The organism is Streptomyces sp. NPDC001668, assembly GCF_042893155.1.
Taxonomy (GTDB): Bacteria; Actinomycetota; Actinomycetes; order Streptomycetales; family Streptomycetaceae; genus Streptomyces.
Window position 1 is genome coordinate 56,650 of sequence record NZ_JBIAUQ010000018.1, and the last position, 55,011, is coordinate 111,660.

Annotated in this window: 53 protein-coding genes and 3 pseudogenes (2 of these 56 cut by a window edge); 31 read left to right on the forward strand and 25 right to left on the reverse strand. The window is 70.5% G+C overall.

Annotated elements, in window-relative coordinates:
• The 4 genes from ACFYZ8_RS38125 to mscL form a co-directional block, all read left to right on the forward strand.
• A protein-coding gene (locus tag ACFYZ8_RS38125) for an FmdB family zinc ribbon protein (protein ID WP_359038954.1) crosses the window boundary here: on the forward strand, nt 1-14 show its final stretch. It extends 325 nt beyond the left edge of the window; the window shows 14 of its 339 coding nt (coding positions 326-339); its start codon lies beyond the left edge, outside the window; it ends in the stop codon at nt 12-14.
• Between the two features lie 113 nt (nt 15-127).
• Nucleotides 128-961 (forward strand): S-methyl-5'-thioadenosine phosphorylase, encoded by an 834-nt coding sequence (locus ACFYZ8_RS38130; protein ID WP_359038952.1) that lies wholly within the window; start codon nt 128-130, stop codon nt 959-961.
• 168 nt (nt 962-1,129) lie between these two features.
• Nucleotides 1,130-1,690, forward strand: a complete 561-nt coding sequence (locus ACFYZ8_RS38135; protein ID WP_388542171.1) for a hypothetical protein — start codon at nt 1,130-1,132, stop codon at nt 1,688-1,690.
• 138 nt (nt 1,691-1,828) lie between these two features.
• Nucleotides 1,829-2,290, forward strand: a complete 462-nt coding sequence (gene mscL / locus ACFYZ8_RS38140; RefSeq protein ID WP_388542169.1) for a large conductance mechanosensitive channel protein MscL — start codon at nt 1,829-1,831, stop codon at nt 2,288-2,290.
• 21 nt (nt 2,291-2,311) lie between these two features.
• Here the strand turns inward: mscL and ACFYZ8_RS38145 are convergent, their stop codons facing one another.
• On the reverse strand, nt 2,312-2,494 hold the full coding sequence (locus tag ACFYZ8_RS38145; RefSeq protein ID WP_359038947.1) for a hypothetical protein: 183 nt from the start codon (nt 2,492-2,494) through the stop codon (nt 2,312-2,314).
• Nucleotides 2,495-2,578: 84 nt separating this feature from the next.
• On the opposite strand from ACFYZ8_RS38145, the gene ACFYZ8_RS38150 reads away from it, so the two are divergent.
• Both ACFYZ8_RS38150 and ACFYZ8_RS38155 read left to right on the forward strand, forming a co-directional pair.
• Complete coding sequence (locus ACFYZ8_RS38150; RefSeq protein ID WP_388542168.1) at nt 2,579-3,808, forward strand: low temperature requirement protein A; 1,230 nt, start codon at nt 2,579-2,581, stop codon at nt 3,806-3,808.
• The gene (locus tag ACFYZ8_RS38155) at nt 3,798-4,832 is read left to right on the forward strand and encodes a P1 family peptidase (protein WP_359038943.1); all 1,035 of its coding nucleotides are present in this window, start codon (nt 3,798-3,800) and stop codon (nt 4,830-4,832) included. Before ACFYZ8_RS38150 ends, ACFYZ8_RS38155 begins: the two co-directional genes overlap by 11 nt.
• Before the next feature lie 444 nt (nt 4,833-5,276).
• Here ACFYZ8_RS38155 and ACFYZ8_RS38160 read toward each other — a convergent pair whose 3' ends face one another.
• Nucleotides 5,277-5,498, reverse strand: coding sequence for an NADPH-dependent FMN reductase (locus tag ACFYZ8_RS38160; RefSeq protein ID WP_388533489.1), 222 nt, complete (start codon nt 5,496-5,498; stop codon nt 5,277-5,279).
• 371 nt (nt 5,499-5,869) lie between these two features.
• On the opposite strand from ACFYZ8_RS38160, the gene eno reads away from it, so the two are divergent.
• The 6 genes from eno (at nt 5,870) to ACFYZ8_RS38190 (ending at nt 12,048) form a co-directional block, all read left to right on the forward strand.
• Nucleotides 5,870-7,180, forward strand: coding sequence for a phosphopyruvate hydratase (gene eno / locus ACFYZ8_RS38165; RefSeq protein ID WP_388533487.1), 1,311 nt, complete (start codon nt 5,870-5,872; stop codon nt 7,178-7,180).
• A gap of 77 nt (nt 7,181-7,257) precedes the next feature.
• Entirely contained in the window at nt 7,258-8,262 is a 1,005-nt protein-coding gene (locus ACFYZ8_RS38170; RefSeq protein WP_359029010.1) for a VOC family protein, read from the forward strand.
• 25 nt (nt 8,263-8,287) lie between these two features.
• Entirely contained in the window at nt 8,288-8,839 is a 552-nt protein-coding gene (locus ACFYZ8_RS38175) for a carboxymuconolactone decarboxylase family protein (RefSeq protein WP_359029011.1), read from the forward strand.
• Between the two features lie 49 nt (nt 8,840-8,888).
• Nucleotides 8,889-9,989 (forward strand): alcohol dehydrogenase catalytic domain-containing protein, encoded by a 1,101-nt coding sequence (locus tag ACFYZ8_RS38180; RefSeq protein ID WP_359029012.1) that lies wholly within the window; start codon nt 8,889-8,891, stop codon nt 9,987-9,989.
• Between the two features lie 120 nt (nt 9,990-10,109).
• Nucleotides 10,110-11,027 (forward strand): LysR substrate-binding domain-containing protein, encoded by a 918-nt coding sequence (locus ACFYZ8_RS38185; protein WP_388533483.1) that lies wholly within the window; start codon nt 10,110-10,112, stop codon nt 11,025-11,027.
• 154 nt (nt 11,028-11,181) lie between these two features.
• Nucleotides 11,182-12,048 (forward strand): 3-hydroxybutyryl-CoA dehydrogenase, encoded by an 867-nt coding sequence (locus ACFYZ8_RS38190; protein ID WP_388533797.1) that lies wholly within the window; start codon nt 11,182-11,184, stop codon nt 12,046-12,048.
• Between the two features lie 22 nt (nt 12,049-12,070).
• Here the strand turns inward: ACFYZ8_RS38190 and ACFYZ8_RS38195 are convergent, their stop codons facing one another.
• The 3 genes from ACFYZ8_RS38195 to ACFYZ8_RS38205 form a co-directional block, all read right to left on the reverse strand.
• A complete protein-coding gene (locus ACFYZ8_RS38195; protein ID WP_359029014.1) occupies nt 12,071-12,430 on the reverse strand; it encodes a DUF4190 domain-containing protein in 360 nt (119 codons plus the stop codon).
• 385 nt (nt 12,431-12,815) lie between these two features.
• Nucleotides 12,816-13,433: a hypothetical protein gene (locus tag ACFYZ8_RS38200; RefSeq protein ID WP_388533480.1), complete on the reverse strand. Its 618-nt coding sequence runs from the start codon at nt 13,431-13,433 to the stop codon at nt 12,816-12,818.
• Nucleotides 13,376-14,251 (reverse strand): DUF4232 domain-containing protein, encoded by an 876-nt coding sequence (locus ACFYZ8_RS38205; protein ID WP_388533478.1) that lies wholly within the window; start codon nt 14,249-14,251, stop codon nt 13,376-13,378. Before ACFYZ8_RS38205 ends, ACFYZ8_RS38200 begins: the two co-directional genes overlap by 58 nt.
• Nucleotides 14,252-14,511: 260 nt before the next feature.
• On the opposite strand from ACFYZ8_RS38205, the gene ACFYZ8_RS38210 reads away from it, so the two are divergent.
• Both ACFYZ8_RS38210 and ACFYZ8_RS38215 read left to right on the forward strand, forming a co-directional pair.
• A complete protein-coding gene (locus ACFYZ8_RS38210) occupies nt 14,512-15,366 on the forward strand; it encodes an alpha/beta fold hydrolase (protein WP_388533475.1) in 855 nt (284 codons plus the stop codon).
• A gap of 106 nt (nt 15,367-15,472) precedes the next feature.
• Nucleotides 15,473-15,700, forward strand: coding sequence for a hypothetical protein (locus ACFYZ8_RS38215; RefSeq protein ID WP_388533472.1), 228 nt, complete (start codon nt 15,473-15,475; stop codon nt 15,698-15,700).
• On the opposite strand, the gene ACFYZ8_RS38220 is transcribed toward ACFYZ8_RS38215, so the two are convergent.
• Genes ACFYZ8_RS38220 through ACFYZ8_RS38240 form a run of 5 tightly spaced genes read right to left on the reverse strand, consistent with a single transcriptional unit; the run spans nt 15,663 to nt 20,382 of the window.
• Complete coding sequence (locus tag ACFYZ8_RS38220; protein WP_388533469.1) at nt 15,663-16,628, reverse strand: electron transfer flavoprotein subunit alpha/FixB family protein; 966 nt, start codon at nt 16,626-16,628, stop codon at nt 15,663-15,665. The genes ACFYZ8_RS38215 and ACFYZ8_RS38220 overlap by 38 nt on opposite strands.
• A 32-nt stretch (nt 16,629-16,660) precedes the next feature.
• A complete protein-coding gene (locus ACFYZ8_RS38225) occupies nt 16,661-17,443 on the reverse strand; it encodes an electron transfer flavoprotein subunit beta/FixA family protein (RefSeq protein WP_359029020.1) in 783 nt (260 codons plus the stop codon).
• Between the two features lie 25 nt (nt 17,444-17,468).
• On the reverse strand, nt 17,469-18,644 hold the full coding sequence (locus ACFYZ8_RS38230) for an acyl-CoA dehydrogenase family protein (RefSeq protein WP_388533466.1): 1,176 nt from the start codon (nt 18,642-18,644) through the stop codon (nt 17,469-17,471).
• Nucleotides 18,641-19,894, reverse strand: a complete 1,254-nt coding sequence (locus ACFYZ8_RS38235) for a CaiB/BaiF CoA transferase family protein (RefSeq protein ID WP_388533463.1) — start codon at nt 19,892-19,894, stop codon at nt 18,641-18,643. Before ACFYZ8_RS38235 ends, ACFYZ8_RS38230 begins: the two co-directional genes overlap by 4 nt.
• 59 nt (nt 19,895-19,953) lie before the next feature.
• Nucleotides 19,954-20,382: a hypothetical protein gene (locus ACFYZ8_RS38240; RefSeq protein ID WP_388533460.1), complete on the reverse strand. Its 429-nt coding sequence runs from the start codon at nt 20,380-20,382 to the stop codon at nt 19,954-19,956.
• Between the two features lie 656 nt (nt 20,383-21,038).
• Here ACFYZ8_RS38240 and ACFYZ8_RS38245 point away from each other — a divergent pair.
• Nucleotides 21,039-21,482 carry a DUF485 domain-containing protein gene (locus tag ACFYZ8_RS38245; RefSeq protein WP_388533457.1) on the forward strand — a complete coding sequence of 148 codons (444 nt, stop codon included), beginning with the start codon at nt 21,039-21,041 and terminating at the stop codon, nt 21,480-21,482.
• Nucleotides 21,479-23,110: a cation acetate symporter gene (locus tag ACFYZ8_RS38250; protein ID WP_388533456.1), complete on the forward strand. Its 1,632-nt coding sequence runs from the start codon at nt 21,479-21,481 to the stop codon at nt 23,108-23,110. The genes ACFYZ8_RS38245 and ACFYZ8_RS38250 overlap by 4 nt, the downstream gene beginning before the upstream one ends.
• Nucleotides 23,111-23,146: 36 nt before the next feature.
• Here ACFYZ8_RS38250 and ACFYZ8_RS38255 read toward each other — a convergent pair whose 3' ends face one another.
• On the reverse strand, nt 23,147-27,226 hold the full coding sequence (locus ACFYZ8_RS38255; protein ID WP_388533453.1) for a beta-galactosidase: 4,080 nt from the start codon (nt 27,224-27,226) through the stop codon (nt 23,147-23,149).
• A gap of 435 nt (nt 27,227-27,661) precedes the next feature.
• Nucleotides 27,662-27,928: pseudogene (locus ACFYZ8_RS38260) on the reverse strand (methyltransferase); the annotation flags it as partial.
• 2 nt (nt 27,929-27,930) lie between these two features.
• Between ACFYZ8_RS38260 and ACFYZ8_RS38265 the strand changes: the two are divergent.
• Nucleotides 27,931-28,095: pseudogene (locus tag ACFYZ8_RS38265) on the forward strand (MarR family transcriptional regulator); the annotation flags it as partial.
• Between the two features lie 29 nt (nt 28,096-28,124).
• On the opposite strand, the gene ACFYZ8_RS38270 reads toward ACFYZ8_RS38265, so the two are convergent.
• Nucleotides 28,125-28,844 (reverse strand): FadR/GntR family transcriptional regulator, encoded by a 720-nt coding sequence (locus tag ACFYZ8_RS38270; RefSeq protein ID WP_359029027.1) that lies wholly within the window; start codon nt 28,842-28,844, stop codon nt 28,125-28,127.
• Between the two features lie 307 nt (nt 28,845-29,151).
• Here ACFYZ8_RS38270 and ACFYZ8_RS38275 point away from each other — a divergent pair, with 307 nt between their 5' ends.
• Nucleotides 29,152-31,338: an alpha-L-fucosidase gene (locus tag ACFYZ8_RS38275; protein WP_388533451.1), complete on the forward strand. Its 2,187-nt coding sequence runs from the start codon at nt 29,152-29,154 to the stop codon at nt 31,336-31,338.
• A 247-nt stretch (nt 31,339-31,585) separates the two neighbouring features.
• On the opposite strand, the gene ACFYZ8_RS38280 is transcribed toward ACFYZ8_RS38275, so the two are convergent.
• Together ACFYZ8_RS38280 and ACFYZ8_RS38285 are read right to left on the reverse strand one after the other, a co-directional pair.
• Entirely contained in the window at nt 31,586-32,536 is a 951-nt protein-coding gene (locus ACFYZ8_RS38280) for an alpha/beta hydrolase family esterase (protein WP_388533449.1), read from the reverse strand.
• A gap of 45 nt (nt 32,537-32,581) precedes the next feature.
• Entirely contained in the window at nt 32,582-34,228 is a 1,647-nt protein-coding gene (locus ACFYZ8_RS38285; protein WP_359029030.1) for an RICIN domain-containing protein, read from the reverse strand.
• Between the two features lie 414 nt (nt 34,229-34,642).
• Between ACFYZ8_RS38285 and ACFYZ8_RS38290 the strand changes: the two genes are divergently transcribed.
• On the forward strand, nt 34,643-36,292 hold the full coding sequence (locus ACFYZ8_RS38290) for a glycoside hydrolase 43 family protein (protein ID WP_388533446.1): 1,650 nt from the start codon (nt 34,643-34,645) through the stop codon (nt 36,290-36,292).
• 55 nt (nt 36,293-36,347) lie between these two features.
• Nucleotides 36,348-38,372, forward strand: a complete 2,025-nt coding sequence (locus ACFYZ8_RS38295; protein ID WP_388533443.1) for a non-reducing end alpha-L-arabinofuranosidase family hydrolase — start codon at nt 36,348-36,350, stop codon at nt 38,370-38,372.
• A gap of 61 nt (nt 38,373-38,433) precedes the next feature.
• Here the strand turns inward: ACFYZ8_RS38295 and ACFYZ8_RS38300 are convergent, their stop codons facing one another.
• Nucleotides 38,434-39,291, reverse strand: a complete 858-nt coding sequence (locus tag ACFYZ8_RS38300; protein WP_388533441.1) for an oxygenase MpaB family protein — start codon at nt 39,289-39,291, stop codon at nt 38,434-38,436.
• 146 nt (nt 39,292-39,437) lie between these two features.
• Nucleotides 39,438-39,587: a hypothetical protein gene (locus ACFYZ8_RS38305; protein WP_359029034.1), complete on the reverse strand. Its 150-nt coding sequence runs from the start codon at nt 39,585-39,587 to the stop codon at nt 39,438-39,440.
• Between the two features lie 110 nt (nt 39,588-39,697).
• On the opposite strand from ACFYZ8_RS38305, the gene ACFYZ8_RS38310 reads away from it, so the two are divergent.
• Nucleotides 39,698-40,108, forward strand: coding sequence for a VOC family protein (locus ACFYZ8_RS38310; RefSeq protein WP_388533438.1), 411 nt, complete (start codon nt 39,698-39,700; stop codon nt 40,106-40,108).
• Nucleotides 40,109-40,113: 5 nt separating this feature from the next.
• Here ACFYZ8_RS38310 and ACFYZ8_RS38315 read toward each other — a convergent pair whose 3' ends face one another.
• Nucleotides 40,114-40,902: an alpha/beta fold hydrolase gene (locus ACFYZ8_RS38315; protein WP_388533435.1), complete on the reverse strand. Its 789-nt coding sequence runs from the start codon at nt 40,900-40,902 to the stop codon at nt 40,114-40,116.
• Nucleotides 40,903-40,964: 62 nt separating this feature from the next.
• On the opposite strand from ACFYZ8_RS38315, the gene ACFYZ8_RS38320 reads away from it, so the two are divergent.
• The 5 genes from ACFYZ8_RS38320 (at nt 40,965) to ACFYZ8_RS38340 (ending at nt 44,156) form a co-directional block, all read left to right on the forward strand.
• A complete protein-coding gene (locus ACFYZ8_RS38320; protein WP_359029037.1) occupies nt 40,965-41,384 on the forward strand; it encodes a helix-turn-helix domain-containing protein in 420 nt (139 codons plus the stop codon).
• A 106-nt stretch (nt 41,385-41,490) separates the two neighbouring features.
• Nucleotides 41,491-41,982 (forward strand): DUF2975 domain-containing protein, encoded by a 492-nt coding sequence (locus ACFYZ8_RS38325; RefSeq protein ID WP_388533432.1) that lies wholly within the window; start codon nt 41,491-41,493, stop codon nt 41,980-41,982.
• Complete coding sequence (locus ACFYZ8_RS38330) at nt 41,982-42,248, forward strand: helix-turn-helix transcriptional regulator (RefSeq protein WP_359029039.1); 267 nt, start codon at nt 41,982-41,984, stop codon at nt 42,246-42,248. Before ACFYZ8_RS38325 ends, ACFYZ8_RS38330 begins: the two co-directional genes overlap by 1 nt.
• Nucleotides 42,249-42,347: 99 nt before the next feature.
• The gene (gene add, locus ACFYZ8_RS38335) at nt 42,348-43,385 is read left to right on the forward strand and encodes an adenosine deaminase (RefSeq protein ID WP_388533428.1); all 1,038 of its coding nucleotides are present in this window, start codon (nt 42,348-42,350) and stop codon (nt 43,383-43,385) included.
• A 192-nt stretch (nt 43,386-43,577) separates the two neighbouring features.
• Nucleotides 43,578-44,156: a hypothetical protein gene (locus ACFYZ8_RS38340; RefSeq protein WP_388533426.1), complete on the forward strand. Its 579-nt coding sequence runs from the start codon at nt 43,578-43,580 to the stop codon at nt 44,154-44,156.
• Between the two features lie 5 nt (nt 44,157-44,161).
• Here ACFYZ8_RS38340 and ACFYZ8_RS38345 read toward each other — a convergent pair whose 3' ends face one another.
• Nucleotides 44,162-44,932, reverse strand: coding sequence for a polysaccharide deacetylase family protein (locus tag ACFYZ8_RS38345; protein WP_388533423.1), 771 nt, complete (start codon nt 44,930-44,932; stop codon nt 44,162-44,164).
• Between the two features lie 359 nt (nt 44,933-45,291).
• Between ACFYZ8_RS38345 and ACFYZ8_RS38350 the strand changes: the two genes are divergently transcribed.
• The 3 genes from ACFYZ8_RS38350 (at nt 45,292) to ACFYZ8_RS38360 (ending at nt 47,155) form a co-directional block, all read left to right on the forward strand.
• Nucleotides 45,292-45,795, forward strand: a complete 504-nt coding sequence (locus tag ACFYZ8_RS38350; RefSeq protein WP_388533420.1) for a GIY-YIG nuclease family protein — start codon at nt 45,292-45,294, stop codon at nt 45,793-45,795.
• A gap of 53 nt (nt 45,796-45,848) precedes the next feature.
• Nucleotides 45,849-46,244: a hypothetical protein gene (locus ACFYZ8_RS38355; protein WP_388533417.1), complete on the forward strand. Its 396-nt coding sequence runs from the start codon at nt 45,849-45,851 to the stop codon at nt 46,242-46,244.
• Nucleotides 46,245-46,387: 143 nt separating this feature from the next.
• Nucleotides 46,388-47,155, forward strand: a complete 768-nt coding sequence (locus tag ACFYZ8_RS38360; protein ID WP_388533414.1) for a class I SAM-dependent methyltransferase — start codon at nt 46,388-46,390, stop codon at nt 47,153-47,155.
• Between the two features lie 148 nt (nt 47,156-47,303).
• Here the strand turns inward: ACFYZ8_RS38360 and ACFYZ8_RS38365 are convergent, their stop codons facing one another.
• The 3 genes from ACFYZ8_RS38365 to ACFYZ8_RS38375 form a co-directional block, all read right to left on the reverse strand.
• Entirely contained in the window at nt 47,304-48,005 is a 702-nt protein-coding gene (locus ACFYZ8_RS38365; protein ID WP_388533411.1) for a GAF and ANTAR domain-containing protein, read from the reverse strand.
• Between the two features lie 67 nt (nt 48,006-48,072).
• Nucleotides 48,073-48,867 (reverse strand): alpha/beta hydrolase, encoded by a 795-nt coding sequence (locus ACFYZ8_RS38370; protein ID WP_388533409.1) that lies wholly within the window; start codon nt 48,865-48,867, stop codon nt 48,073-48,075.
• Between the two features lie 137 nt (nt 48,868-49,004).
• Nucleotides 49,005-50,126, reverse strand: coding sequence for an NAD(P)/FAD-dependent oxidoreductase (locus ACFYZ8_RS38375; RefSeq protein ID WP_359029048.1), 1,122 nt, complete (start codon nt 50,124-50,126; stop codon nt 49,005-49,007).
• Nucleotides 50,127-50,180: 54 nt separating this feature from the next.
• On the opposite strand from ACFYZ8_RS38375, the gene ACFYZ8_RS38380 reads away from it, so the two are divergent.
• Together ACFYZ8_RS38380 and ACFYZ8_RS38385 are read left to right on the forward strand one after the other, a co-directional pair.
• Nucleotides 50,181-50,873 carry a TetR/AcrR family transcriptional regulator gene (locus ACFYZ8_RS38380; protein WP_359029049.1) on the forward strand — a complete coding sequence of 231 codons (693 nt, stop codon included), beginning with the start codon at nt 50,181-50,183 and terminating at the stop codon, nt 50,871-50,873.
• Nucleotides 50,874-50,989: 116 nt separating this feature from the next.
• Nucleotides 50,990-51,279: pseudogene (locus ACFYZ8_RS38385) on the forward strand (ANTAR domain-containing protein); the annotation flags it as partial.
• A gap of 802 nt (nt 51,280-52,081) precedes the next feature.
• Here the strand turns inward: ACFYZ8_RS38385 and ACFYZ8_RS38390 are convergent.
• From ACFYZ8_RS38390 to ACFYZ8_RS38400, 3 genes are all read right to left on the reverse strand, one after another.
• Nucleotides 52,082-53,092, reverse strand: a complete 1,011-nt coding sequence (locus ACFYZ8_RS38390) for a zinc-binding dehydrogenase (protein ID WP_388533406.1) — start codon at nt 53,090-53,092, stop codon at nt 52,082-52,084.
• A gap of 126 nt (nt 53,093-53,218) precedes the next feature.
• The gene (locus tag ACFYZ8_RS38395) at nt 53,219-54,211 is read right to left on the reverse strand and encodes an alpha/beta hydrolase family protein (RefSeq protein WP_388533404.1); all 993 of its coding nucleotides are present in this window, start codon (nt 54,209-54,211) and stop codon (nt 53,219-53,221) included.
• On the reverse strand, nt 54,208-55,011 hold the 3' portion of the coding sequence (locus ACFYZ8_RS38400; protein WP_388533401.1) for a zinc-binding dehydrogenase. It continues 117 nt past the right edge of the window; the window shows 804 of its 921 coding nt (coding positions 118-921); the start codon falls outside the window, past its right edge — the gene reads right to left on this strand; the stop codon is at nt 54,208-54,210. Before ACFYZ8_RS38400 ends, ACFYZ8_RS38395 begins: the two co-directional genes overlap by 4 nt.

Consider the following 55,011-nt stretch of genomic DNA (forward strand, 5'->3'; position numbering starts at 1 on the left):
GCTCCGCCGCATAGGTCTCACTTCCGGAACCCTGCCGTCGTAGGACGGCGGGGTTCTCGGCGTCCCCCGGGCCCGGTCGCCACGGGCCGGTCACCGCGGGTTTTCGGGGCCGGATACTGTGCTGTTCATGGCGAACGCAGAGATCGGCGTAATCGGCGGCTCGGGCTTCTACTCGTTCCTGGAGGACGTGACAGAGGTCCAGGTGGACACCCCCTACGGTCCGCCCAGCGACTCCCTCTTCCTCGGCGAGGTCGCCGGCCGGCGGGTCGCGTTCCTGCCCCGGCACGGACGCGGCCACCATCTGCCGCCGCACCGCATCAACTACCGGGCCAATCTGTGGGCGCTCAGGTCGGTGGGGGCACGGCAGATCCTCGGCCCGTGCGCGGTGGGCGGGCTGCGCCCCGAGTACGGCCCGGGCACACTCCTCGTGCCGGACCAGCTGGTCGACCGCACGAAGTCCAGGGCGGGCACGTACTTCGACGGGTTGCCGCTGCCGGACGGCAGTGTGCCGAACGTGGTCCACACGTCGCTGGCCGACCCGTACTGCCCCGTCGGCCGTGCGGCCGCGCTGAAGGCGGCCCGGGGGCGGGACTGGGAGGCGGTGGACGGCGGCACGCTCGTCGTGATCGAGGGGCCGCGGTTCTCGACCCGCGCCGAGTCGCTGTGGCACCAGGCGCAGGGCTGGTCGGTGGTGGGCATGACCGGCCATCCCGAGGCCTCCCTCGCCCGAGAACTGGAGCTCTGCTACACGTCGTTGACCCTGGTCACCGATCTCGACGCGGGCGCCGAGACCGGTGAGGGCGTCTCCCACGACGAGGTGCTGCGGGTGTTCGCGGCGAACGTGGACCGGCTGCGGGGCGTGCTGTTCGACGCGGTGGCGGCGCTGCCTTCGCAGGACGAGCGGGACTGTCTGTGCGTGAACGCGCTGGGCGGGATGGATCCGGGGTTCGAACTGCCGTAGCGGCGGCGGGGATTCTCGCTGGTGCCAGCTGGGATTCCCGTCCGGGCCCTCGTTCGGGTGAGGGAGTTTTCCACAACCGGCCGGTAGTCCACCGGCCACGGCGGGATCGGGCGCGAAGCCTCATCGTGGGCAGCGCAAGCCGATCTCTCGTCGCTGGTGGTGGTCCCCATGTCCAACGCTCCCTCCCCTTCCCTCTTCTCCTCCCCCTCCTCCCCTCCCCTCGTTCCGTGTCCGCCCGGCCCCGACGCTCCCCCGACCTGCGAGGTCCCGCACTTCGCACCGGTGCGGGTGCGCGGCGGGAAGCATCGGCTACGGCGGTTCGTACGGCAGCGCAGGCGTGCCGTGGCCCTCGGCCTGGCCGTCACGGCGGCCGCGCTGGTGGCGGCGGGACCGCGGGGCGGTGAGGGGGCGCGAGGGCATCCGGCGGGCCGGCCCGTCCGCGAGCACCGGACGGTGGAGACGGTGTCGGCGCCGGTGCGGATCGCCGACGGCGCGACGGTCAGGCTGCTGCGCCCCGGGGACCGGATCGACGTCATCGCCGCCGAGGAGTCGGCGCTGGGCGGGGACGCCCGGGTGGTCGCGCGCGGGGCGCGGGTGACGAAGGTGCCGGAACCGCTGGACGGTGCGAGCGAGGGTGGGGCGCTGGTCGTGCTCTCGGTGCCGCGATCGACGGCGGCACGTCTTGCGGGAGCGAGCGCGACGGCACGGCTGGCGGTGACGCTGTGTTGAGGCGTGCGGTCCTTCTGTTACGGCAGTTTCTGTCAAGTCCCCCCTTCGAGCTACCCAATTGGACAGGGTCACCTCGCGTTGACGTAGGTTGCGGAGCTGTTTGTTCCACAACCTGTGCATGCGAGAAGAGGCCTCTAGGTGAGCGAGAAGAAGCCGAGCGTCTGGGAGGGCTTCAAGACCTTCCTGATGCGCGGGAACGTCGTCGATCTGGCAGTCGCGGTGGTCATCGGCGCGGCCTTCACCAACATCGTCAACGCGGTGGTGAAGGGGATCATCAACCCGCTGGTGGGGGCCATCGGCACCAAGAACCTCGACCACTACAGCTCTTGTCTGAGCACCACGTGCAAGGGCGAGCAGGGCATCACGATCCTGTGGGGCTCGGTGCTCGGCGCCACCCTCAGCTTCGTGATCACCGCGGCCGTCGTCTACTTCCTGATGGTCCTGCCGATGTCGAAGTACCTGGCCCGGATGGAGGCCCGCCGCAAGGCGAAGGAGGGCACGCACGAGATCATCGAGGTGACCGAGCTGGAGGTGCTGAAGGAGATCCGCGACGCCATGGTGGCGCAGCGGGGCTCGGGCCACGACGGGCGCTACAACTAGCGGCCTGGTCCGAGGGCCCGGTCAGATGTGGTGGGGCGGCTTCTCGTCGAGGAAGCGCTTCAGATCGGCCGCGCTGTCGCTGTCGGTGCGCGGCCGGTCGCCCCAGCCCCGGTCGGTGTCGTCCGAGGACTGCTGGTCCAGCGGATCGTCGAAGACCAGCGCGGGCTTCGGTTCGCGGGGTTCGGGGCGGGGGGCGCTACTCATGGATCCAGGGTACGGCGGTCCGGGATCGGGCCCTGCCGGGCTCCGCGAAGGAATTCGCGGCCGGTATCTGCTGTGCTTGGCTCCATGACGTCCAGTCCGACGCGCAGTCCACTGCGCAGACTCACCGCCCGTGGCCGCGACGAGGCCCACCGGGTCGCCTCGCCGCTGGAGCTCTTCTTCGACCTGTGCTTCGTCGTGGCCATCGCCCAGGCGGGCGTGGCCCTGGTGCACGCCGTCGCCGAGGGGCACGCCGGCGAGGGGATCCTCAACTACGCGATGGTCTTCTTCGCCATCTGGTGGGCGTGGATGAACTTCACGTGGTTCGCCTCGGCGTACGACAACGACGACGCGCTCTACCGGGTCGTCACCCTGGTGCAGATGGCCGGTGTCCTGGTGCTGGCGGCCGGGGTGTCCCGGGCCTTCGAGGACCACGAGTTCCTGGCCGTGTGGCTGGGCTATGTGATCATGCGGCTGGCGCTGATCGCGCAGTGGCTGCGGGTGGCGCGTTCGAGCGAGGGCGCGGAGCGGACCATGGCCCTGCGGTACGCCGGTGGCGTGCTGCTGTGCCAGGTCGGCTGGCTGGGGCTGCTGGTGCTGCCCGAGGGCGGGCGGGGCTGGGTCTTCCTGGTGATGGCGGTGGTGGAGATGTGCGTGCCGCCCTTCGCCGAGAGGGACCATCCGACGTCGTGGCATCCGCACCACATCGCGGAACGGTACGGACTGTTCACGATCATCGTGCTCGGCGAGACGATCGCCGCGGCCACGGTCGCCGTGAAGTCCGGGATCGACGAGAACGACGCGCTGGACGAGCTGCTGCCGATCGCGGCCGGCGGACTGCTGATCATCTTCGCCGCCTGGTGGATCTACTTCGTGGTGCCCATCCACGGCCGTCTGCGCTCCAACAAGCAGGCGTTCCTGTGGGGTTACGGCCACTACCTGGTGTTCGCGTCGGCCGCCGCGATCGGGGCGGGCCTGGAAGTGGCCGTGGAACAGGCCGTCGGCAAGGCGCACATCTCGACACTGGCCGCGTCGGCCGCGGTGACCCTGCCGACCTCGCTCTATCTGCTCACCGTCTGGCTGCTGCACTCGCGCTACTTCAAGGTGGGCATCGCGCAGCAACTGGTGCTGCCGGTCACGGGGTTGCTGGTGATCTGCTGCACCTTCCTGGGCGACTGGGCGGTGTTCGCGGCGGGCGTCGTGGCGGCGCTGGCCGTGGTGACCGGGACGACGCTGACCGCGCGGATGGCTGCGCGGACGGCTGCGCGGGAGCGGGCTGGAGGAGACCGTGAGGGACATGAGGGCCATGACAGTTGACGCTCTTACTGACGTCGCCGGGGTGCGGGTGGGGCATGCGACGCGGATCGGCGGCGGTTGGCTCACCGGTACCACCGTGGTGCTCGCCCCGGAGGGCGGGGCCGTCGCCGCGGTGGACGTACGCGGTGGAGGGCCCGGCACCAAGGAGACCGACGCGCTCGATCCGCGGAACCTGGTGCAGAAGGTCGAGGCGATCGTGCTGACCGGGGGCAGCGCGTACGGGCTGGACGCGGCGTCCGGGGTGATGGCCTGGCTGGAGGAGCGGGGGCGGGGGGTGCGGGTCGGGCCGGATCCCTCGCATGTGGTGCCGGTCGTGCCTGCCGCGTGCGTCTTCGATCTCGGGCGGGGCGGGGACTTCCGGGCCCGGCCGGACGCGGCGACCGGACGGGCCGCCGTCGAGGCCGCCGCGGCGAGTGCCCTCGGCGCGGAGGTGGCGGAGGGGTGCGTGGGGGCGGGGACGGGGGCCGTGGTGGGGGCCATGAAGGGCGGGGTGGGGACCGCGAGTGTCGTCCTCCCCTCCGGGATCACCGTGGCGGCGCTGGTGGTGGCCAACGCGGTGGGGGCGGTGGTGGATCCGGAGACGGGGGTGCTGTACGGGGAGTTGTTCCAGGGGCGGCGGGTGCGGTATCCGGAGCAGCGGGTGCATGACGCTGCGCGCCGGCGGCTGGCCGAGGCCGCGGCGGGGAATGCGCCGCCGCCGTTGAACACCACGCTCGCGGTGGTCGCGACGGATGCGGAACTGTCGAAGGCGCAGGCCCAGAAGGTGGCGGGGACGGCGCACGACGGCATCGCGCGGGCGGTGCGGCCGGTGCATCTGCTCCACGACGGGGACACGGTGTTCGCGTTGGCGACGGGGGTGCGGCCGCTGAGTGCCGGGGATCCGCTGGCGCTGAACGCCGTGCTTGCGGCGGGGGCTGATGTGGTGACGCGGGCGATTGTGCGGGCGGTGTGGGCGGCGGAGTCGGTGGGAGGGGTGGGGGTGGGTGGGGTGTGGCCGGCCTATCGGGAGTTGTATGGGGGGTGATGCGTGCGGGTGTGTATGTGGGTGCGGGTTCGGTGGGGGCGGGCGTTTTGCGCAGTTCCCCGCGCCCCTGAGATGCCTGCGGCGGCCGGTGCGGCTTCGGTGGGGGCTGGTGTAGCGCGTGCGGTTTGGTGGGTGGGTCGGGGCCGGGGGGGGGGGGGGGGGGGCCCGGGGCGCGGGCGGGGGGCCCAGTTGTTTGGCCCGCTAACGCCCCCGCCCCCCCCCCCCCCCGCCCCCCCCCCCCCCCCCCCCCCCGCCCGGCCCGCGCGCCCCGCCCGGCGGGGGGGGTTTGGGGGGGGGGCCCCGGCCCCCGCCCCCCCCCCCCACCTCCACATTCACCCCCTTCAGTACGTCCCGCTGCGCAACCGATGGGCAGCATCCTGAGGTTGGCCACGACCTGCTTGGCCATCTGCACCGCCCGGGTGCCCGCGGAGACACCGCCGTAGCTCACGAACGCCGCCGGCTGTACTGGCGCAGAGCGGGCGGGTGCGGCTCGTCGTAGAAGCGAAGGGCGAGTTCGCGCAGGTCGACGAGGTGCGACACGAACCGATCGTCCTCCGCGACCCGGAAGGTGAACCACTCCGCGACGGACCTGCCGACCCGTCCGGGACGCGTGCCGGCCACCACGGTGGTGAGGGTCATGGGTGCCGCAGAGGGCTCGGATGTCATGTCGGCTCGCTTTCCGGCCGGCCGCGCTCGGCCCGGCGAGCACTGCGAGATGCGCGAACGATAGCACTGCCGTATCGGCAGGCTCACCAGGGCAAAACGAGCGGTGCATCCGATGCGTCCACGGAGGGAACCAGCCCCAGCCTCTTGACAGAAACGTCGGCGGTTCGCACGATTGCGCTATCGATAGCACGCCAAGAGCCGCAGTGGATGAGACTCCTCGTCCCCCGTTTCCCGCTCACCATCGCCCGGGAGGCGGCACCGGTCGGGTTGCCGCCCCTTCCGCATGCCTTCGACCGCGCGGCATGCCCCCGCGGCCAGGCACGGGCCCGCTCGACGCGTCGGCCATCCGAACTCCGAAAGGTTGCACCGCAATGACAGACACGCGGATCGCCCAGCTCCACGGCCGCAGGGTGTGGGACTCACGCGGGCGGCCGACCGTCGAGGCCGAGGTCCACCTCGCGGACGGAGCGGTCGGGCGGGCCATCGCGCCGGCGGGAGCCTCGACCGGTCAGGGCGAAGCGCTCGACCTGCGCGACGGCGGCACCCGCTTCGGCGGACTCGACGTCCGCCGCGCCGTCGGCTCGGTCAACCAGGAGATCGCGCCCGCCCTCAGGGGCCTCGACGCGACCGAACAGGAGGCTCTCGACCGGCTCCTGGTGAACCTGGACGGCACCCCCGACCGCGGCCGCCTCGGCGGGAACGCCATCGTGGCCACGTCCATGGCGGTGCTGCACGCGGCCGCCGCGTCGGCGGGCGTACCGCTGTGGCAGCACCTGTCGGGCGGTCGTCCGGTTCGCATCCCCCTGCCGGAGATCCAGATCTTCGGCGGTGGCGCCCACGCGGACCGTCGCGTCGACGTCCAGGACTTCATGGTCGTCTGCCCCGCGGCTCGCAGCTTCTCCGAGGCCCTCGACTGGACGGCGGAGATCTACCGGGCGGCCGGCAGCCTGATGCGCAAGGCGGGCAAGGCACAGGGCGTGGCGGACGAGGGCGGCTTCTGGCCCGCGTTCGGTTCCAACGAGGAGGCACTGGAGACCCTGACCCTCGCCATCGAGAGCGCGGGCTTCGCGCCCGCCACCCAGGTCGCCATCTCCCTGGACGTCGCGGCCTCGCAGTTCGGCGGCGACGGGCGGTACACGCTCGCTCTCGACGACCGCACGCTGGACACGGCGGGGCTCATCGACATGCTGGGCGGCTGGATCGAGCAGTACCCGATCCTGTCCGTCGAGGACCCGGTGGGCGAGGACGACCACGAGGGCATGGTGGAGTTCACCCGGCGTTTCGGCCACCGCTGCCAGGTGATCGGCGACGACTACCTGGTCACCGACGCCAAGCGGGTGGAGGCGGCGGCCACCAACGGCGCGGCCAACGCGGTCCTCGTCAAACCGAACCAGGCGGGCACCGTCACCGAGGCCCACGAGGCCCTGCTCGCCGGAAAGGACGCCGGCTTCGGCACCGTCGTGTCGGCCCGGTCAGGTGAGACCGAGGACATCACCATCGCGCACCTGAGTGTCGGATGGGACGCGGGCCAGCTCAAGGTGGGCTCGTTCACCCGCTCCGAGCGCATGGCGAAGTGGAACGAGGTGCTGCGTATCGAGGAGGCCCTCGGCGATTCCGCGGAATTCAGCGGCTGGTCCGCCTTCCCATTCGCCGATTCCGCCCCTCCCGCGTCCAATCCCTAGAACGCCCCATCCGTAAAACGCCCCCGCGCTATTACAGTCATCGAAATCAAGAGCCGAGATCGCGCACGGAGACCAGCATGCTGCCACCCGTCAATCTGCGTCCGAGTTTCAACATCACCCGCTCCAGTCATGTCCGGCTCACGGTCGCGGATCTGGCCGAGAGCCGGAACTTCTACACGAGCGCCCTCGGGCTCGTCGTCAGTGACGAGGACGAGCGCACCTGCCATCTCCGCGGCCTCGCCGAGGCATGCCACCACAGTCTGGTCCTGGAACTGGACGAGGAAGGCGCCGGTTCCTGCCGCAGGATCGGATTCCGGGTCTTCCTCGACGAGGACCTCGACATCGCCCACGACTGGTTCCGCGACCGGGGACTGCCCGCGGAGTGGGTCGACCTGCCGTACCAGGGGCGCACCCTGCACGTCAGCGACCCGGCCGGTACCCCGCTGGAACTCTGCGCGCACATGGAGACCCGCCCGAGGCTGCACATCGACTTCGAGCACTACAAGGGCGCCCACGCGCAGCGCCTCGACCACTTCCAGACGTTCGCGCCGAACACCTACGAACTGACCGCGTTCTACGGCGAACTCGGCTTCCGCAACTCCGAGTACCTGGCCCACGGCGACAAGCTGCTGAGCGCCTTCATGTACCGCAAGGGCACCTGCCTGGACCTCGCGATCGTGGAGAACACCGGCCCCGCCCTCCACCACTTCGCCTACACCGTCTCCGAGAGCCGCGACATCTTCACCGCCTGCGACTGGGCGGGCATCCTCGGCTACGGCGAAGGAGTGGAGCGGGGCCCGGGACGGCACGGTCCCGGCGGCATGCTCTTCACCTACCTCCGCGACCCCGACGGCCACCGGGTGGAGGTCTTCAACAGCCACTACCAGACCATCGACACCGAGGTCGAGCCGGTGCGCTGGGACGCGGGATCGCTGAGCACGAACGTCCGCTGGGGGCTTCCCGCGCTGGAGAAGTGGTACTTCGAGGCCTCGCCGTTCGTGGGAGTGAAGCAGCTTCCGCCGGCGCAGGCGCCGCAGCCGATGACCCTTGAGCGGTTCCTGCTCGAACAGTCCGCGCACTGACTCCCTTCACTCCCCAGGAGACGACATGGCACGCGTTCCCTACCTGCGCCGCGAGGACGCGGACGAGGCGGACAAGCCCCTGTACGACCGGCTCGAAGCCGAACGCAAGGTACCCACGGCGAACATCTTCCTCGCCCTCGCGGGCGCGCCCGAGCAACTGGACGGGTTCCTGACCTACGCCAACTCGCTGCGCGCCGCCGACCTCAGTCCCAAGCTGCGCGAACTGGCCATTCTCACCGTGGGCCACACGACCCGTTCCGCCTACGAGGTCGCGCACCACCAGTCGCACGGGCTCAAGGCCGGCCTCACCGAGGAACAGCTCGCGGCGGTGGGCGACTTCGAGTCGTCCGACCTGTTCGACGCGACGGAGAAGGCGGTCATGCGCCTCGCCGAGGAGTCCACACTCCACGTCGCCGTCTCGGAACAGACGTGGAGTGCCGCCGCCGACCATCTGACGGACCGGCAAATGGTCGAACTTTCACTGTCCATCGCCTGGTACAACTCCGGCGTCCGCATCATGGGCCTGCTGGACATCGACCTCGAGGACAATTACCCGAATCCCTTCGCGAATTCATAGTTCTCGGCACCCAACTGCCCATCACAACCGGAGTATTTCAATGGCGAAAATGCTCGCTGCACGACTGCACGCGCTCGGTGAGCCGATGTCCGTGGACACCGTCGACGTGCCCACTCCGCGGCCGACCGACGTGCTGGTGCGGGTCAAGGCGTGCGGGATCGTGCCGAACATGGCCAACGTGATCAACAACTGGCCCACCTGGTACCCCCACCAGCCCCTGCCCAAGCTGCCCGCGATCTTCGGTCTGGACCCGGCGGGCGTGGTCGAGGCGGTCGGCGAGGCGGTGCTCAACACCAAGCCGGGCGACCGGGTCTACGTGAGCCCGCTGCGGTCCTGCGGCAGCTGTCAGATGTGCCGCGGCGGCGAGCTCAGCCGGTGCCGCTACTTCACCCTGAACGGCTACTTCAGCACCTCCCGCGACGGTCAGCGGATCTTCGACCTCTACCCTTACGGCGGCTTCTGCGAGTACATGACGGCGCCGCAGTACTCGATCGTCAACATCCCGGACAACATGACGTTCGAGCAGGCAGGCAAGCTCGGTTACATCGGCACCTCCTACCGGGCGCTCAAGTACGCCGCGGCCGGCCCCGGCCAGGTCGCGCTGATCGACGGGATCACCGGCACCCTCGGTGTCGCCTCCACCCTCCTCGCGCTGGCCTCCGGTGTCTCCAGGGTCCTCGGCACCGGCCGCAACGAGGAACTCCTCAAGCGGGTCAAGGAACTGGCCCCGGACCGGATCGAGGTCATGCGGCTGGGTGAGGGTTCCTCCGGAGCGTGGGCGAAGTCCCGCACCGGCGGCGAGGGGGCGGACTTCGTCATCAGCGCGCTCGGCGCCAAGGCACCGGCGGAGACCATGCTGGACTCCATGCAGGGCGTGCGCCGGGGCGGCAGGGTGGTCAACGTCGGTGGTGTGGCCGACCGGTTGCCGGTGGACGTGAAGTGGCTCATGGACGAGCAGGTGCAGCTGATCGGCTCCAACTGGTTCAGCACCGCGCAGGGCCAGGAGGTCGCCGACATGGTGGCGTCCGGCGCCCTGGACCTGTCGTACCTGGTCACCAAGCCCTTCCCCCTGTCCGAGGTCAACGAGGCGATCTCGGGACGCGCCACGGACCTCGACGGCGGATTCAGCAACTACGTCGTGCTCCCCTGACCGACGGACCGCCCACACTCACCCCGCGGCGATCCTGTTCTGCCCTGACACCCGTCGCGGGGTGCTTTCACCACAGGCCGCACCCGATGCCCGTACTCTCGTCGGCCCAGGCCCGGCAGGATGGAGGAACCGGTGGAACTGCGCTGGCTGGAATCTTTCGTCATCGTCGCGGAGGAACTGCACTTCGGCCGGGCGGCGGATCGCCTGCACCTCGCGCCGTCGGCACTCAGCGCCCAGATCAGAGCGCTGGAGTCGCACCTGGGTGTGCGGCTCATCGACCGGGGCCGACGCACCCGCCCGGCGCTGACCGGTGCCGGACAGTTGTTTCTCGAAGAGGCGCGGCTGACCCTCGCACAGGCCGCACGGGCCGTGTCGGTCGGCCGGCGGGCGGGGCGTGGGGAACTCGGCCATGCCCAGATCGCGTACGTCGCCTCGGCCGCGTTCTCCGGGGTGCTCACCGATGTCCTGACCCGATGCGCCGCCCCCGGGACCGATCTGACGGTCCAGGTACGGGAGTTGGAGACCCCGGCCCAACTGGAGGCCCTGGCCTGCGGTGACATCGACGTCGGCTTCCTGCGCTGGAGGCCGGAATACCCGCCCGAAGTCACCGCCACGTGCCTGCTCACCGAGGACGTCGTCCTGGCCCTGCCGGCCGGTGCGCCGCTGGCCGCGTACGAGGCGATACCGGCGGCCGTGCTCCGCGACGAGAACTTCGTGGCCCCGCACTTCGACGAGGAGTACGGCTGCCGCGACCAGATCCTGGAGGTGGCCGGGCAGGGAGGCTTCAGCCCCCTGTGCGCTCCCCCGGTGCGGGACTACGTCGCCGCGCTGACCCTGGTGGGCGGCGGTCTGGCGGTGGCCCTGGTCCCCGACTCACTGAGGCGCGTGCACATCCCCGGGGTGGCCTACCGGCCGCTGGCGGATGTAGCGCTCACCACCCGGCTGGTCGGCGCCTACCGCAGGGGGGAGACCTCACCCGCGGTACGCGAGGTGATCCGCCGACTGCGCCAGGCCGCGGTCGCGACGGCCACCGACTGAGCCGGTCAGCCCTTCACCGACGCATGTTTGTACGCGAATGACGCACTGTTTTCGCAGGTCAGACTAGGCGTGCTCGGCCTAGGCTCAACACGGCGGTACACACGTGTCGACGTCGGTCGACCACCGCACGGCGGACGGACAGGCGGAGAAGCACATGACGGTGATCAAGCACGTAGGTGTCGTAGGGGCGGGTCAGATGGGCCGGGGCATCACCGAGGTGTGCGCCCGGGCCGGGCTGCACGTCACGTTGTGCGACGTGACCGAGGACAGGGCCCGGGCCGGACTGGCGGGCGTCGCGGACTCCCTGCTCAAGGCGGAGAAGCGCGGTTCCGTCAGGCCCGAGGACCGCGCGCTCGCCCTCGCCGGGGTCTCGGCCACCGGCGATCTCTCCCGCCTTGCGGGGGCGGACCTGGTGATCGAGGCCGCCGTCGAGGACGAGGGGGCCAAGACCGAGCTGTTCCGGCAGTTGGACAAGGTGGTCTGCGACCCGGCCGCCGTACTGGCCAGCAACACGTCGTCCATCCCCATCGCCAGGCTCGCGGCCGCGACCGGCCGGCCCGAGGCGGTGGTGGGCCTGCACTTCTTCAACCCGGTACCCGTCATGCCACTGGTCGAGGTGATCCCCTCGCTGCACACCTCGAAAGCCACGGAACAGCGTGTGCGTGCCTTCGCCGGCGAGACCCTGGGCAAGAAGACGGTCGTGGCGCAGGACCGCGCGGGCTTCGTGGTGAACTCCCTGCTGGTTCCCTACCTGTTGGCGGCGGTACGGATGGTGAGCTCCGGAACGGCGACCGCGGAGGACATCGACACGGGCATGACCGCCGGCTGCGCCCACCCCATGGGTCCCCTGCGTCTGGCCGACCTCATCGGCCTCGACACCGTCGCGGCGATCGGAGAAGCACTGTACGAGGAGTACCGGGAACCGTTGTACGCCCCGCCCCCGCTGCTGCGCCGCATGGTCGAGTCGGGGCTGCTGGGCCGTAAGTCGGGGCACGGGTTCTTCGACTACCGGGCGGCCTGAGAGCCGTTCCGCGGCGGTCCGGTCACGTGGAATTGGTGAGGTACGCAAGCCCTGCCAACAGTCCTGCGTAAGCCAGAACCAGCAGCAGACTCAGAAGGATCAGGATCCAGCCGGTCACGATACCGAGCAGCGCCACGCCTCGATCGCGACCGCCAAGGCGCTTTCCCCGGCGACGACCGAGGTGGCCGGCGGGGATCGCGATGACACCGAACACAAACAGCAGGAACGTGTACAGGCCGCCGTACAACAGCCAGAACATCGGTGTCACGAAGATGCCCACGATCAGACAGACGCCCAGAAAGGCAGCCCAGACACTGATCCGCGCAGCTGTGTTGCGAGTCGGAGCGCCTGCCGCATCGGTGTCCTGAACCACTCCGCTCACGCTTGGTTCCCCCTGTTCCGGTGCTGGCGACTCACTCTACGAGAACGGTCCGTGAACGCCGTGTCCGCGTGCGCGTTGTGGCCGCACGAGAGTGGCACTTTCGTTGAGGCCGGCCTTGAAACCCGAGATCCCGGCGACGGCCGTACCGCCCTAGCGCGGCCGGGGCTCGCCCTCGGAAACCACGCGCAGGCGGTGCGGGGCGAGCACGGTCTTGGCGGGTACATGTATCGAAGCGCGCGAATGGGTCAGTTCCCGGATTCGGGGAACCGCGCTTGTACCGGGCGAGGCCTGGCGTTGGGCGGCTTCGCGGCCGTGGCCGGGGTGACCGCCTGGCCGGGCTGCCGCCGAGGACTGCCTGGGTCGCTGAGGGGCTGTGTGCCCGTCACTACAGCCCCTCCCTCACCTGGGACCGGAACTGCCGTAGGAAGGCCCTCGGGTTCCGCGCGATCTGCCACACGCCGATCGACAGCAGTGCCAGACTGACGGCGCAGCAGATCCAGAAGACGAACTGGGCCCCGGACGCGAGGTTCTGGGTGCTGCCGTCGTCGAAGCGGCAGTAGGCCTGTGGGGGAAACGCCCTCGACACGCCGACCCCTCCGTAGTACATGGAACACGGATCCTCGCCGGGATCCTTGAGCGTGTCGTCCGCCGTGACGATCAGCAGCCAGGACAGCGCCGCCACCGGAATCGTGCAGAACACGATCATCTTCGTCCAGACCGGCAGACGAGGGTGGGCCACGAGCCCGATCAGTGCGGTCACCACCACGACGAACGCCGCCGCGACGGCCACGGCGGTGAACTGCCGCTCGTACACCTCGACCAGGAGCCAGGTGACCGCCGCTACCGGGGGCGCGGTGAAGAGCACGACCTTGATGCCGGGTGCGGTCCTCGGGCGCACGAGCAGGTACACGACGAGCGCGCCGGCGATCACGGCGAGGAGCGCGATCACGGTCGCGCGGCGGGCGTGCCGGTGGAGGCCCGGTACGTCGCGCCCCCACGCCACGGACCGACACCGAGCTTTCCGGTCGTCCCGAGATCGAGCTCCGGTACGACCGTCACAGGATCGGCCGCGGGTGTGGCCCACACACGGACGTACGGCGCGTTCACCGCCGCGCCGGACTGAGTGGTGTTGCGCCAGGCCAGCACGGCCACCGCGGCCTCCCCAGGACCCAGCAGCACCGGTTGCGGGTCGCCGTCCCCTCCGAGCCCGGTGCTGATCGCATCGGTGCCCCGCAGGATCCGTACGCCGTTCACGCTCTCGTGGTCCGCGTCCTGAAGTTCGAGCTCGGGACGGCCGTTGAGCCGATACGGCCGCGTGCCGCAGTTGACCAGATGCAGACCGACGACGCGCAGCCCCATGGCCGCGTCCGGCACCTCGGCTTCGGGGACGCTGCGTACCTTGCTCACCGCCACACCCGTCACCGCGGGCGTGCTCCCGGCCGTCTGCCGCATGACGACGGTGCCCTTGACGGTCCGCCCCGGCGCGACCGCCTCGACGGTCCGCTCCCTGTTCTCGACGGCCCCGCCGGACGCCGCGAGGAACCCGAAGGTGAGTGTGTAAGTGGCCGTGCTCCTCCGGTGGTTGGTGAGCTCGAAGTCCGCGCTGTAGTCGACACCCCAGGCGTACAACGCGGTGATCTTGACACCGTCCTCGGTCGTACCCCCGGCGGAGGGCAGGGGCAGTGCGGACGGTGTGCCGGAGGGGCGACGGGACGGTTCGGAGCGCGAGCTACCGCCGTACGAGGCGCTCTGCGCACCACAGGCGGCGAGCAGCACGATCGCGGCGAGGACGGTCGGTGCGGTGCGGGAGGCGGTCGGCATCGGCCCACCTCACCAAGACCCGCCCCCAAGGGCTGTGGTGGAACCCACACCTCCGGTCACAGCGGTGTCACAGACCACGCAGGGGGCGGGGTGGGGGAACGGGTTGGCGGCAAGCCACGGCGATCGTCCGCGCCCGGCGGCTTGTTCAGCCGGTGGCCGACACAGTCGTCAGCGACGACTTCTGGCCCGGGTCCGGGGCAACCCCCCTTCATGACACCAGCGGCGTCACAGCCGAAGATCGCTCTGTGGGAGGCTGAAGCATGCGAAATCTGCCGACATTCGTTCTTGTCCATGGGGCCTTCGCGAATTCCTTCTCGTTCGCGCCGCTGCAGGCCGAACTCGCCTTACTCGGGCACCGCTCGGTCGCGGTCGACCTTCCGGGGCACGGGTTCGAGGCGACCTTCCCCGCGGCTTACCAGGCTCCCCAGGATCTCGACGCCCTCGCCGCGGAACCGGGGAGCATCAAGGGAGTCACCCTCGCCGACAACACCGCCCGCGTGATCGAAGTCCTCGAACGGGCCAAGCAGAACGGGCCCGCCATCCTCGTCGCCCACAGCAGGGGCGGCCTCACGGCCACCGCCGTCGCCAACGTCCGGCCCGAGTTGATCGACCGGATCGTCTACGTCTCCGCCTGGTGCCCCGTCGATCTGGACGTGAGCGACTACTACACCCAGCCGGAGATGGCGGACGTCGACGCGGGAGCCTTCGCTGCCACGCTCGTCGGAAACCCGGCGGAACTCGGTCTGCTCCGCACCAACTTCCGCACCGCCGAGCCGACGGCCCTCGCCGCCTTCAAGCGAGCGCTCGCCGCCGACCTCACCGATGACGAGTTCCGGACCTTCCTGAACACCCTTCAGCCCGATGAGAACCTCGACGTCGGTACGTCCGCCGACCGGGCACGGGCGACGACCTGGGGCCGGATTCCCAAGACCTATGTGCGCCTGGCCGCCGATGCCAGCATTCCGCTCGCCATGCAGGACCGCATGATCCGCGAAGCCGACGCGCTCACGCCCGACAACCCCTTCGACGTGCGGACCCTCGACGGGAGTCACCTGCGCTGGCTCGTCCACCCGAAGCCCGCCGCCGAACTGCTCGCGAACAGACATGGGCAGTGACAGGATCGGTGTGCCGGGAGTGGCGTTGACCGACGCGCAGGGGGTGCGGACCGAGCCGGATCGGCGGCCGGGCTGCTCACTGTCAGCCCACCGTTATGCTCCCGCTGTGCGAGAACAGAGGCGAATGGTCAAGGCCGCTCGGTGGTTGGTGATGTGGGTGGTGTTCACCGTCGCCATGCGCTTCGTCACCGATTTCGCGGGCATTTACCGGGGCTGGGTGAACACCGCGGTGACGTCCGCGTCGGTCGTGGCCTTCTGGTTCCTGGTCGCGTGGCGCCGACACAACGCCGCGGACGTCAAGCAACCCCGCGCCGTGCGGCCACCTCCCTCGTGAGCTGGGGCGCCACCGAGAACAGGTCGCCCACCACTCCGTAGTCGGCCACGCCGAACACAGGTGCCTCGGCGTCCTTGTTGACCGCCACGATCGTCTTGGACGTCTGCATCCCGGCGAGGTGCTGAATGGCCCCGGAGATGCCCAGGGCGATGTACAGCTGAGGTGAGACGGACTTGCCGGTCTGCCCCACCTGGTACTGGTGCGGGTAGTAGCCGGCGTCGACCGCGGCGCGAGACGCGCCCACCGCACCGCCCAGGGCGTCGGCCAAGTCCTCCACCACCTTGAAACCGTCCGCTCCCGCGACACCACGTCCGCCGGAGACGACGACGCTCGCCTCGGTGAGCGCGGGACGCTCACCGGCGAGCGCGGCACGGCGGGCGGTGACGCGCGCCGACGCCGCCGAGTCGATGGGCGGCAGGACGAGCTCGTGCTCCACGGGGTCCGCGGGACGTTCTTCCGGCTCGAAGGAGCCAGGCCGCAGGGCGATCACCGGAATCCCGTGGGTCACCTCGGAGCGCACGGTGTACGACCCGCCGAAGACGACCTGGGTGACCGTGCCGGAGGAGTCCAGGTCGACCGCGTCGATCAGCACCCCGGTGTCCAGCCGCGCGGCGAGCCGCCCGGCCACCTCCTTGCCGTCCGTCGTCGCGGAGACCAGGACGGCGGCGGGAGCGACCGTCCCGGCGGCGAGTTGCAGGGCGTCGACGGCGGCCGAGCCGGCGAACTCGCCCGCTCCCGTGGATTCGGCGGCGTAGACGCCGGTGGCTCCGTGACGGGCGAGGGATTCCCTGAGGCGGGCCGCGGTGCCGGGAGTTCCCACGAGCACGGCGGCCGGGTCTCCCAACCGCCGTGCGGCGGCGAGGAGTTCGTACGTGGTCTGGAGGACGCGTTCCCCGTCGTGGTCGACGAGGACGAGGACGTCGGGCATGGGTGCGCCTGTCTCTTGGTGGTCGGGCCGGTTCAGAGGAGTTTCCGGGCGAGCAGGTGGTCGAAGAGGCGGCGGCCGGCCGAGCCGTCGTCCGTGACGAGGATGCCGGCGGCCCGCGCCGGAAGCGGGACGGCCTCCACCACGCGCGTGCGGCTCACGAGGAAGCCGGTGTCGTCCACGTCGGGGAACAGGTCGTCGAGGCCGACCGTCGCCACGGGCTTCTTCTTCGCGGCCATGATGCCCTTGAAGGAGGGATAGCGCGGCTCGTTGATCTTCTCGGTGACGCTGACCAGCGCGGGCAGCGGCGCCTCCAGAGTCGTCTCACCGCTCTCGGTCTCACGCTCGGCACGCACGCGCCCCGCGTCCAGGGCGAGTTCGCGTACGTGGGTCAACTGCGCCAGGCCGAGCAGGTCCGCGACGACGGCGGGCACCGCGCTCGCCTGTCCGTCGGTCGCCGCGTTGCCCGCCAGGACCAGGTCCACGTCCGCGACCGTCCGCACGGCGGCGGCCAGGACTTTGGCGGTGGTCACCACATCGGCGCCCTGGAGCCGGTCGTCGCGGATGTGGATCCCGCGGTCGGCGCCCATGGCCAGGACCTTGCGGATGGCGTCGAGCGCGGAGTCGGGGCCCATGGACACGACGGTGACCTCGGCGTCCGTCGTCTCCTTGAGGGTGAGGGCCTCCTCCGCGGCACGCTCGTTGATCTCGTCCAGGACGAGGTCGGAGTTCTCGCGGTCGAGGGTGTGGCCGGTCCCGGACAGCTTGCGTTCGGCGGCGGTGTCCGGGACCTGCTTGACGAGTACGACGATGTTCACGGTCGTCTTCCTTCGGCCGGGGCGGTCAGCGGAACGCCGGGTAGCCGGTGATCGCCTGGCCGACGACCAGCGTGTGCATCTCGCCGGTGCCTTCGTAGGTGAGGACGGACTCGAGGTTGTTGGCGTGGCGCAGCGGTGAGTACTCCAAGGAGATGCCGCCCGCGCCGAGGACGGTGCGGCACTCCCGCGCGATCGCGATCGCCTCGCGAACGTTGTTGAGCTTGCCGACACTGATCTGCTCGGGCCGGATGCGGTGCTGGTCCTTCAGGCGTCCCAGGTGGACGGCGAGCAGCGCGGCATTGCCCAGGGACACGGTCATGTCGGCGAGCTTCTTCTGGGTGAGCTGGAAGGCACTGATCGGCTTGTCGAACTGCACCCGGGAGTCGGCGTAGTCGATGGCCGTCTGCAGGGAGTCCCGGGCCGCGCCGACCGCTCCGAACAGGATGCCGAAGCGGGCCTCGTTCAGGCAGGACAGCGGTCCGCGCAGGCCCTGAGCGTGCGGGAGCCGGGCCGAGTCGGGCAGTCGTACGTTGTCGAAGTACAGCTCCGAGGTGACGGACGCGCGCAGCGACATCTTCTGCTTGATGTCCTGGGTGGTGAAGCCGGGCGTCCCGCGCGGCACGAGAAAGCCGCGGACGCCGTCCTCGGTCTGCGCCCACACGGTGGCCACGTCCGCGATACCGCCGTTGGTGATCCACATCTTGGAGCCGTTCAGGATCCAGTCACCGCCCTCGCGGACGGCCCTGGTGCGCATCCCGGAGGGGTTGCTGCCGAAGTCGGGCTCGGTCAGGCCGAAGCAGCCGATCGCCTCACCGGCCGCGAGCCGGGGCAGCCATTCCTGCTTCTGCTCCTCGGAGCCCCACTTCCAGATGGAGAACATCGACAGTGAGCCCTGCACGGACACGAAGCTGCGGAAGCCTGAGTCGGCCGCCTCCAGCTCCAGACAGGCCAGGCCGTAGCTGACGGCGTTGGTGCCGGCACAGCCGTACCCTTCGAGATGCATGCCCAGCACTCCCAACTTGCCGAGTTCCGGGGCGAGTTCGCGTGCGAAGTGGGCGTTCTCGAACCATTCGGCGATGTGCGGGCGGACCCGGTCGGCGAGGAACCTGGCGACGGTGGCCTGGATCTCGCGCTCCTCGTCGGTGAGGACCGAGGCGATGTCGAACAGGTCGAGGGGGTCCTTCAGCGGCTTGCCGTTCATGTCGTGCTCCTTGTTGATCGGGGCTTGGAATTCGGGTGGTCGGACGGGTCGTGGAGGATCTGCACGGTGTGCTGGCCCAGGGAGGGAGGGGGCAGGCGGTACTGCGCCGGGGTCGCGCTCAGGGCGATGGGGTGCGCGATCTGGCGGAAGGATCCGGCTTCGGCGCCGTCGGCGGAGGCGGCGGTGATGTCGACGATGCCGGGCAGGCCGAGCTTGTGGGCGAAGGCGAAGGCCTCGTCGAGGCTGTTGACCGGTCCGGCGGGTACGCCTGCCGCCAGCAGGGCGGTGGTCCAGTGGTCGGCGCCCGCGGTGCCGAGCCGCTCGGTCAGGAGGTCCCGCAGTGCGACGCGATGAGCGACCCGGTCGGTGTTGGTGCGGAAGCGGTCGTCGAGGGCGAGACCGGGGTCCCCGACGGCTTCGGCCAGTGCGGCGAACTGCCGGTCGTTGCCCACCGCGAGGGCGATCGGCCGATCAGCGGTCGGGAGGGTCTCGTACGGGGCGATGCTCGGGTGCGCGTTGCCCATGCGGCCGGGGACCACACCGGCGACGGCGAAGGCCGATGCCTGGTTGACCATGGCCGACAGCAGCGAGCCGAGCAGGTTCACCTCCACGAGCTGTCCTTCGCCGGTGGCGTCCCGGTGCCGCAGGGCGGCGAGGATGCCGAGCGAGGCGTGCAGCCCGGTGATCACGTCGACCAGGGCCACGCCGGTCTTCACCGGTTCCCCGTCCGCGGTGCCGGTCACGCTCATCAGACCGCCGACGGCCTGGACGAGCAGGTCGTAGCCGGGGATCGCGGCGCCCGCGCCGCTGCCGAAACCGCTGATCGAGCAGTAGATCAACTCCGGATGCCGGGCGCGGAGTTCACGCTGCCCGAGCCCCAGCCGGTCCATCGTGCCGGGACGGAAGTTCTCCACCAGGACGTCGGATTCGGCGATCAGCGCGCGGGCCCGGTCGAGGCCGGCCCCGGTGGTGAGGTCCAGGACGACGGACCTCTTGTTGCGGTTGACGCTCAGGAAGTACGTCGAGGTGCCGTCCTGGTCCGCCGGAGGGTGCCAGGCCCGGGTCTCGTCGCCGACGCCCGGGCGCTCCACCTTCACCACCTCGGCGCCGAGGTCGGCGAGGAGCATGGTGGCGTACGGTCCCGCGAGGACCCGGGAGAAGTCGGCGATGCGCAGTCCGTGCAACGCGGTTCGTCCTGCTCGGCCGAGAGCGCCGACCCGTCCGTCCGGTGCGCTGTCCTGGGTGTCCATGGGCCTCTTCTCTCGTCGTGCCGCCTGCGCGAACGTGACATGACCGGTGCCGTGTCCTGTCACCACCAGCGCCCCAAGGACGTTGGCGGATAGGTGAGTTCGACAAGGGGAAGTCCCTGTTCACGGGGAGCCACGGCGCGCACGACCCGCACTCTGGCCCCGACCCCGACCGCGGTGGCCTCCGCCCTGGCGAGCCGGCAGACCAGGGTGAATCCCTCGTCCATCGCAACGAACCAGGTGTGGGGCGGGGACTGGCCGATACGGCGAACGAGGGCCCCGGCGCCCTTGCTGTGCTCCCGCTTGAACGCGGTGGAGCCGCAGGCCCGGCAGAACGAACGGCGGTAGGCCGGCGTGCCGCACCACCGGCAGCTCTGGAAGGGCAGTCCGCCGGGGGCCTCCGGTGCCGGCTGACCGTCGGTCGTGGCCACGGCACCCGCGTCATCGCCTGTCGGGACCTCGCCGGGTGCACGGCTGGCTGTCTGGAGCATCACGGCCTCCTGCGCTCACTTCGATGAGCGGAAACGGGCGATCGGGATCCGATATGTCTCCCTCACCCTGGCCCCGCCATGAATCACCGGTCAACGACGAGCTGACGCATCTTTGTGCGCGGAAAACGTACGGTTCACCGAGGTCAGGGGTGGGTGGGTGCGGAGGCATGACGTCGAACAAGGACCTCGCTGCCCGTGCCGGCATCCGGATGTCCGTCAGGGCGCGTGATCCGCAGGGCGTCTGATCACGCGCCGGGGCACACACAGGCGGCGCGATAGTCGTCAGGCATATGCCAGCAGTACCACCCCCATCATGGACGGCACCCCCCTGCGGCATTCGACGTAGGACTCGTCATCTCGCCGACCGTGCCCCGTCCGCCCCCACAGCCAATGCCGACTGGTACTGGTGTACGACGCACGGACGACCGGATCCGAAGGTGAGGGGACCCAGGAGGCTCCTGTGGCACTCCGGTCACACTCACACCATCGGCACCGGCCACGACCGGCTCGCGTTCCGGGCGCCCGCCGGAAAGTTCAACGGAACACCCATCCACCGGCCGGACACCCGCATAGCGTGCGGTGACCCGAACCGCCTCCGCCTCCCCCACCTTCTTGCGGTCCGTGACTTCCGGGCCCACCGCGCTAGGAGTTTTGGGATGTCCTACGACCGCTCGGAATTATCCCTGCCGCACCGGCACCACGGACGGGTCCCCTCCCCCACCGCGCACCGGCCGCCGTCCCTCGCGCCGGCCGTGGAGCGTTCGGGCAGCGGGACCCGTCAGCGTTCGTGGGCCGGCTACCACCGCGCCCTGCGCGTCCTGCGCCGCGCCTGCCGGTGGCAGCGGCGCGTGGCCACCTTCCTCGCCCTCGGCTACTTCGCCGCCTTCCTCACTCTCACCGTCAAGGCCCCCGCCTTCATGGCCCGTCCGGCCCCCGGCGGGCTCCCCACCGGGCTGCTGCTCGCCGTCGTGCAGATACCCGTCACCTGGCTGGCAGTGCTGCTGTTCGAGTACGCGGCGCGGCGGTTCGTCGACCCGCTGGCCCGCAAGGTCAGCCGGTACGCCCGCCCGGCCGGCGGCGACGGACGGGCGCGGGCATGACCGGCCTCGGCGGCGCCGCGCAGTCCTGGTCCCTCGTCGCCTTCTGCAGCGTCGTCACCCTCACGCTCCTGCTGTGCGTGCTGACCGGCCCCGACCGCGACGACCTGGAGGAGTTCTACACCGGCTACCGCACGCTCTCCCCGCTGCGCAACGGTCTCGCGGTCGCCGGCGACTACATCTCCGCCGCGACCGTGCTCACCATCGGCGGAGTCATCGCGCTGTGCGGCTACGACGGAGTCGTGCTGGCCCTGAGCACTCTGCTGTCCCTGCTGCTGATGATGTTCCTGCTCGCCGAACCCCTGCACAACACCGGCCGGTTCACCATGGGTGACGCGCTGAGCCGACGTGTCCCGGGGCGAGCCGTGCGCATCACCGCGTGTGCGGTGACCCTGCTGTCGCTGGTCCCCATGATGATCGTGCAACTGGCGGGCGTGGGGCAGCTGCTGGCGTTCATCCTGGGCTTCTCGGACCGTGCCATGCAGACCGGCTGCGTCGTCGGCGCCGGCATCCTGATGATCAGTTACGCCGCGCTCGGCGGGATGAAGGGGACCGCGCTGATCCAGATCATCAAGACGGTGATGCTCCTCGGATCCGGCCTCGTGGTCGCCGTACTCGTCCTCGCCTCCTTCGGCTGGCACCCGGGCACCATGGTCGACACCGCCGCACAGCGCAGCGGGACCGGCCGGGCGTTCCTTCAGTACGGCCTGCAGTTCGCTGACGGCCCGCATCCCGGACTGGACATGATCAGCACGCAGGTCGCCATCGTGCTCGGCGGCGCCTGTCTGCCGCACGTCACCATGCGGATGTACACCGCGGGCAACGCCCGCCAGGTGCGGCGCACGATGTCCTGGGCGGTGTCCTCGGTCGCCCTGTTCATGCTGGTGATCACCGTCATCGGCATCGGCGCCACGGCACTGGTCGGCCGCGAGCGGATCACCGCGGCCGACCCGCACGGCAGCACCGCCTATCTGCTGAGTGCGCGGGCTGTGTTCGGCGCCGACGTCTCCCGTACCGAGAGTCTGCTGTTCAGCACCGTCACCGCGGCGATCTTCCTGACCCTGCTGGCGTCCGTCGCCGGGATGACCCTCGCCTGCGCCAACTCCCTGGCGCACGATGTGGCCGCCTCCCGGAACAACGGCATGCCTGCGCTGCGGGAGATGACCCTGGCGCGTTCCTGTGCGCTGGTCGTCGGCGTACCGGTGGTGCTGCTGGCCGCTCTCGCCCAGCACCGCAGCCTCCAGTCGCTGGCCACCCTGTCCTTCTGCCTGGGCGCCTCCGCCATCGCGCCCGCTCTCGTCTACTCGCTGTTCTGGCGGCGCTTCGGCAAGGCCGGCCTGCTCGGCACGCTCATCGGCGGCTCCGTCGCCGTCCTGGTGCTGATGTCGGGCACCCGCCTCGTCTCCGGATCACCGACCTCGGCCTTCCCGGAGGCCGACCTGAACTGGTTCCCGTTCACCACGACCGCGCTGGTCTCCGTACCGGTGGGCTTCGCCTGCGGCTGGCTGGGCACCTTCCTGAGCGGCCGCCGCAGCGCCCGCCGCGCACGCGAGCGTTACGCCGGCATCGAGCAACTGATCCTGGCCGGGCCCCCGCGACGCCGCCCGAGCTGGAGCCCGGACGGGCCGTGAGGAAACCTTCAGCAACTCACTTTCCCGGTACGGCCGTCAGCCGCACGTCAGTGTCGGTACCGCCCAGTCGCCGTGGTCGTTGCCGTTGCCGTCGCCGGCGTCGCCGACCTCGAGGTCGACCACCTGGGCGCCGCTGACGTCGACGTCGATGGGTACGGCGGCCTGTTTGCCGCCGATCGTCGGCGTGGTCAGCAGGGTCTTGCCGTCGGCGATCACGGAGAACGTCACCGTGCCTGCGCCCTTCGTCTCGTCGTCGACGCCCACCTGCGCGGTCAACCGCGAACAGCTGCCGCCCAGGTAGAGCTGGACGTCGCTGAGTGCGTTGGTGCCGAGGCCCTTGGCGTAGCCGACACCGGCGATGGTGATCGTACGGCCGTCCCCGGCGGCCTGCTCGCCGACGCTGCTGTCACGCTCCACCGGACCCCACCCGTTGGTGGAGGACAGGAACGGCAGGTCGCTCACGGCGCTCTGCCCAGCAGGGGGCGCCGGTGGTATTCCGCCGATGACGCGCTCGTCGGTACCGGTGGCCTGCCGTCCGTGCTGCTCGTACCGCACCGTGGTGGTGAGTGCCGAGGCGGACGGCAGATCGCCGGTCGGCGGCTGGACCTTCCAGGTGAAGGTCGCCGAGCCGCCCGGGTTCAGGCGCTTGAGGGACACAGGACTCGTGGCGCTCACACTCCAGCCGTCGGGGGCGGCGAGGGAGGCGGTCAGCCGGGACGCGGACGATCCGCCCTTGGGCACCCGTACCGTCGTGCGGGCCGTGAAGGTCTCCCCCGGCCGGGCCGTGTCGGGCACGTCCAGGGCGACCTCCGTACCCGGGCGCTTCGGCATCGCGTACTTGCGGGAGTCGTAGCGGGGGCTGTCGTTCTGCGCGACGCGCAGGGAGGAGGCGTAGCTGCCGTAATCGGTGAGCGACACCTTGCCGAGGCCTCCGGTGCTGCCGTCCAGGTTCCACACGGCGATGGCGATGCTGTTGCGGCCGTTCGGGTCGAGGATGCCGTTGGGGACGGGGAAGGTGTGCTGCGGGCCGAGGTAGTTGACGTAGTTGCCGACCTGCCAGCCGTTCACGAAGATCGTGGCCCGGTACTTGCGGGACGGGTCGTCGGTGAACGTCAGGCCGAGTGAGGTGTCCTGGCCGTGCGGCAGGTCCAGGGTGGCGTCGGTGCGGTACCAGGAGACGCCGGGTCGGGTGTCGGTCGTCGGCAGGGAGACGCGCTTCCACTTGCCGTCCGGGTAGCCCGGCAGGGACCAGCCGGCCCGTTCGCCGTACAGGCCGCCCGTCGAGAGCGGGCCGCGCACGGTGTCCTGGAGGTCCTCGCCGCCGCGTACGCCCTGGAGGCGCCAGGTGACGGAGGTCAGTGGGGCTCCGACGAGGGAGGCGCTGGTCAGGCCGCGGGCGGTCTTGTTGCCGTTGGTCGAGTTGTAGTCCTCCTCGTGTCCCATGTTCACGGTGAGGACGGAAATGACGTTGTCACCTTGGGACTTGACCGCACCGGCCGGGAAGGTGAAGTCGGCGCTGCCGGTGGTGGAGCTGCCCAGGAAGATGCCGTTGAGCCAGGCGGAGAAGGCCTGTGCGCCTCCGCCGGAGTCCGAGACCAGGTGGATGCCGGTCTCCTTGCCGGTGGTGTGGAAGCGGCCGCGGTACCAGGTGTTGCCGGTGTGGAAGCCGTAGTCGTCGGCGTAGAGCACCGGCAGCTTGTTGATGCCGGAGACGCTGTTGGTGGTGGTCTTGTCCGCCACCTGCCAGCTGGTGTCGTCGAAACCGGGGGCCGCTTCGGGGGATTCCTCGGCGTGCTTCCAGTTCGTCAGCGCGGGCAGGTGGATCGCGGCGGCCACCGGGATCTTCCCGGTGAGGCTTCCTGGGGCGGTGGCCCGGGTCTTCAGGGTCCTGCCGTTCCAGGTGACGTGGTCGGCGGAGGTGAACACCTCGATGTTCTTGTCGTCGGCATTGTCGCCGGTGAGCGCCACGGTACGGCCGCCGTCGAGGCTGGTGGCCGTTCGCAGCAGGTGGGTTCCGCGTACGAGAACCGGGCCGGTCGCGGTGTCCTGGCGCCAGAAGGTCTTCGCCGTGGCCTTGTCGCCCACGAGGAGCAGCAGCGGGCGCTGTCCGCCGCCGTCGACGCTGACGCGGATCAGGCCTTTGTGGGTGTAGTTCAGCCGCAGGTCGCCGGTGGCCGGGTCCCAAGTGGTCGTGACCGTACCGCCGGTGGCGGTGACGGTGGGCTGGGCGGAGTAGCGCAGGACGGTCTCGCCGTCGGTGCCCGGGTCGCCGTAGAGCACGGCCACGTCACGGTCTCCGACGGTCGCGTCGGTCATGATCTCGGAGGTCGAGTACTGCAACCGCGCCTCACCGAGCCGGTAGTTCGCCACGATCACGTGGGAGTCGCGGCCGTCGAGGGTGATCGCGGTGCCCGGCTGCTGGGGCACGACGGGGTAGGTCGGCTGAGCGGCGGCGGTACCCGTCGGCACGTCGATGGCGTCGATGGCCACGTAGGTGTCGGTGGACCCCGAGCTGCGGTTCCCGGCGACGACGATCTTCAGGGTGTGGGACCCGGGCGCCAGGCCGGACTTCTGGAAGACGACCGCCTGGTTCTCGGCGCCGGAGTCGTCGACCGTCGCCACCTTGGTGCCGTCGAGGTAGACGTCGGCGTTGCCGTGGTTGTTCGTCTTCGAGCCGATCCAGCGGATCGCGGTGCCGTCGAAGGGGACGGTGACCGAGTCACCGGCCTTGTTGGAGAACGACTCGGTGTGCTTGTAGTCGCCGCCCGTGTAGCTCGTGTTGGCCACGTGCGACCACGAACCGGCGTACTGGAGGGCGGAGTCGGGGTCGTCCCAGGTGTAGCTGGTGTCCGCGGCCGGCTGGGCGTTGAAGTCCAGCGAGATGTGGGTCCTGTCGACCGCCGTGGACGTGGAGTTGCCGTGCCGCAGCACGTGGAACTGCGTCTTGGTGTCCGGGTTCATCCGGGCGGTGTCGACGACCGCGGAGTCGTCCGGTGGCGTGGTCCTGATCGCGTCGGTCTTGGTCAGGGGGGCCACCGACTGGGTGAAGTACCCGATCAGCTTGTCCTCGTCGTACTTCGGGTCGAGTTGCCGGGTCTCGCGGATCGCGGCTCCGTAGTCGTACGACGTGTAGTTCTGGGGCATGCTCAGCCAGCCCCAGTTGGTGCCGCCGTAGGTCATGTAGAAGCTCTGCGCGGTCGCGCCGACGGCGATGTTCTGCTTGTAGAACACGTTGGCGAACTGGTCGTTGATCAGCTGCGCGCACTTGTCGTAGCCCGGGCCGCCCCAGGGGTCGAAGGCGCCGCCCTGGAACTCGGGCGAGTACAGGGGCTTCCCGGCGGGGTGGTCGTAGCTGATGTCGGGGACGCCGTTCCACTTCGTGGGGTTGGAGCAGTCGAAGCCCTGCGGGTAGGAGTCCGGGCCGTCGACGTCCAGGGCGCCGGCACCGGAGTTGAAGGTGCCGTTGTTGTTGCCGGTCAGCGGCACGGTGATGCCGTCGGCGCGGGCCTTGTCCTCCAGGTGCTGCATGTAGGAGCGGGCGGAGGCGGAGCCGTTGTAGTACTCGTTCTCGACCTGGTAGGCGATGACCGAGCCGGTGCCGTTGGTGAGTTGGTGCCGGGCGATGATTTTGTCGATCTGCGTCAGCCATTCGTCGGCGTACTTCAGGAACCGCGGGTCGTCACTGCGGTTGTTCTCCGCCTTGGTGGTGAGCCAGCCCGGCAGGCCGCCGCTGTCGACCTCGGCGTTGATGTAGGGCGCGGGGCGTGCGATGACGTAGAGGCCGGCTTCCTCGGCCATGTCGAGGACCTTGTCGGCGTCGCGCACGCCGGTGAAGTCGTACACACCGGGCTTGGGCGAGTGGTATCCCCAGTCGAAGTACAGGGAGGTGGAGTTGAAGCCGGCGGCCTTCATCTTCTGGAAGATGTCCCGCCACAGGTCGGGGCTCGGGAGGCGGAAGTAGTGGAACTCGCCGGACCAGAGGTAGGTGCGCTTTCCGTCGACGAGGAACGAGTAGCCGTCGAGGGTCACCGTATGTGCCTGTGCCTGCGCGTTGACGGGGGGCGGGGCGGCGGACGTCGGCCCGGCTGCCTCCCGCGCCGCGGCGGGCGCGGTCATGCCCACGGCCAGGGCGAGGGTCGCGGCCGTCGCGAGGGCCGCCCTCCACCACCCATGGCGCGCGGGTCTCGCGGCCTCTGAATCGATCGGATTACCCCACACTGCGGCCTCCCTATCGCCTGAGCGATCAGCATCAAACAGACTCAGGCAAAGTCGAACAGTAGGGCGGCAGTTGGCTGAGCACAATGGGGCGGGAGGAGACGGGCGCGGCACTGGGGGCGGGGGTTTCGCGGGGGCGGCCATGACCGCACGTCTTGCAGCTCATCGCTGAAGTGCCGGGCAGTGAGCCGTACGGCAAGTCCCGCCGCTCTCGAGTTGCTCCGCCTGTTCCGCTCGTGCGTCTACGCCTGACTCCACCCCAAGCACTCCTGGCGACCCCGATGCAGCTCCTCACGACCCGCGATGGTCATCCAGGCACTGGCCCGGAGGTGCCGGTCATTGCGTGGCACTCAGACGCCACAGAGACGTGGTCTCAGCACCTCGTGCCCTGTGGAGCGCGTCCGCGGCGTCCTTGGAGCGTGGGTGCCGGGGCTTGGTGTCGATCGTGTCCAGGACGCGGAGCCGTGCCGATCGGATGGCGTCGAGCAGGTCCCCGCGGCTCCGAAGCCCGAGGTGCTCCGCCGGGTCGGACAGGATGAGCCGGCCCTCGCCGCCCGGCCGGAGGTGGGCGGACAGTCCGGCGAGAAAGCCGTGGAGCATGGTGCCGGCTCACGCCCCGCGGCCGACGGAGCCTGGAGAAGGCGACCGCGGCGGTCCGGTCGGTCGAGGTCGGAATGCTGGACGGCCAGACGGAGACCGAGCAGTCGGACGCGTTCCGGATCCTGCGGAGCATGATTTATGCCCTGCGTGACACCAACGCCGGGAGGTGAGCGGGGATCAGCAGGCACCCCCTCCCCCGTCACCCCGCAGCCGTACCGAAGGAAAGGGCCTCGGTCGACCGCAGGTGCTCCCTCAACCACCGCTCGGTGTTGCTCACATGGACCAGCGCCGCCGCCTGGCTGAGAGCCGCGTCGCGCGCGGACAGGGCCTCGAAGATCGCCTCGTGCTCCGCGAGGGTGCGGCCCGCCGCCTGGCTGTCGACCAGGCCGCGCCAGATCCGGGCACGCAGGGTGCGGCCGGAAATGCCCTCCAGGAGCGCCAGCAGGGACTCATTGCCCGTGGCCGAGACCACGGCCCGATGGAAGGCCGCGTCATGGGCGTTGAGCCGTTCGACGTCGTCACGGGCCTCCCGCATGGCGTCCAAGTGACTCTTGACATCGGCCAGTTGGTCGTCGGAGATCCGGGTCGCGGCCAACGCCGTGGCGACCGGTTCGAGGAGCCGCCGTACCTCCATGAGGTCCTGGAGAGCCACCGAGTCGCCCTGCAACAGCTCCACCGCGCCACCGAGTCCCTCCAGGAGAAGGCTCGGCTGAAGGCTGGTCACATAGGTGCCGTCCCCCCGGCGGACCTCCAGGACCCGCGCGACCGCCAGGGCCTTGACCGCTTCGCGGGCGAGGTTGCGGGACAGCCCCAGCTGGGCGGCCAGGTCCGGCTCCGGAGGGAGCTTCGACCCCGGAGGCAGCGCCCCGGTCCGGATCAGCTCACGGATCTGCTCGATCGCCTTGTCCGTCAGAGACACCGCGCATCCCTCTTCCCCACGGTGCTCCGCGAGCACGCCCGACCCGAACGGCCCCTGAGCACGAAGACCGCCCGCCAAAGGTGACGCCGATGATACGGGGGCACGCCTGGCCGGCATGCGATCGCGGCGGCAGATCGAGCAAGACATGCCATGTATTCCCTCATCCATTGGCTGGAAAAAGCGCATAAATACCGCATTCAACTCGGCTGCACCGCGGCATTCATCCCTGCACGCCGATTGACATGTCAGGGACCCATGACAGACCTTCATGCGTAGCAAGCACCCCCCACGCCCCAGGGATGTCTTCATGTCGAGTTCGATCAGCAGACGCCTCATGCCGGCCGGTGCCTCCTCCGTGGCCGCGGCGTCCCGCACCTACACGCCCGACTGGAACTCGGTCGACCAGCACCCGCCGGCCCCGGAGTGGTTCCAGGACGCGAAGTTCGGCATCTACTTCCACTGGGGTGTCTTCAGCGTCCCCGCCTTCGACAACGAGTGGTACCCGCGGAACATGTACGAGGCCGGAAGCAACGCGAACCGGCATCACCTCGCGACCTACGGCCAACCGACGGCCTGGCCTTACCACAACTTCATCAACGGGGCGAAGGACCTCGCGGGCAACACCGTGCGGTTCGCTCCGCGGCTGAAGTCGGCCGGCGGGAAGTTCGACCCCGACGAATGGGCGCAGTTGTTCGTCGACACGGGTGCCAGGTTCGCGGGCCCGGTCGCCGAGCACCATGACGGCTTCTCCATGTGGGACAGCCAGGTCAACGAGTGGAACTCGGTGAAGAAGGGCCCGGGGCTCGACCTGCTCCAGCTGTTCAGCGCGGCGATCCGCGCCAAGAACCTCAAGCTGCTGGTGGCCATGCACCACGCGTACAACTTCACCGGCTTCTACGAGTACGCCCCCGCCCAGACGGACGCCGGTCTCAAGAAGCTTTACGGGCAGCTGGGTTCGGCCGCGGAGAACCAGCTCTGGTTCGACAAGCTGAAAGAGGTCGTCGACCGCGCCCGGCCCGACATCCTCTGGCAGGACTTCAATCTGGACGCCGTCGACGAGACGCAGCGCCTGAACTTCCTGTCGTACTACTACAACCAGGCCGAGAGCTGGGGCCGCGAGGTCGTCGCCACCTACAAGGACGGCATGAACGGCAAGGGCGAGGTCTTCGACTACGAACGCGGCGGCCCGGCCGACCTCACCACGCCGTACTGGCTGACCGACGACAGCATCTCCAGCAGCAGTTGGTGCTACACCCAGGGCATCGGGTACTACAGCATCCAGCAGATGCTGCACTCGTTCCTCGACCGGGTCAGCAAGAACGGCAACGTGCTGCTGAACATCGCGCCCATGGCCGACGGCACCATCCCCCAGGCGCAGAAGGACATCCTGCTCGGTATCGGGGACCACCTGAAGCGCTTCGGCGAGTCGGTGTACGCGACCCGGGCCTGGACGGCGTACGGGGAAGGCCCGACGAAGATGGGCGGCGGCGCCTTCACCAGTCCGACCGCCGGTACACCGCAGGACATCCGCTTCACCCGCGACAAGGCAGGCAACGTCCTGTACGCCACCGTGCTCGGCTGGCCCGGCACCTCACTGACGATCAGGACTCTCGGCTCGGACCGGATCAACCTCTCGTCGCTGACCTCGGTGAAGCTCCTCGGCAGCACCGCCGGCACCTACATCGACCTGCCCACTCCCACCCAGAGCTCCGCCGGCCTCGCCGTCACCCTGCCGTCCACGGCGCCGTACAGCGCCCACGCCTATGTGCTGAAGCTCGGCTTCTCCGGCCCCATCCCCAGCCTGCGGCCGCTGACCGGCGCCGTCGTCTTCACGGACGTCGACTACAAGGGCAGGGCCGCCGTCCTCGCCGTGGGGGACTACACCGCGGCGGACCTGAGCGCGGCCGGCCCCGGACCGGGCGCCCTCTCCTCCCTCCGGCCTGCTCCCGGCTACCAGGTGGTCGGCTACTCCGGCGACGACTTCACCGGCACCTCCTGGACCTTCACCGCCGACCGTCCCGACCTGAGGGCCACCGGGAGCAACGACCACATCGCCTCGCTGCGCGTCCAGTTCAATCCGGCGACGTACTTCCGGATCAGCAACGTGACCGACGGTCTCGCCCTGGACAGCGGCGGCAACGTCGCTTCCGGCTCCGCCCTCAAGCAGTGGACCTGGGACGGCAGTCCGAACCTGCAGTGGCATGCGGAGGCGGTCGGCGGCGGCTACCACAGGCTGGTCAACCGCACCAACGGCATGGTCGCCGACGGCTGGGGCGCCACCGGGGACGGCGCCGCGGTACGCCAGGCCCCCTGGAACGGCTCCACCGACCAGCAGTGGACGATCACCCACCGGGGCGGCGGCCGTTACTCGATCGCCAACCGCACCACCGGCCTGGTGCTCGACGGCGGCGGCGACGTCGCCTCGGGCTCCGTCACCAAGCAGTGGACCTACGGCAGCACCACCAACCTGCTGTGGACCTTCACGGTGGTGTAGCCGGCCGTCCGCAAGACCCTCGACCTACCCCCGCCCAGGGTATCTGACCAGCGTCCAGGCCGGCTTCGAGCCCTGGCAGAACGGGGCGGGGCCGGCCGTGAACTCCTTCTCGTCGACCGTCAACACCGGTTGATCGGGCAGCCCGGGCCGGGCGCCTTCCGCCTCAACGGCACGGCCTGCTTTCAACTCCCCGCAACGGCACAGGCGTTGCCGTTGAGGGTGCCGGAGGTGATGGTGATGTTCGAGGTCAGGCTGTCGTTCCAGAGGTCTGGAACTGTGTGAAGAACTTCCAGACCTCTCCCGGCACCCAGGTCCTGCCGCTGTCACCGGGGGCACCGTCCTGTGGCGCGGCGATGTGTCCCTCGTCGAACGCGGCCCAGGTGACCGGGTGTCCGGCCGAGCAGCCGGCGTAGGTGGTGACCCGGTGGGTCAGGCTGCCCTGGGCGGGCTCGGGCGGGTTCTGGGCGGTGCAGCCGTTGTTCCTGACGAACCTGTCCCGCAGCGCCCGTCCGCCTGAGACGGGGAGGACGTTGTCCCTGAGGCCGTGCACCCCGAGGTAGGCGATGGGCTGGGTGCCGCCGCTGCATCCGCTGAGCTGCCCGCCGCTCTGCACCGCGACCGCCCGGAAGACGGTGGCGCGGGAGCAGGCGAGGGCGTACGACATGGCGGCGCCGTAGCTGAAGCCGAGCGCGAAGCGCTGGGTGGTGTCGACGCACAGGTCCGCCTCGATCCGCCGGAGCATGTCGTCGACGAAGGCGACGTCCTCGCCACCGGAGTTGGCCCAGCCGTTGTTGAGGCCCTGTGGGGCGACGAAGACCGCGCTGTTGTTCGCCAGTCGCTGGAGCCCGTAGTAGGCCCAGGTGCCCGTGTCCACCGTGCGGCCGGTGGCCACGTCGGTGGAGGTGCCGCCCAGCCAGTGGAACCCGAAGATCAGCCGGTAGGGGTGGTTGCGGTCGTAGCCGTCCGGGATCTTCAGGATGAAGCTGCGGTTCTTGCCGCCGCTCTGGATCGTGTGGGTGCCGCTGGTCAGCGTGGGGGTCTTCCCGCACCCCGCGGTCTGGGCGGCAGCTGAGCCGGAGGGGGTGAGCGGGGCGTTCTCGCCGTGGTCGGCGGCCAGTGCCGTGCCGCCTCCCGTGGCGAGCACGAGCAGCACCGCGACCACGGTGTGCCATAAGCGGAACCGTGCCCTTGTCATCATGCGACTCCCTTTGTCCCTTGGTGTGTTCGTCGAGCGTGAGGTCTGTCAGGCGCGGGTCCACTTCTGGCCGGCCTGGCCGTTGCAGGTCCACAGGACCAGCGGGGTTCCGTTGGCGGTGCCGGACTGGCTGACGTCGAGGCACAGCCCTGCGTGGACGTTGCGGATCGTCCCGTCGGAGCCGACGGTCCACTTCTGGTTGTCCTGGCCGTTGCAGGGCCAGGTGATGACCCGGGTGCCGTTGGCGGTGCCCTGGTCGTAGGCGTCCAGGCACTTGTCCCCGAAGACACGGATCTCGCCGCCGGCCCACGTGGTCCACAGCTGGTTGGCGGCGGTGTGGCAGTCCCATATCAGGGCTGTGGCCCCGGCCGCGGTGGAGGCGTTGTCGACGTCCACGCAGCGGCCGGACGCGTTGCCGCGCAGCCGCGAGGTGGTGGCGGCCAGCGGGCTGCCGCCGCTCACCCGGAACACGGCCACGCCGTGCGCGGGGACGCTCGCCGAGATCTGCCCGGACGTGCTGGACGTCCCACCGGTCCACAGGTCGGTCAGGGTGAACGCCCCGCCGGACAGGCCGACTTGGGCGGCACTGGTGGTGACGGTCGCGGCGCCGCCTCCCCGGTTGAACAGCCCGACCGCGACCGAGCCGTCGGACAGGGGCTTGGCGAACACCTCGGTGCTGCCGTCGTCGCGCACCCTGCGCCCGCCCGCGCCCAGCGCGTCCTGGTTCACGGCCAGCAGGCGGGGGTTGCGCAGGATCGCGCTCACGTCGGCTGACATGGTGCGGATGTCGTTGCCGGCCATGAGCGGGGCACTCATGAGTGCCCACAGGGCGAAGTGGGAGCGGGACTCCGTCAGGGAGAGGCCGGGGCGGCCGACGACCAGCATGTCGGGGTCGTTCCAGTGGCCCGGGCCGGACTGCGCGGCCAGCGGCGCGGTGACGTCGAGGACGTTGCCGACGCCCATCGGATAGCTGTTGGTGTTGCCGTTCTGCCAGATGTCGAGCAGGTCCTCGGTCGTCCGCCACAGGTCGGCGACCTCGCCCCAGTTGTACGTGGCGCCGGTGATGGCGTGGAAGCTGTTGGGGTTGATGCTGTAGACGATGGGCCGTCCGGTGGCGCGCAGGGCGTCCCGCATGAGCGTGAAGCGTGCGACCTGCTCGTCGCGGGTGCCGCTGGAGGAGCACCAGTCGTACTTGAGGTAGTCGACGCCCCACGACGCGAAGGTGGCGGCGTCCTGGGTCTCGTGCCCTCTGCTGCCCGTGGACCCCGGGTAGGCGCCGCTGGTCTGCGCGCAGGTGCGTTCGCCCGGTACCTGGTAGATGCCGAACTTCAGGCCCTTCCCGTGGATGTAGTCGCCGAGCGCCTTCATCCCGCCCGGGAACTTGGTCGGGTTGGCGCGCAGGTTGCCGGCCGCGTCACGCTGCGGGTCGAACCAGCAGTCGTCGACCACGACGTACCGGTAGCCGGCGTCCCGCATGCCGGAGGACACCATCGCGTCGGCGGCCTGGCGGACCTGCGCCTCGGTGACCCCGCACCCGAAGCTGTTCCAGCTGTTCCAGCCGAGCGGTGGGGTGAGGGCGGGGCTTCCGGGGGCTGCCGAGGCGGTGGAGTGGGCGGAAGCCGTCAAGGACGCGGTGACCGAGAGAGCGGTGGCCGCGAGGACACGGAGCAGTCGTCTGCCCGATGGTCGTAGCACCGTGGACTCCTTTCAGGGGGCGTCGTGGACCGGCCGTCGAGGTCGCCGCTCCGGCGACCCGGCGGCAGACAGTGGATGACGACAGCGCGGACCGGGCCCGCAGTACAGGAATGACCCGTGTCGAAGGTTCGAAATTTCGAGCGACTTTCGGATCGTTGGCTGTACGGATGTTAGAGATGAGACTGGACATGTCAACACCTGATGGGCGTCAATTACTCGCTCCCGCCCTCCGCGACCACCCAGGGCACCGAAATATTTCGACGCCAACAACGAATCCTGCGAAGGGCATTGACGGGATGTGTCAGGCTCATATCATCCTGATTGCTCGACACGTCAGTCGACGTTCGCACTCTCGAACGAGTTGGACAGCTCCGCCCCCACAGCGCTCCCTCGCAGAGAGAACGGCATATGGATATGTCATGCCCTCGCCAACGCCAACACCTGGACCGCAGACAGGCGCTGACCGCCACTGGCGCCCTGGTCACCGGCGCCTTCCTGCCACTGGCGGGCCCCTCCCCCACGGCCGCTTCCGCGTCCGCCCGGGAACCGGTCCCCATGACCGCCGCGACGTACACGAACCCGGTGATCTGGCAGGACTTCGCGGACATCGACGTCATCCGCGTCGGCGCCACCTACTACGCCTCCGCCTCGACGATGCACTACTCACCGGGCGCGCCCGTCCTGCGGTCGTACGACCTCGTGAACTGGGAGATCGCCGGTCACTCGGTGCCCGTCCTCGACTTCGGCGCCAAGTACGACCTGAACGGGGCCCGCGGCTACGTCAGAGGAATCTGGGCGTCGTCCCTGGCCTACCGTCCGAGCAACAGGACCTTCTACTGGCTCGGCCAGATCGACTTCGCCAGGACGTACATCTACACCGCCACCGCCGCGGAGGGGCCGTGGAGCAGGCTGACGACGATCAACACCCCCTACTACGACGCGGGGTTGCTCGTCGACACCGACGACACCCTGTACGTGGCGTACGGCAACACCACCATCAACGTGGCCCAGCTCTCGCCCGACGGCCGCCAACAGGTGCGCACCCAGCAGGTGTTCACGACACCGTCGAGTGTCGGCACGCTTGAGGGTTCCCGCTTCTACAAGATCAACGGGCAGTACTGCATCTTCCTGACCCGGCCGGCCAACGGGCAGTACATCCTGAAGTCGTCGGGCGGCCCGTTCGGCCCGTACACCATGCGACAGGTGCTCCTCGACCTGCGCGGGCCGGTCCCCGGCGGGGGTGTCCCGCACCAGGGCGGGCTGGTGCAGACGCAGGGCGGCGCCTGGTACTACCTGGCCTTCGTGGACGCCTACCCCGGCGGCCGGGTGCCGGTCCTCGCCCCCGTCACCTGGACCCCGGACGGCTGGCCCGTCGTCCAACTGGTCAACGGCGCCTGGGGCTTGTCCTATCCGAGCCCGGCCGTGCCCGCCCCGCCCCGGCAGGTCACCCCGATGACCGGCGTGGACACCTTCGACGGCCCGGCCCTCAGGCCCGGGTGGGAGTGGAACCACAACCCGGACAACACCAAGTGGTCCACCGGAAACGGGCTGACCCTGCGGACCGCGACGGTGACCAACGACCTGTACTGGGCGCGCAACACCCTCACGCACCGCGTCCAGGGCCCCACCTCCACCGCCACCGTCCAGCTCGACGTCTCCGCGATGCGGGACGGCGACCGCGCAGGACTCGCACTGCTGCGTGACTCCTCCGCCTGGATCGGCGTCCGGCGCGACAGCGGAGCGAGCCGGGTAGCCATGGTCGACGGGCTCACCATGGACGGCAGTTGGAACACCACCGGCACCGGCACCGAGCTCGCGAGCGCGCCCCTGCCGGGCAACCGCGTCTGGCTGCGCGCGACCGCCGACATCCGCCCCGGCGCGGCCCGCCCCGGAACCTTCTCCTACAGCACCGACGGCACCACCTTCACCCGGCTCGGGCCCGCCTTCTCCCTGGGCAACGACTGGCGCTTCTTCATGGGCTACCGATTCGCCCTCTTCAACCACGCCACCCAGGCACTCGGCGGCGCGGTCCGCGTCCCGCGGTTCGAGCTGTCGACGCCCTGACCCCGTTCCACCGAGGGCACAGCGCAACCCCCCACTCACCCGCACGAGGAGAACCATGAACCCTCTGAAACGGCTCGGCCGTCGCCGAGCCTCGGTGTTGTCCCTGCTGGCCGTGGCCGCCCTGGTCACACCCGGCGCGGCGAGTGCCGCGCCCGACGCCGTCCGCGCCTCCACTCTGGGCGCCCAGGCGGCCCAGTCCGGCCGGTACTTCGGAACCGCCGTGGCCGCCGGACGGCTCGGCGACGGCACGTACACGGGGATCCTGGACCGGGAGTTCAACGCGGTCACGCCCGAGAACGAGATGAAGTGGGACACCGTCGAGCGCTCCCGCGGCTCGTTCAACTTCGGCCCCGGCGACCAGATCGCGAACCGGGCCGCGTCACACGGGCAGCGCCTGCGCGGACACACCCTGGTCTGGCACCAGCAACTGCCCAGCTGGGTCAGCTCCATCAGGGACGCAGGCACCCTGAGCAGCGTGATGAACAACCACATCACCCAGGTGATGAACCACTACAAGGGCAAGATCTACGCCTGGGACGTGGTCAACGAGGCCTTCGCCGACGGCGGCAGCGGCCAGATGCGCAGCTCGGTCTTCCGGGACGTGCTGGGCACCGGCTTCATCGAGCAGGCCTTCCGCACCGCGCGGGCGGCCGACCCCTCGGCCAAGCTCTGCTACAACGACTACAACATCGAGAACTGGAGCGACGCCAAGACCCAGGGCGTCTACCGCATGGTGCGCGACTTCAAGGCGCGCGGCGTGCCCATCGACTGCGTCGGCCTCCAGTCCCACTTCGGGGCGGGCGGACCGCCGTCCAGCTTCCAGACGACGCTGTCGAACTTCGCCGCGCTCGGCGTGGACGTCCAGATCACCGAGCTGGACATCGCACAGGCTCCCACGGCCGCGTACGCGAACACGGTGCGGGCCTGCATGAACGTGGCGCGCTGCACCGGCATCACCGTCTGGGGCATCCGCGACAGCGACTCCTGGCGCAGCGGTGAGAACCCGCTGCTGTTCGACCGGAACGGCAACAAGAAGCCCGCCTACCAGTCGACGCTCACCGCCATGGGCGGCACCCCCACGGCAGCGAAGCAGGCACCGGCCGGGGCGGACACCCGGTCGGCCGCGGCACTTCCCACGTCCTTCCGCTGGAGCTCCAGCGGGCCCCTGATCTCCCCCAAGTCGGACGCCACCCACAACATCGCCGGGATCAAGGACCCGTCAGTCGTCTACTACAACGGCAAGTACCACGTGTTCGCGAGCACCGCCAACGCCTCCGGGTACAACCTGGTGTACCTGAACTTCTCCGACTGGTCCCAGGCCGGCTCGGCCACCCACCACTATCTCGACCGCACCGCCGTCGGCGCCGGGTACCGGGCCGCCCCGCAGGTCTTCTACTACGCGCCGCAACGCCTGTGGTACCTCGTCTACCAGACCGGCAACGCGTCGTACTCGACCAACCCCGACATCAGCAACCCCAACGGGTGGAGCGCCCCGAAGAACTTCTACTCGTCCATGCCGGACATCATCCGCCAGAACATCGGCAACGGTTACTGGGTCGACATGTGGGTGATCTGCGACAGCGCCAACTGCTACCTGTTCTCCTCGGACGACAACGGGCACCTGTACCGCTCCCAGACGACCGTGGGCCAGTTCCCGAACGGGTTCACCAACACCGTCATCGCGGCGCAGGACTCCAAGTACGCCCTGTTCGAGGCGAGCAACGTCTACAAGGTGCAGGGCAGCAACCAGTACCTGCTCCTGGTCGAGGCGATCGGTTCGGACGGCCGCCGCTACTTCCGCTCCTGGACGTCGGGCAGCCTCGCCGGCTCGTGGTCGCCCCTGGCCGCGTCCGAGAGCAACCCGTTCGCCAAGTCCAGCAACGTGACGTTCCCCGCCGGTACCTGGAGCCGGGACATCAGCCACGGCGAGATGATCCGCGCGGGCTACGACCAGACGCTCACGATTCCGGCCTGCAAGTTGCAGTACCTGTACCAGGGCAAGGATCCCAACGCCGGCGGCGACTACAACAGTCTCCCCTGGCGCCTGGGCCTCCTCACCCAGACCAACTCGACCTGCTGACCGCCGTATGGGCCCCGCGTCTGGCGCGGGGCCCATACCGCGCTGGTGGAACGGGCGAGCCTCATTCGAGCCGCGATCGCGCCCCCGGGGTCATGGCCCAGCGGATGGTCTGCGTCAGCAGCAGACCCGCGGGCCGAACCGTGAGCCCCTCCACGACAGGGAGCCGGGGCAGCCGGAGCACGCTGCGCGCCCACGAGGGCAGCAGTGCGACCGCGTTCGCCGCCAGGACGCCGTAGAACGGCCGCACGGCAAGCGGTACGGGTGGGTGCAGCAGCAGGAACCGGGCGGCGGCCCGCGCTTCGGGGGTGGCCCGCAGTTCCGGCTGGTACGCCGCCAGCAGTGCGGCCAGGGCCTTGCGGTCACGGGGTGGGTCGACCACACCCAGTGCCTCGGCGACCCGCGCCGTGTCGGCCACGTAGTCGTCGTACCCCGCCGCGTCGAGCGGCCGGGCCCCGTAGCACTCGTGCGCGCGCAGGAAGCTGTCGGTCTCGGCGGCGTGCACCCAGCCGAGCAGATGCGGGTCCGCGGCGTGGTAGGCAAGCCCCTCAGGAGTCGTTCCCCGCACCCCGAGGTGGATGCCGCGCACCCGCGCGACGGCGTCCTCGGCGTCGGAAGCGGTGCCGTAGGTCGTGACGGCCAGGAAGGTGCTGGTGCGCTGCAACCGTCCCCAGGGATCTCCGCGGAACCCGGAGTGCGCGGACACGGCGGCCATCGCGAGCGGGTGCAGGGACTGGAGCAGGAGTGCGCTCAGCCCGCCGATGAACATCGACGCGTCACCGTGCACGACGCGGATGGGGCGTTCCGGACCGAACCAGCGGGGCCCTGGCGTGTCGTGGATGCGGGCCCGGTTGGCGGGGCCGTCCGGACCGGCCACTCGCCGGAACACGGCCCTGCCCAGGCGGTCCCGAAGGTCGGTCATCACCGCCGCACCTCCCTTCCGCCCCGTGAACACAGCTGGTGCTCTGTCTTCCCCGGCAGCGGCAGGAGCGGATGCGGTGCGCCTCGCCTCTTACGGGTGGCCGGGCACGTCACGGGCCCCTGCCGCCGTGGCGAACGGACTCCGGCTCAGTGGCCGCGCCCCCGGAGCTTGCCCAGCAGCTGCCGGGCCTGGGCCCGGCGACGCGGGTCGGCCGACGCTCGGCGCACCTGCTCCGCGGCCCGCCGCCCCTGGGGGCTCCTGCTGAACTGCTTGATCTTCTCCAACATGCCAGGCACGACTTCCTCCCGAGAAGGTCGACGACATCCCCTGTACGACAAGGCCTTCGTACAGACGCGGTTACCCAGGGCTCGCGGTCCCACCCCCCGGAACGGGGCAGCAGTACCCCATGAAGCCCTCACCGCGTTTCACGTTGGCCGCGACCACTCTCGACGCACCGGACGCCCACGAGCTCGCACGGTTCTACCAGGCCCTGCTCGGGTGGCGGCCGCGGAAGGAAGAGCCCGGCTGGGTGGAGCTCGCGTCACCCGACGGCACCGCCGGGCTGTCCTTCCAGACGGAACGGCTCTTCCAGCGCCCGCAGTGGCCCTCCAGCCGGTCCGAGCAGCAGATGATGATGCATCTGGACATCGAGGTGGACGACCTGTCCTCGGCCGTCGATCATGCCCTTCGGCTCGGGGCGACCGAGGCCGACGTGCAACCCCAGGCCGACGTGCGGGTCCTGTGCGACCCGGCGGGCCACCCCTTCTGTCTCTTCCTGCGTGGTGACCCGGGCTCCCCGTCTCGTGCTTCGGTGTGACTCCCCTACGACGACAGGCTGTCCGTCCGGCGACGGTGTGCGTCGATGAGCGCGAAGGTGGCCTCCGGCTGTTCGATCTGCGGGAGATGGCCGGCCTCGGGGATGACCTCGAGCCGGCCGTTGCCGAACGCCTCAGCGTACGCGGCGCCGTAGGCAGGGGTGACGACGCGGTCGCTCTCGCCCCAGAGCAGGAGAGTCGGCACTTGGATCCGTCCGAGCCGCGACAGCAGGGTGGGGTCGTGCATGTAGGGGTCGCCGGCGAAGACGCGCATGGTGGCCATGTCGGCCCCTCTGCGCGCGAGATCGTCGGCCGGGACGTCGGCCGGGTCGAGGTGGTAGCGGTCCGGGTCGTGCCAGGAGTGCTCGGCGACACCGCGGGCGTCGAGGGCGAAGAAGTCGGTGATCGGTTCCGTCTCGACATGCACGCCTACCGCGTCGATCAGGACGAGGCCGGTGACGCACCCCGTGGTGTCGCGTGCGGCCATCTCGGCGGCAATCCAGCCGCCGAGGGAGGAGCCGACGACGAGAACGTCGCGCAGTCGGCGTTCGCGCAGGGTGTACAGGTAGGCGAGGGCGAGGCCGTCGATGCCGGCGAGCCATGCGGGGCGGTGGGTGCCGTCCCAGCCGGGGTGCACGGGCGTGATCGTGTGGGCGGTGCGGGACAGGTGTTCGGCGAGACCGGCGACGGTGGCGGGGCCTCCACCGCCGTGCAGGACGAGGACCGGCCTGCCTGTTCCGGCCTCGGACAGGGTGAGGGGCAGGTCGGCGTACGCGGCTGAGGTGTCTGTGGGCATGCCGACCACTGTAACTAAGCATCCTTATATAAGCTAGCTTAGTCATGACGTAGACTTGCCACATGCACAGCGAGCTGCAGGAACTCGGCAGGGCGGTCAAACAGGCCCAGTACCGACAGCACAGGGCACTCGACAGCGCCCTCCAGACCGTCGGGACGACGCTGGCCCAGTGGGACGCCCTGCGCGCGATCAGCCGCTCCCCCGGGGCATCCGCCCGCGAATTGGCGGCGGCGACCTTCCAGACCGAGCAGGCCTTCGGAACACTCGCCGGCCGGCTCACCGCCCAGGACCTCGTCGAACGCCGGCCAGGACACGGCCGACGCATCGAACACCATCTGACGCCGACGGGCGAGCGAGTCCTGGCGGCCGGCCACAAGGTTGCCGACGAGGTGCTCGCCGACTGCTTCTCCGCCCTGCCCGCCACGGACCGCGCGACCCTGCTCGGCCTGCTGCGACGTCTCACTACGGAACGAGACTCATAGGACAGGTCGGCCACTTCGCCGCGAAGGTCGGGGGCGACGACACTTGCCACCCCTATCGATATTCGATAGATTTCCATCGCAAGTCGATGGAAGGACGGAACAGGTCATGGGAAAGCTGACGGTGGCCGCCCTGCGCGCCGTGCTCCTGGTGGTGCTCGCCGGCACCGTGTTGATCCAGGCGTTGATGGTGTGGACGCTGATCAGCGGGAACGACCCGGAGGACGGGACGCTCCCACTGACCGCGCTGCGCGTGATCACGATCCTCGGCATGGTGTCCGTCCAGGTGGCCCTGGTCTGCGTAGGGCGGCTGGTGGCGATGGTCCGACGCGGAACCGTGTTCTCCCCCGCCGCCTTCCGCTACGTGGACGGAGTGATCGGCGCGATCGTGGCGGCCGCCCTCGTGTGGTTCGCCGTCACCATCGTCAATGCGCCCGGCCAGCGGGACGACCCTGGTGTCACCGTCATCATGGCCGGCATCGGCGTGGGCATTCTGGGGGTCGCCCTCATCGTGCTAGTGCTGCGGATGCTGCTCGCCCAGGCCGTGGCGCGCGACGTCGAAGCCTCGCAGCTGCGGGCCGAGTTGGACGAGGTGATCTGATGCCGATCGCCGTCGACATCGACGTGATGCTGGCCAGGCGGAAGATGTCCGTGGGTGAACTCGCGGAGCGGGTGGGGATCACGCCGGCCAATCTCGCGGTACTCAAGAACGGTCGCGCCAAGGCGGTGCGCTTCGCGACACTCGCCGCGCTCTGCGAGGTACTCGAGTGCCAGCCGGGCGACCTGCTGCGCTGGGAGGCCGAGGACGGCACGGGCGGAGACGCGCCCCAGGCCCATGGGGTGACGGCCGACGCCACCGGCCCGTGACACGCCGCGAGGGTGCGCGCTTCGATCCGGTCGCCGGCCTGCCGGCGACAGCCGGCGCCCGTTCCCCCATCGGCGACCGGGGCCGTAGGGTGACGCAGCATGCGCAGCCTGGCTCGCCTGCCGAAGGCCCATCTCCATCTCCACCTCGAAGGCGCGATGCGTCCCGCCACGCTCAGGGAGCTTTCGGGCGTGGACGTCCGGCAGCGGTCGGTCCCGGGCGGCTTCACCTCGTTCGAGGACTTCACGACCACGTTTCGCGTCGCCGCGCGACTGGTGCGGGAGGGACCGCGGGAGAACCTTCTACGGCTGATGCGCGAGGTGGTCGAGGACGACGCCGCGGACGGCGCGGTCTGGACGGAGCCGCACTTCAATCCCCTGACGTACGTGGCCGATCCGGCCGCCGCGCTCGACCTGCTGGACGTGGTGATCGACGAGGGCCGTCGCACCGCCGGCCGACTGGGGATCGGCTTCGGCGTCATGATGTTCGCCCGGCGCAACGCCGAACCCGCGGAGGCTGTCGAGGCCGCCCGCCTCGCGGCCCGTCGGGCGGACAACGGCGTGGTCTCCTTCGGTCTGGCCGGCGACGAGGCCGGCCATCCCGCCGGGCCGTTCGCCAAGGCGTTCGCCATCGCCCGGGACGCCGGACTGATCTCCGCCCCGCACGCCGGTGAACACGCCGGTCCGGTCAGTGTGCGCGCCGCACTCGACGCGCTCGGCGCGCGACGGATCGCCCACGGAGTGCGCGCGGTCGAGGACCCGGCCCTCGTCGCCCGCCTGGCCGTGGAAGGCGTCGTCCTGGACGTCTGCCCCACCTCCAACGTCGCCCTCGGCGTCGTGGAATCCCTGTCCGCCCACCCCCTCCCCCGGCTGCTGCAAGCCGGTGTGCGGTGCACGCTCAACGCCGACGATCCCCTGCTGTTCGGCGCCGGGCTGCTGGAGGAGTACGAAACAGCCCGCACGGTCCTGGCACTCACGGACCCCCAGCTCGCCGGGGTCGCCCGCGCCTCGGTCGAGGCCTCAGGCGCCCCGCGCTCAGTGGTGGAGGACGCGGTCACGCGCATCGGCCAGTGGCTCGACGCCCCTGACCGAGCGCTGACGCCTCAGGTCCGCGAGGCTTCGCGGCCGACGGACTCGTAAACCCGTCACTGCCGCTGGATGAGACCAGGGGTGCAGACAGGCGTACCTCCGCGGGCGCACGGTGATCACCGGTGTGAGCCGGCTGGGGGAGCAATACGTCAGTTCAGCGGGGGATGTGAGGCCCCGTCAGTCCGAGGGAGGCTGTGAAGGCGCCCGCAGAACACGGGCGTCATCCACGAGGAAGGACCAGCGATGAGTCGCAAAGTGTCAGCCTCCACTCGCATCCGTGCGGCCGCAGGGGCCGCCGCCCTGATCACCGTCGCGTGCACCGCCTCCGCCGTGGCCTACGGCCGGTCGTCCGGGAGCGGCTCCCCCAGCGGGCCGCGGGAAGCGGCGGCCCTGACCGGGTCCGCCAAGCTCTCCCGGACGCTCGGGGACGACATCACCTTCACCTTCGACGCGCATCTGGCCGCCAAGCACCGGATGGATCCGGCGAAGGCGACCGGCACGTTCCGCTTCAGCCACTACCTCGACGGTGAGGGCGCCTGGGCGAAGGGAAGGATCGACTGTCTGGTGACCGGCGGGAAGGTCGCGGTCGCCACCGGTGTCATCACCGCCGGCGATCTGCCCGGGGCGAAGGGCAAGCGGGTGGGCTTCACCGTGCACGACACGGGCCGCAACGACCGGCTGGGCTACAGCTGGGCCGCCGTGGGCAGCCCGGTGGAGACCAAGGACCTGCCCAAGTGCGTGAGTTCGGCGCCGTTCGAGCGCGTGAAGAACGGAACAGGCGACTTCCGGGTCCTGCCCTGGCAACCGGACTTCGTCGGGTAAGGGCGTCAGCGCACAGGGAAGCCGAACGAGTAGCCCTGTTCCCTGAGCCGGGGCAGGATCTCGCGCAGGGCCTCGACCGTCTGCGAGCGGTCGCCGCCCGCGTCGTGGAAGAGGACGGTCGGACCGCCCGGCAGCTCGCGTTCGACCGTGGCGACGATGGCGTCCGCGCCCGGCCGCTCGAAGTCCTTGGAGTCCACGTTCCAGCCCAGCGGACGCATGCCCCGGGAAGCGGCGAGCTTGCGGCTGTAGGGGGTGAAGGCTCCACCGGGGGCCCGGTAGTACATGGGCCGGACGCCGCCGGACGCCTGCGTGATCATGCGTTCGGCGTCGAGGATCTGCTGTGACTGGTAGGCCTCGGGCTTCTTGTCCATGGTGGTGTCATGGGACACCGAGTGGTCGCACAGCCGGTGCCCGGCGGCGACCACCTGCTTCACCAGGTCGGGGTGGGCCTGCGCCTGCGTACCCACCATGCAGAACGTGGCCTTGACGCCGTACTCCCGCAGCACGTCGAGCACTTGAGGGGTCCATACCGGGTCGGGACCGTCGTCGATGGTGATGTTGACGCCCCGTGCCCCCTTGTCCGAGGCGTGCGCGATGGTCACCGCGACCGGCTTCACCGCGCCGGCCGGCGTGGCGGACGTCGACGCCTTGGGCGAGGTGACTCCTGCGGCGCCGGCCTGCGCGGTCCACACAGAGGCACCGGCGGCGAGGACCGTCACCCCGAGTGCCGCCCCGAGCACCTTGCTGTTCCAGCCCCGCCCGCCGTGCCGTGCCATGTCCGCCCCGCTTTCACGCAGTTCCTCGTCGATTCCCCGGTCACTCGGTGACCACCCGGCAAGACGAGGAACTGCGGCCGCAGGATGCGTCCGTTACCGATCAAGGACAATTCCGGGGGAGTTCGCGGACAACGCGGCCGAGTGCGGCTGTGGACAGGCTCGTTGGCGTTCACCGATAAGTCTGGTGCGGCAGCAGACGGGGGTTTTGCACCCGCGCTGCGGGCGATGTCACACCCTCGTGGCAGCGTGGGGGTGGACGAGCGGCGCGCGGTCGCGGAAATCCGGCCGGAGGCCGGGGCGCCTGGACGCTCTGGCCCGCTGACAGCGACCGCGCGCCCTGAACCCAGGGAGGCCGCGTCATGACCGACATAGACACTCAGTTCCTGCGCAGCCTGTTCGACGAGGAAGGCAGTCTGCACACCGCCGGCCGCACCGCCCTGTACCGGCTCTACGGCATCGACGGCCTGCTGTACGTCGGCATCTCCACCTGCCCGCTCACCCGCATCCGCACCCACCTGCAACAACAGCCCTGGGGCCGTCGCGTCATCGGCGTCCGGATCGACTACCCCGACGACGCACACGCGGCCGAACGTGAAGCCGTCCAAGCCGAACGGCCGTTGCACAACGTCGTCTTCAACGGGGCGGCCCCTCCCCCACCACCCGACCGGGCCTCCCGCCTCAGGGCCGAACTCGCCGTGCAGCAACGGCGGCTGGAGGATCTCGAAGCCGCTGTACCAGAGTCCACCACGCATCTGCGCCTCATCCTCCGCGGCATCACCGCAGCGCGGACAAAAGCCGCGAGACTTGCCAGAGAGGCCGAGGAGGCCGAGGCCGCCCGGCACCCGCCCGGACGGCAGCCGTGACGGGCCGAGCCGTGAGCGCCGCGCCCGGACCTCGGATACGGCATCATCGAGGGGTGTTGATCGAACTGGTCAGAGTCGCGAAGTTCGCCAACAGGCCCTGGTTGGCTGATGTCAGGACCTCATTCGGTCACGGGGCGGCCCGCTGGTGCGGGGACCATTCCGCAGAGCCCGGCGAGTACCGCGTCGAGTGGACGATCGACGAGAACATCGTCTGGGGGTGGAACGCAAAGCCGGCCACCGGAACCGGCCCCGGACTCCGGACGGGCGGACATTGCCTTGTCCTGCGGGGACAGCTGATCCTCACCGAGGACGGTGCCGCTGCGCTCGACTGGGACGGCACCACCATCCTGCTGGACCTTTCCGCCCCGCTGCCCGAGGGCGTCACCGGGACGTGGGTCGAGCTCTTCATCGAGCGCGAGAAGATCGCTCTTTACCCCTACGTGCTCTGACCAGAGGTCAGCCGGGGCAAGCGAAGCGTGAGCGGCGGAGGCCCGGTCCACCCGGACGCCCCAGCGCGCCTCCCGCACACCGGAGCGGTCGATGGCTGCCAGAGTGGGGACCACGGCCCGGTGACGTGAGGAGGCGGTCCCCCTTGTTCGACTACGACTCGGAACTCGCTCGGTATCAGGAGCGACTGCTGGCGGCCTTCGACATCCGACCCGGCGATCGTGTCCTCGACGTCGGTTGCGGCACCGGCCGGACCACCCGGGACGCGGCCCGCGCCGCGTCGTCGGGCACCACGCTCGGCATCGACGTCTCGGGCCCGATGCTGGCGCGGGCCCGGCAGCAGGCGGAGGCGGAGGGGCTCCACAATGTCGACTTCGTGCAGGGCGACGCCCAGAACCACGCGTTCGTGGCAGAGCACTTCACGCTGGCCGTCAGTCGGTTCGGCACGATGTTCTTCTCGGACCCCGTCGTCGCCTTCACCAACATCGGGCGGGCCCTGAGCCCTGGTGCGCGCTTCGTGCAGCTGGTCTGGCAGGCCGCCGACCGACAGGAGTGGCACACCGCGATCCGGGAGGCGCTCTCCGGGAGGCAGGCGTCACCGACTCCGGCCGGCGGCGGCGATCCCTTCTCGCTGGCCGACCCGGAGGTCACGGCCGCCCTCCTGACCGCGGCCGGCTTCACAGCCGTGGACGTCGTCGACGTACGCGAGCCCGTCCGTTACGGCCCGGACGCCGCCGGGGCCCGTGCTGCCGTACTCCAGCTGCGCATGGCGAAGGAATGGCTCACCGATCTGGACGCCGCGTCCGCGGAGCGCGCCCTCGACCGGTTGTCCGTGACGCTGGACGCGCACGACACCGGCGACGGCGTGTGGTTCGACTCCCGCGCCTGGCTGGTCAGCGCGCGCCGGCGTTGACCAGGTACACGCGGCCGGACCCGGCCACTGTGTCGGCGTCGTCGCTCACTGCGAGTGGGGAGGCGGGCGGTGATCTCGTTGCCTCTGCCACGAAGGGCGCCGATGCGGCGCCTGTCCGGCGGCTGGACCACGGGAGCAGCGTATGGGCTCAGGTCTGGCCGGCGCGGTCGGCGCGGACCCGCTGGGCGACGTCGCGGAGCTTGATGTTGTGCTGCTGGGAGATGCGGCGCAGCACGTTGAAGGCGTCGTCCTCGCTCAGCTTGTGCCGTTCCATCAGGATGCCCATGGCCTCGCCGATGGCGTGCCGGGTCTTCATGGCGTCCTCGAGCTGGTCGATCGTGCGGGCGTCGGCCAGGGCTACGGCGGCGTGCGAGGCCAGCATCCAGCCGGCGGTCTCGATGTCCTCGCCGAAGGCGCCGGGGCGGCGGGAGTACAGGTTCAGCGCGCCGAAGTCCTCGTCGTGGGTGTAGAGCAGTACGCCGGTCATGCTGCCGATGCCCAGGTCGCGAGCCGCGGCGGCGAACCGTGGCCAGGACGGCTGCGGCTCGGTGAGGTCCGCGATCCGGAACACGCGCTCCCCGTCGACACCGGCGGCTCGGGCGGCGAGATCGAAGCAGGGGCCCTCGGCCAGCTCACCCTGTAGCCGGTCGGATGCTTCCACCACGTCGCCGCACGCGGACAGGGTGACCGCCCGGCCCTTGCGGACCGCCAGGATCCCGGCCGCGTCGCAACCCTCGACCAGGTGCACCGCCGACGCCGCGATCTCGTCCAGCGTGCCCTGCACGGATTCCTGCGCCAGCAGCTTTCGCGCGAGCTGTGCCATCTCCTCGGCGAACTCTCGCCACTCCACCGCCACCACCCACCTCGACCGGTCCGGCCACCCTACCGCCGGGCCGCGCTCGGCCGCGCGGAGCCCCTCATGCCGTGCCGGGGGTGGTGCGGGGGTACAGCGTGCGCAGGCCCTCGTTCAGCGCGTACGACAGCGCGGATCCGTGGGTCTGCCCGGGGTACAGGCGTGCGGTCAGTTCCAGGGACGGGTAGTCGCGCAGTCGCAGCAGCTGCGACATGCGGGTCATCGACCCGACGATGTCGGCGGCGGCCACGAAGGGGTCGGTGAGCTCCGCCTCCCCCGCGCCGAGGAACACCTTGGCCGCCAGGTCGTCGTGGGTCGCGGCGTAGTCGGCTTCCAGCGTGAACAGCAGATCCTCACATCCGCTGAGGGCAGGGCTGCCGGCCAGATAGCGGCTGAACGCCGTCGGCCGGGAGAACAGGGCGTAGCCGACGAAGTGTCCGCCGCCGGAGAACCCCACGAGACCGTGGTCGTCGTCGAACCGGAGCTCGGCCGCCAGGTGCGGGCGCAACTCGTCGACCAGGAACGACAGCAGTGCGTCGGCGCCTCCGCCCTCCGTCGGCGGCTCGGCGGCCAGTGCTTCCATGCGTGCGCCGCCGGGTCCTGCGTTGACCCATCTGGGCATCGCATAGAAGTCGTAGGTGCGACGGGCGCTGAACTCGGAGTGATCGCTGTCATCGGGAGCGCCGAGGCCGATCACGATGAGCTCGGCGATCTCCCGCACGGTGTGGAGCCAGTTCATCAGGCCGACGACGAGCGGGAAGCTGAGGGACGCGTCCGTCACCCAGAGGACGGGGTAGCCGCGGTCACCGTGCTCGTACGACGGCGGGAGCGCGATGCGCACGTCATGCGTCCAGGGCACGCCGCTCCCCCGCAACCGTCTGGTGGGCAGGACCTGATATGTGTGCCGAGGCTGGGACACGGCTACCTCCTGCTGAGGCCAAGGACTGTCCGGACACTGCACCAAGGGTGCGGGGCCCGGCGCCTCCGACGGGAGCGTCAGGACGGCTGGACCTGTTCGAACAGGGCGAGGGCTTCGGCGGGGTCCGGGCTGACGAGTCGTTCCAGACCCGCCGTCGTGATCTTCGCCCACCTCCCGGCCCGTGCCCACATCTGTTCCTCGAAGGCACGCACGGTCTCGTCCAGATCTCCGGGTCCGGTGGCGAGGGACTCGGCGAGTTCGGCACCCTCCAGCATCGCGAGGTTCGCGCCCGCGCCCAAGGGGGGCATCAGATGGGCGGCGTCGCCCAGGAGCGTCACCCCGGGGACGTGGGTCCAGGTGTGGGAGACGGGCAGGGTGTGGAGGGGGCGGTGGACGAAGGCGGTGCCGTGCCGGAGGAGGTCGAGGACGGGAGCGGCCCAGCCGTCGAACAGGGCCAGCACACTCGAACGCACCGCCTCGGCGTCGGCCAGGTCCAGGTCCGCGTGCCAGTCCAGCGGTGCGCGGAACTTGGCGTACACCTTGACGTGGCCGCCGCTGTTGCGCTGGGCGGTGAGGGAGCGGTTCACGCCGTACACCGCCACGGAGCCGTCGCCGATCAGCCGGGCGAGGTCGGGGTGGCGGGTGTCGACGTCGTCCAGGGAGGTCTCGACCGAGGTGACGCCGGTGTAGTGCGGCGCCACAGGCGAGACCGCGGGGCGGGTCCGGGACCAGGCGCCGTCCGCGCCGACCACGAGGTCGAAGGTCTCCTGCCGCCCGTCCGCGAGACGGACCAGGACGCCGTCCCCGCCCTTGCCCGGCGCCACCTGCGTCACGTCCCGGCCCCACTGGACGTCGAGCGGGCCGAGCAGCAGGTCACGCAGTTGCCCGCGGTCGATCTCGGGATTGGCCCGTTCGTCCGGTCCCGGTGTCCAGTCACGCAGAACCGTCCCGTCCGTGTCCAGGATGCGCATGGCCTGTCCCTCGGGGCGGGACAGCTCCTGGAACTCCGCCAGCAGCCCCGCCTTGTCCAGCGCGCGCTGACCCAGCCCCTCGTGGAGGTCCAGCGTGCCGCCCGGGGGGCGGGCGCCGGGGGCGGGGTCGCGCTCGAGGACGGTGACGGGGTGGCCGTGGCGGTGCAGCACACGGGCGAAGGTGAGGCCGCCGGGACCGCCTCCTATGACAGCGATACGATGTCTCATATCAATACAGTGTATTGCTCCATGAGAAGCATCGCAGCAGAACGGTGATGACCCATGACTGTCTGGGACCGGCCCGAGCCCCCGGCCCGCCCCGTGCCGCTCGACCGCGAGCGGATCGTCGCCGCCGCCGTCGCGCTGGCCGACGAGGGCGGGCTGGAAGCGGTGTCGTTGCGCAAGGTCGCCGCCCGGCTCGACGCCGGCCCGATGCGGCTGTACGGATACATCGCCACCAAGGAGGAGCTGCTCGACCTCATGGTGGACGAGGTCCAGGCCGAGATCCTCCCCGAGGAGCACGCCGGTGACTGGCGGGAGGCGCTGCGCGTCCTGGCCTGCCGCACCAGGCGGGCCGCGCTCCGTCACGAATGGCTCGGCGACCTGCTCGGCGGCCGCCCGACCCTGGGGCCCAACGGCCTCGCCGTGACCGAGGCCAAGCTGGCCGCCCTGGACGGCCTCGCCGACGTCGACACCGCCATGCGTGCCGTGGAGACCGTCAGCGCCTACGTCACCGGCGCGGTCCGACGTGAGATCGCGAACCTGCGGGCCGAGCGCGCGACGGGCCTGTCCAAGCACGACTGGCAGCGCGCCAACGGCCGGCATGTGACCCGGATGTTGGCCACGGGCCGCTTCCCGGCGCTGGCCAAGGCCGTGTACGACGGCACGCACGTGGATGCCGAGACGTCTTTCGTGACCGGTCTGGACTGGGTTCTCGACGCGGTGGCCGCCCATCTCGCCCGGCCGCCCGCGTGAGGGTGAGCTCATGCCGACGGTGCCCTCGACGAGCCGTCAGCGCTCCGCGTGTCCCACCCGTGATCAACCCGCGTCCCTCCGTCATGGGTACCGTCGTGAAGTTCAAGGCGGGGTAGGAACGGCTGCCGGAAGGGCCCTGCTTCGAGGCCGCCCGCACCCGAACAGCCGCTCTGGCCGGTCTTCGCTCGCAGGCCCGCGCCCTCGGCGTGGGCGGCATGACGGGCTTCCTCCTGTTGGCTGCCCGCCTCCCACGCGGCGGTGGCGCTTTCCGCGGCTCGACCTCATGGGCAGCCACCACCTCGACGAGGACCAGGCCTTCGACGTGCTGCGCCGCTACTCGCAGGAGAACGACATCAAGCTCCGTGAGGTCGCCCGGCAGGTCTGCGGCAAGGGCGGCCTCACCTGACCGCGGCCTCCCCGGCTCTTTGGCCGAACCGGAGAAGCCTGGCCGGTGCGGCCCCCATGGGTACGCCGCCACGCCGACCTGTCTTTCAAGTCCCCAGCCCCGACCGTGCTACTCCTGCGCAGCGAGTGCCGACAGGGCCCCCAGCACTCCGCGCGCCGGCCTTACTCCGTGAAGGCGCCCATCGCACGGTCGAGCAGCACGGTCAGTGGCACGGTGCCCTCACAGGCCACCCAGCCGGTCGATGCCGCGTCCGCGCAGGCGAGGGCGGCCGCGACCAGGGCGGTCGGCCTGGGATCCTCCGGCCGGTCGGGGCCACTTCCCAGCCGGCGGGCGTCTCGGGAACCATCATGTCCTGCCGGCCCAGCTGCTTCTCGTAGTGCCGGGCCCGCGGTGACGGCGTCTCCTGGAGCATCCGCGGATACTGGTCCGGCGCCTCCGCCCGCTTCGCCGAGCAGCTGCCCTTCTACGACGGGGTGCGTGCCGCCGTGGCCGAGGGCTGGCGTGAGATGAAGATCGGCGACCCCCGCCTCGGCCGGACCGGCACTGCTGAAGATCGTCGACGCCGACACCCCGCCCCTGTGCGTCTTCTCCGGCACCGCGGGACTGGAGCTGCTCCCCCCCCCCCGTATACGCCGAGCGCCTCAAGACCTGGCAGGACTGGGCCGACGTCTCCGCCCTGTCCCAGGGCAACCCGGCCTGAACAGGTGTGGATCCTGGCGCCGGTATGCGGGGGCCGGCGCCACGGGTTCACCGAGGGACTCGGGTTCGCGTCGCGTTTGACACCGGACCTTGCGTGCAGGGGTCAGCGGGATCCATGCCGTACGCGTACGACGAGCTTGCCGGTGGCGCGGTCGTGTTCCATGTCGTCGTGGGCCTGCGGCACCTGCTCCAGGCCGTCGTAGACACGGTCCACGGGGAAGGACAGCCGGCCGGCGGCGACCGCGTCGAGGATTTCCTGGAAGGCCTCCCGAGGCAGGTCCGCGGCGTCGCCGAAGTAGCCCGCGAGACGTACGCCCCTCGGCAGGTACTCGTTCGGGGAGAAGTCCCGCACCGTCCACTGGTTGGAGAGGCTCCCTCCGAAGCAGGCCGTGCCGTGCACGCGTACCGCGCGCAGGGTGTCGGGCAGGGTCGGGGTGCCGACAAGGTCGAGGGCGGCGTCGACGCCCTCCGGGTACAGCTCGCGCACGGCGGGCGCGATCTCGCCGGTGTCCAGCAGCGGGTGGTCGACGCCGTGCTCCGCCAGCAGCGCGAGGCGGTCGGCTCGACGGGTGGTGGACAGCACCGTGGCGCCACGCCAGCCGGCCAGCGCGGCGGCTGCCAGGCCGACCGAGGAGGTGCCGCCCCGGATCAGTACGGACTGGCCGCGTCTCATGTCCAGCCCGACGGTGAGCGAGCCGTAGGCGGTCTGCACCATCTCCGGCAGGGCGCCCAGCACCTCCCAGGGCAGATCGGTGTCGACGGGGATGACCTGGGACAACGGCACCGAGGTGTACTCGGCGTAACCGCCGTCGTAGGTGCGGCCCATGTCCCCCATCATCGTCACGACCTTCTGCCCGGGGGCCAGTCCGCTGCCGGGCGGGGCCGCGTCGACGGTGCCCGCGGCCTCGATGCCCGGTACCCGGGGAAAGCTGACGCCCACGCTCAGGCCCAGCCGAAGCTTCAGCTCCGACCGGTTGAGGCCGAACGCCTCGACACGGATGCGTACCCAGCCGTCCCTCTCCGGCGGGAGCGGGAGCGTGGTCGGCCGAAGGTTGCCCACGGGGCCGGGAGCGGAGAGCCGTACGGCGCGCATCGTGCTCGGCGAGGACGTCATGAGCCTGCTTTCTTCCCGGAGGGCAGGAGGGCCGGTCGGCGGTGGTCAACATGCGGACGCGGCGGGTTCATTCCCGACTCGCCCCGGATCGCCGCCTGTTGAGGTGAGGACGGTCGGTGAAGCGGTTCATGCGGGTGTTCCCGTCAAGGTGTGCGTGAAGTGGTCGCCGAGGTGGGGCAGCCAGTCGGGCCTGGCGTTGCCGAGGAGGTGGTCACCGTGCGGGACGGACAGGTAGGTGCCGTGCGGCGCCAGACGGGCCAGGGGCTCGCCGTTCGTCACGCCGGGGATGACGTCCTGGCCGCCGTCCACAACCAGCAGCGGGGCCGCGATGCGGGGTGCCAGGGCGGTGAGGTCCACGTGGCGTACGAACTCCTGGGCGGCGTCGGCTCCTCCTGCGCGGCGGGCCATGATGTCCCGTACAGGCGGGGGCAGTTCCTCCCAGTCCAGGCGGAAGGGGCCGCTGACGGTGGCGACGGCCGCCACGCGCGGCTCGAGGGCCGCGGCCCGGGCCGCGAAATAACCGCCCAGGCTCAGGCCGACGAGTCCGACGCGTGCGACGCCCAGGGCGTCGACGATCCGGCCCACTACCTGCTCGTAGTCCGGCACGAAGGTCGTGGTGGCCGCGAGCACGCCCTGTCCGGGGCCGTCCATCGCGAAGACGGCGAGCCCTCTGGCCAGCAGGGCGGACGCCAGATCGAGGAACTCCTCCTTGGCCGAGTCCAGGCCGGGAACGAGGACCACGGTCCCCGGCGCGTCGGCGGGACCACGCAGCCAGCCGGTGAATCCCTCGCCCGTCACCCGCCGCGCACCGGGCTCCAGCACGGTGAGCGCCCGGCTCAGGGCGCGGTCCGCCTCGGCGGCGGCACGGGGGGCGTCCGCGTACGGCGCCAGGGTGGCCAGGTGGAACCACCGGGCCGCCGTCAGCAGGTACTCACCCGCCGAGCGGGACGATCCCGCGTCTTCCGCGCGCTGGAGGTAGCGGTGCCCGGTACTCAGGAAGGACGGTCCCCAGTCGGCGACGGAGGTGAGGGCTTCGGTGACGCGACGGTACTCGTACGGGTCCACGCCCGTGCCGGTGGCGCGGGTCCACTGGGCGGCGGCGAAGTCGGTGGCGTTCATCGTGCTCCTCCGGTCAGCAGGACGGCCTTGCCGCGTATCCGGCGCTCCCGCAGGTCGACCAGCGTGTCAGCGGTCTGTGCCCAGCCGGTGACGCGGCCGATCTCCGGGTGCAGCCGGCCCTGTTCGACGAGGCTCACCAGTGCGGAGAGATCGGAGCCGTACGGGGCGCCGGCGTAGTGGAAGTGCTGGATCGTGACGCGCTCGGGCCCTCCGAGGAGCTGGAAGAAGTCGAGGGTCACCGGGGTGCGGCTCGCCTGGCCGAACCAGACGAGCAGGCCGCCCGGGCGCACCTTCGACAGGGCGAGAGGCAGATCCGGCCCTCCCGTGGACTCCAGTACGACATCGAACGGCCCGTGCGCCACCGCGACTTCGTGCACCACCTTCGCGCCCAGCTCCGCGAGCCGCTCGCCGCGCGCCGGCGTGGCCGTCACCGCGGTCAGCTCGGCCCCCGCGCCGACGGCCAGCTCGGTGACGTAGTGGCCGACGCCACCCGAGGCGCCGGTCAGCAGCACCCGTCGGCCGGCCAGGGAGCCGGCCGTGCGCAGCAGCCGCAGGGCAGTGATCCCGGCCAGCGGCAGAGCCGCGGCCCGTGTGCTGTCGATGCTGTCCGGGAGCACCGCCAGCGAGTGCGTGGGCACGGCGACGTATTCGGCCCAGCCACCCTGCGCCGGGTGCCCGACGACACGGGCGCCGATGCCGGGGCCGGAGCCGTCGGCCGCCGCCTGTACGACGAGGCCCGCGATGTCCTTGCCGGGCAGCGCACCCGGCCGGGGGTCTTCGAGAAGGAAGGTCTCGCCCCG

Coding starts and splice junctions, on each gene's coding strand:
- ACFYZ8_RS38130 (WP_359038952.1), top strand. CDS start 128: ATGGCGAACGCAGAGATCGGCGTAATCGGCGGCTCGGGCTTCTACTCG.
- ACFYZ8_RS38135 (WP_388542171.1), top strand. CDS start 1,130: ATGTCCAACGCTCCCTCCCCTTCCCTCTTCTCCTCCCCCTCCTCCCCT.
- ACFYZ8_RS38145 (WP_359038947.1), bottom strand. CDS start 2,494: ATGAGTAGCGCCCCCCGCCCCGAACCCCGCGAACCGAAGCCCGCGCTG.
- ACFYZ8_RS38150 (WP_388542168.1), top strand. CDS start 2,579: ATGACGTCCAGTCCGACGCGCAGTCCACTGCGCAGACTCACCGCCCGT.
- ACFYZ8_RS38155 (WP_359038943.1), top strand. CDS start 3,798: ATGACAGTTGACGCTCTTACTGACGTCGCCGGGGTGCGGGTGGGGCAT.
- ACFYZ8_RS38160 (WP_388533489.1), bottom strand. CDS start 5,498: ATGACATCCGAGCCCTCTGCGGCACCCATGACCCTCACCACCGTGGTG.
- eno (WP_388533487.1), top strand. CDS start 5,870: ATGACAGACACGCGGATCGCCCAGCTCCACGGCCGCAGGGTGTGGGAC.
- ACFYZ8_RS38170 (WP_359029010.1), top strand. CDS start 7,258: ATGCTGCCACCCGTCAATCTGCGTCCGAGTTTCAACATCACCCGCTCC.
- ACFYZ8_RS38175 (WP_359029011.1), top strand. CDS start 8,288: ATGGCACGCGTTCCCTACCTGCGCCGCGAGGACGCGGACGAGGCGGAC.
- ACFYZ8_RS38180 (WP_359029012.1), top strand. CDS start 8,889: ATGCTCGCTGCACGACTGCACGCGCTCGGTGAGCCGATGTCCGTGGAC.
- ACFYZ8_RS38185 (WP_388533483.1), top strand. CDS start 10,110: ATGGAGGAACCGGTGGAACTGCGCTGGCTGGAATCTTTCGTCATCGTC.
- ACFYZ8_RS38190 (WP_388533797.1), top strand. CDS start 11,182: ATGACGGTGATCAAGCACGTAGGTGTCGTAGGGGCGGGTCAGATGGGC.
- ACFYZ8_RS38205 (WP_388533478.1), bottom strand. CDS start 14,251: ATGCCGACCGCCTCCCGCACCGCACCGACCGTCCTCGCCGCGATCGTG.
- ACFYZ8_RS38210 (WP_388533475.1), top strand. CDS start 14,512: ATGCGAAATCTGCCGACATTCGTTCTTGTCCATGGGGCCTTCGCGAAT.
- ACFYZ8_RS38220 (WP_388533469.1), bottom strand. CDS start 16,628: ATGCCCGACGTCCTCGTCCTCGTCGACCACGACGGGGAACGCGTCCTC.
- ACFYZ8_RS38230 (WP_388533466.1), bottom strand. CDS start 18,644: ATGAACGGCAAGCCGCTGAAGGACCCCCTCGACCTGTTCGACATCGCC.
- ACFYZ8_RS38235 (WP_388533463.1), bottom strand. CDS start 19,894: ATGGACACCCAGGACAGCGCACCGGACGGACGGGTCGGCGCTCTCGGC.
- ACFYZ8_RS38240 (WP_388533460.1), bottom strand. CDS start 20,382: ATGCTCCAGACAGCCAGCCGTGCACCCGGCGAGGTCCCGACAGGCGAT.
- ACFYZ8_RS38245 (WP_388533457.1), top strand. CDS start 21,039: ATGTCCTACGACCGCTCGGAATTATCCCTGCCGCACCGGCACCACGGA.
- ACFYZ8_RS38250 (WP_388533456.1), top strand. CDS start 21,479: ATGACCGGCCTCGGCGGCGCCGCGCAGTCCTGGTCCCTCGTCGCCTTC.
- ACFYZ8_RS38255 (WP_388533453.1), bottom strand. CDS start 27,226: ATGACCGCGCCCGCCGCGGCGCGGGAGGCAGCCGGGCCGACGTCCGCC.
- ACFYZ8_RS38275 (WP_388533451.1), top strand. CDS start 29,152: ATGTCGAGTTCGATCAGCAGACGCCTCATGCCGGCCGGTGCCTCCTCC.
- ACFYZ8_RS38280 (WP_388533449.1), bottom strand. CDS start 32,536: ATGATGACAAGGGCACGGTTCCGCTTATGGCACACCGTGGTCGCGGTG.
- ACFYZ8_RS38290 (WP_388533446.1), top strand. CDS start 34,643: ATGTCATGCCCTCGCCAACGCCAACACCTGGACCGCAGACAGGCGCTG.
- ACFYZ8_RS38295 (WP_388533443.1), top strand. CDS start 36,348: ATGAACCCTCTGAAACGGCTCGGCCGTCGCCGAGCCTCGGTGTTGTCC.
- ACFYZ8_RS38300 (WP_388533441.1), bottom strand. CDS start 39,291: ATGACCGACCTTCGGGACCGCCTGGGCAGGGCCGTGTTCCGGCGAGTG.
- ACFYZ8_RS38310 (WP_388533438.1), top strand. CDS start 39,698: ATGAAGCCCTCACCGCGTTTCACGTTGGCCGCGACCACTCTCGACGCA.
- ACFYZ8_RS38315 (WP_388533435.1), bottom strand. CDS start 40,902: ATGCCCACAGACACCTCAGCCGCGTACGCCGACCTGCCCCTCACCCTG.
- ACFYZ8_RS38320 (WP_359029037.1), top strand. CDS start 40,965: ATGCACAGCGAGCTGCAGGAACTCGGCAGGGCGGTCAAACAGGCCCAG.
- ACFYZ8_RS38325 (WP_388533432.1), top strand. CDS start 41,491: ATGGGAAAGCTGACGGTGGCCGCCCTGCGCGCCGTGCTCCTGGTGGTG.
- ACFYZ8_RS38330 (WP_359029039.1), top strand. CDS start 41,982: ATGCCGATCGCCGTCGACATCGACGTGATGCTGGCCAGGCGGAAGATG.
- add (WP_388533428.1), top strand. CDS start 42,348: ATGCGCAGCCTGGCTCGCCTGCCGAAGGCCCATCTCCATCTCCACCTC.
- ACFYZ8_RS38340 (WP_388533426.1), top strand. CDS start 43,578: ATGAGTCGCAAAGTGTCAGCCTCCACTCGCATCCGTGCGGCCGCAGGG.
- ACFYZ8_RS38345 (WP_388533423.1), bottom strand. CDS start 44,932: ATGGCACGGCACGGCGGGCGGGGCTGGAACAGCAAGGTGCTCGGGGCG.
- ACFYZ8_RS38350 (WP_388533420.1), top strand. CDS start 45,292: ATGACCGACATAGACACTCAGTTCCTGCGCAGCCTGTTCGACGAGGAA.
- ACFYZ8_RS38375 (WP_359029048.1), bottom strand. CDS start 50,126: ATGAGACATCGTATCGCTGTCATAGGAGGCGGTCCCGGCGGCCTCACC.
- ACFYZ8_RS38380 (WP_359029049.1), top strand. CDS start 50,181: ATGACTGTCTGGGACCGGCCCGAGCCCCCGGCCCGCCCCGTGCCGCTC.
- ACFYZ8_RS38390 (WP_388533406.1), bottom strand. CDS start 53,092: ATGACGTCCTCGCCGAGCACGATGCGCGCCGTACGGCTCTCCGCTCCC.
- ACFYZ8_RS38395 (WP_388533404.1), bottom strand. CDS start 54,211: ATGAACGCCACCGACTTCGCCGCCGCCCAGTGGACCCGCGCCACCGGC.